At 60.3% G+C, this 56,867-nt stretch carries 53 protein-coding genes (1 of these 53 running past the window's edge); 23 read left to right on the top strand and 30 right to left on the bottom strand.

Going from position 1 to position 56,867, the window contains the following annotated elements:
* The 4 genes from AK821_RS02965 to AK821_RS02950 form a co-directional block, all read left to right on the top strand.
* Positions 1-255, top strand: partial view of a hypothetical protein gene (locus AK821_RS02965; protein WP_064388059.1) — the 3' portion only. It extends 291 nt beyond the left edge of the window; 255 of the gene's 546 nt are visible here — the last part of the coding sequence; the start codon falls outside the window, past its left edge; its stop codon occupies positions 253-255.
* 120 nt (positions 256-375) lie between these two features.
* Positions 376-1,971: a GMC family oxidoreductase gene (locus tag AK821_RS02960; RefSeq protein WP_064388058.1), complete on the top strand. Its 1,596-nt coding sequence runs from the start codon at positions 376-378 to the stop codon at positions 1,969-1,971.
* 115 nt (positions 1,972-2,086) lie between these two features.
* Positions 2,087-2,566 carry a pantetheine-phosphate adenylyltransferase gene (coaD, locus tag AK821_RS02955; RefSeq protein ID WP_003229157.1) on the top strand — a complete coding sequence of 160 codons (480 nt, stop codon included), beginning with the start codon at positions 2,087-2,089 and terminating at the stop codon, positions 2,564-2,566.
* A gap of 146 nt (positions 2,567-2,712) precedes the next feature.
* Positions 2,713-2,964, top strand: a complete 252-nt coding sequence (locus AK821_RS02950; RefSeq protein WP_017734768.1) for a YfhL family 4Fe-4S dicluster ferredoxin — start codon at positions 2,713-2,715, stop codon at positions 2,962-2,964.
* A gap of 124 nt (positions 2,965-3,088) precedes the next feature.
* Here the strand turns inward: AK821_RS02950 and AK821_RS02945 are convergent, their stop codons facing one another.
* The 3 genes from AK821_RS02945 to AK821_RS02935 all read right to left on the bottom strand — a co-directional run bounded on the left by AK821_RS02945 (position 3,089) and on the right by AK821_RS02935 (position 5,119).
* Positions 3,089-3,412, bottom strand: coding sequence for a hypothetical protein (locus AK821_RS02945; protein ID WP_064388057.1), 324 nt, complete (start codon positions 3,410-3,412; stop codon positions 3,089-3,091).
* 69 nt (positions 3,413-3,481) lie between these two features.
* The gene (mutM, locus tag AK821_RS02940) at positions 3,482-4,294 is read right to left on the bottom strand and encodes a bifunctional DNA-formamidopyrimidine glycosylase/DNA-(apurinic or apyrimidinic site) lyase (protein WP_064388056.1); all 813 of its coding nucleotides are present in this window, start codon (positions 4,292-4,294) and stop codon (positions 3,482-3,484) included.
* 12 nt (positions 4,295-4,306) lie between these two features.
* Positions 4,307-5,119: an HDOD domain-containing protein gene (locus tag AK821_RS02935; RefSeq protein ID WP_177330936.1), complete on the bottom strand. Its 813-nt coding sequence runs from the start codon at positions 5,117-5,119 to the stop codon at positions 4,307-4,309.
* Between the two features lie 227 nt (positions 5,120-5,346).
* Between AK821_RS02935 and AK821_RS02930 the strand changes: the two genes are divergently transcribed.
* The 6 genes from AK821_RS02930 to ilvD all read left to right on the top strand — a co-directional run bounded on the left by AK821_RS02930 (position 5,347) and on the right by ilvD (position 13,068).
* Positions 5,347-5,886, top strand: a complete 540-nt coding sequence (locus AK821_RS02930) for a type 1 glutamine amidotransferase domain-containing protein (protein WP_064388054.1) — start codon at positions 5,347-5,349, stop codon at positions 5,884-5,886.
* A gap of 173 nt (positions 5,887-6,059) precedes the next feature.
* On the top strand, positions 6,060-7,256 hold the full coding sequence (locus tag AK821_RS02925) for a class I SAM-dependent rRNA methyltransferase (protein WP_064388053.1): 1,197 nt from the start codon (positions 6,060-6,062) through the stop codon (positions 7,254-7,256).
* A gap of 444 nt (positions 7,257-7,700) precedes the next feature.
* Complete coding sequence (locus AK821_RS02920; protein ID WP_064388052.1) at positions 7,701-8,771, top strand: SagB family peptide dehydrogenase; 1,071 nt, start codon at positions 7,701-7,703, stop codon at positions 8,769-8,771.
* Complete coding sequence (locus tag AK821_RS02915; protein WP_064388051.1) at positions 8,768-9,745, top strand: diiron oxygenase; 978 nt, start codon at positions 8,768-8,770, stop codon at positions 9,743-9,745. The genes AK821_RS02920 and AK821_RS02915 overlap by 4 nt, the downstream gene beginning before the upstream one ends.
* Positions 9,738-10,970, top strand: coding sequence for an MFS transporter (locus AK821_RS02910; protein WP_064388050.1), 1,233 nt, complete (start codon positions 9,738-9,740; stop codon positions 10,968-10,970). The genes AK821_RS02915 and AK821_RS02910 overlap by 8 nt, the downstream gene beginning before the upstream one ends.
* A 256-nt stretch (positions 10,971-11,226) precedes the next feature.
* Positions 11,227-13,068 carry a dihydroxy-acid dehydratase gene (gene ilvD / locus AK821_RS02905; protein WP_064388049.1) on the top strand — a complete coding sequence of 614 codons (1,842 nt, stop codon included), beginning with the start codon at positions 11,227-11,229 and terminating at the stop codon, positions 13,066-13,068.
* Positions 13,069-13,268: 200 nt separating this feature from the next.
* Here the strand turns inward: ilvD and AK821_RS02900 are convergent, their stop codons facing one another.
* Entirely contained in the window at positions 13,269-14,330 is a 1,062-nt protein-coding gene (locus tag AK821_RS02900) for a phosphorylcholine phosphatase (protein WP_064388048.1), read from the bottom strand.
* Positions 14,331-14,571: 241 nt separating this feature from the next.
* Between AK821_RS02900 and AK821_RS02895 the strand changes: the two genes are divergently transcribed.
* Entirely contained in the window at positions 14,572-15,963 is a 1,392-nt protein-coding gene (locus AK821_RS02895) for an L-cystine transporter (RefSeq protein WP_064388047.1), read from the top strand.
* A gap of 104 nt (positions 15,964-16,067) precedes the next feature.
* On the opposite strand, the gene AK821_RS02890 is transcribed toward AK821_RS02895, so the two are convergent.
* Positions 16,068-16,580: a dihydrofolate reductase gene (locus AK821_RS02890; RefSeq protein ID WP_064388046.1), complete on the bottom strand. Its 513-nt coding sequence runs from the start codon at positions 16,578-16,580 to the stop codon at positions 16,068-16,070.
* 85 nt (positions 16,581-16,665) lie between these two features.
* Between AK821_RS02890 and AK821_RS02885 the strand changes: the two genes are divergently transcribed.
* Both AK821_RS02885 and AK821_RS02880 read left to right on the top strand, forming a co-directional pair.
* The gene (locus tag AK821_RS02885; RefSeq protein WP_064388045.1) at positions 16,666-18,039 is read left to right on the top strand and encodes a DUF2868 domain-containing protein; all 1,374 of its coding nucleotides are present in this window, start codon (positions 16,666-16,668) and stop codon (positions 18,037-18,039) included.
* Positions 18,032-19,408 (top strand): GTPase/DUF3482 domain-containing protein, encoded by a 1,377-nt coding sequence (locus tag AK821_RS02880; RefSeq protein WP_064388044.1) that lies wholly within the window; start codon positions 18,032-18,034, stop codon positions 19,406-19,408. The genes AK821_RS02885 and AK821_RS02880 overlap by 8 nt, the downstream gene beginning before the upstream one ends.
* Positions 19,409-19,511: 103 nt before the next feature.
* Here the strand turns inward: AK821_RS02880 and AK821_RS02875 are convergent, their stop codons facing one another.
* The 7 genes from AK821_RS02875 to AK821_RS02845 all read right to left on the bottom strand — a co-directional run bounded on the left by AK821_RS02875 (position 19,512) and on the right by AK821_RS02845 (position 28,592).
* Complete coding sequence (locus tag AK821_RS02875) at positions 19,512-20,069, bottom strand: phosphonate degradation HD-domain oxygenase (protein ID WP_064388043.1); 558 nt, start codon at positions 20,067-20,069, stop codon at positions 19,512-19,514.
* Complete coding sequence (locus AK821_RS02870) at positions 20,069-21,202, bottom strand: TIGR03364 family FAD-dependent oxidoreductase (RefSeq protein WP_064388042.1); 1,134 nt, start codon at positions 21,200-21,202, stop codon at positions 20,069-20,071. Before AK821_RS02870 ends, AK821_RS02875 begins: the two co-directional genes overlap by 1 nt.
* A gap of 118 nt (positions 21,203-21,320) precedes the next feature.
* Positions 21,321-22,346, bottom strand: coding sequence for a putative 2-aminoethylphosphonate ABC transporter substrate-binding protein (locus AK821_RS02865; RefSeq protein WP_064388041.1), 1,026 nt, complete (start codon positions 22,344-22,346; stop codon positions 21,321-21,323).
* A gap of 35 nt (positions 22,347-22,381) precedes the next feature.
* Entirely contained in the window at positions 22,382-24,106 is a 1,725-nt protein-coding gene (locus AK821_RS02860; RefSeq protein ID WP_064388040.1) for a putative 2-aminoethylphosphonate ABC transporter permease subunit, read from the bottom strand.
* Positions 24,106-25,182: a putative 2-aminoethylphosphonate ABC transporter ATP-binding protein gene (locus tag AK821_RS02855; protein ID WP_064388039.1), complete on the bottom strand. Its 1,077-nt coding sequence runs from the start codon at positions 25,180-25,182 to the stop codon at positions 24,106-24,108. Before AK821_RS02855 ends, AK821_RS02860 begins: the two co-directional genes overlap by 1 nt.
* Before the next feature lie 223 nt (positions 25,183-25,405).
* On the bottom strand, positions 25,406-26,269 hold the full coding sequence (locus AK821_RS02850; RefSeq protein WP_064388038.1) for a LysR family transcriptional regulator: 864 nt from the start codon (positions 26,267-26,269) through the stop codon (positions 25,406-25,408).
* Between the two features lie 13 nt (positions 26,270-26,282).
* Entirely contained in the window at positions 26,283-28,592 is a 2,310-nt protein-coding gene (locus AK821_RS02845; protein ID WP_064388037.1) for a heavy metal translocating P-type ATPase, read from the bottom strand.
* 84 nt (positions 28,593-28,676) lie between these two features.
* On the opposite strand from AK821_RS02845, the gene cadR reads away from it, so the two are divergent.
* Positions 28,677-29,126 (top strand): Cd(II)/Pb(II)-responsive transcriptional regulator, encoded by a 450-nt coding sequence (cadR, locus tag AK821_RS02840; protein ID WP_064388036.1) that lies wholly within the window; start codon positions 28,677-28,679, stop codon positions 29,124-29,126.
* 125 nt (positions 29,127-29,251) lie between these two features.
* Here the strand turns inward: cadR and AK821_RS02835 are convergent, their stop codons facing one another.
* From AK821_RS02835 to AK821_RS02825, 3 genes are all read right to left on the bottom strand, one after another.
* A complete protein-coding gene (locus AK821_RS02835) occupies positions 29,252-30,223 on the bottom strand; it encodes a thymidylate synthase (RefSeq protein ID WP_064388035.1) in 972 nt (323 codons plus the stop codon).
* Between the two features lie 50 nt (positions 30,224-30,273).
* Positions 30,274-31,089 carry a prolipoprotein diacylglyceryl transferase gene (gene lgt, locus AK821_RS02830; RefSeq protein WP_007913003.1) on the bottom strand — a complete coding sequence of 272 codons (816 nt, stop codon included), beginning with the start codon at positions 31,087-31,089 and terminating at the stop codon, positions 30,274-30,276.
* Positions 31,090-31,166: 77 nt separating this feature from the next.
* Positions 31,167-31,949 (bottom strand): sulfite exporter TauE/SafE family protein, encoded by a 783-nt coding sequence (locus AK821_RS02825; RefSeq protein WP_034153705.1) that lies wholly within the window; start codon positions 31,947-31,949, stop codon positions 31,167-31,169.
* A 132-nt stretch (positions 31,950-32,081) separates the two neighbouring features.
* On the opposite strand from AK821_RS02825, the gene AK821_RS02820 reads away from it, so the two are divergent.
* Positions 32,082-32,828, top strand: a complete 747-nt coding sequence (locus AK821_RS02820) for an NRDE family protein (protein WP_064388034.1) — start codon at positions 32,082-32,084, stop codon at positions 32,826-32,828.
* A gap of 208 nt (positions 32,829-33,036) precedes the next feature.
* Here the strand turns inward: AK821_RS02820 and ptsP are convergent, their stop codons facing one another.
* The gene (ptsP, locus tag AK821_RS02815) at positions 33,037-35,316 is read right to left on the bottom strand and encodes a phosphoenolpyruvate--protein phosphotransferase (RefSeq protein WP_064388033.1); all 2,280 of its coding nucleotides are present in this window, start codon (positions 35,314-35,316) and stop codon (positions 33,037-33,039) included.
* A gap of 22 nt (positions 35,317-35,338) precedes the next feature.
* Positions 35,339-35,818 carry an RNA pyrophosphohydrolase gene (locus AK821_RS02810; RefSeq protein WP_003229203.1) on the bottom strand — a complete coding sequence of 160 codons (480 nt, stop codon included), beginning with the start codon at positions 35,816-35,818 and terminating at the stop codon, positions 35,339-35,341.
* Positions 35,819-35,961: 143 nt separating this feature from the next.
* Here AK821_RS02810 and AK821_RS02805 point away from each other — a divergent pair, with 143 nt between their 5' ends.
* A complete protein-coding gene (locus tag AK821_RS02805) occupies positions 35,962-36,618 on the top strand; it encodes an HAD family hydrolase (protein ID WP_064388032.1) in 657 nt (218 codons plus the stop codon).
* A 120-nt stretch (positions 36,619-36,738) separates the two neighbouring features.
* On the opposite strand, the gene AK821_RS02800 is transcribed toward AK821_RS02805, so the two are convergent.
* Both AK821_RS02800 and ilvA read right to left on the bottom strand, forming a co-directional pair.
* A complete protein-coding gene (locus tag AK821_RS02800) occupies positions 36,739-37,152 on the bottom strand; it encodes a DUF2269 family protein (RefSeq protein WP_064388031.1) in 414 nt (137 codons plus the stop codon).
* A 40-nt stretch (positions 37,153-37,192) separates the two neighbouring features.
* A complete protein-coding gene (gene ilvA / locus AK821_RS02795; RefSeq protein ID WP_064388030.1) occupies positions 37,193-38,707 on the bottom strand; it encodes a threonine ammonia-lyase, biosynthetic in 1,515 nt (504 codons plus the stop codon).
* 147 nt (positions 38,708-38,854) lie between these two features.
* Here ilvA and rpiA point away from each other — a divergent pair, with 147 nt between their 5' ends.
* Positions 38,855-39,529 (top strand): ribose-5-phosphate isomerase RpiA, encoded by a 675-nt coding sequence (gene rpiA, locus AK821_RS02790; protein ID WP_007913886.1) that lies wholly within the window; start codon positions 38,855-38,857, stop codon positions 39,527-39,529.
* Between the two features lie 147 nt (positions 39,530-39,676).
* Here rpiA and AK821_RS02785 read toward each other — a convergent pair whose 3' ends face one another.
* The 4 genes from AK821_RS02785 to AK821_RS02770 all read right to left on the bottom strand — a co-directional run bounded on the left by AK821_RS02785 (position 39,677) and on the right by AK821_RS02770 (position 44,006).
* Positions 39,677-40,594 carry an SdiA-regulated domain-containing protein gene (locus AK821_RS02785; protein WP_064388029.1) on the bottom strand — a complete coding sequence of 306 codons (918 nt, stop codon included), beginning with the start codon at positions 40,592-40,594 and terminating at the stop codon, positions 39,677-39,679.
* 117 nt (positions 40,595-40,711) lie between these two features.
* Positions 40,712-41,635, bottom strand: a complete 924-nt coding sequence (locus tag AK821_RS02780) for an SdiA-regulated domain-containing protein (protein WP_064388028.1) — start codon at positions 41,633-41,635, stop codon at positions 40,712-40,714.
* Between the two features lie 269 nt (positions 41,636-41,904).
* Positions 41,905-42,570 (bottom strand): fumarylacetoacetate hydrolase family protein, encoded by a 666-nt coding sequence (locus tag AK821_RS02775; RefSeq protein ID WP_064388027.1) that lies wholly within the window; start codon positions 42,568-42,570, stop codon positions 41,905-41,907.
* 41 nt (positions 42,571-42,611) lie between these two features.
* On the bottom strand, positions 42,612-44,006 hold the full coding sequence (locus AK821_RS02770) for an FAD-binding oxidoreductase (RefSeq protein WP_064116316.1): 1,395 nt from the start codon (positions 44,004-44,006) through the stop codon (positions 42,612-42,614).
* A gap of 204 nt (positions 44,007-44,210) precedes the next feature.
* Between AK821_RS02770 and serA the strand changes: the two genes are divergently transcribed.
* The gene (serA, locus tag AK821_RS02765; protein ID WP_008085296.1) at positions 44,211-45,440 is read left to right on the top strand and encodes a phosphoglycerate dehydrogenase; all 1,230 of its coding nucleotides are present in this window, start codon (positions 44,211-44,213) and stop codon (positions 45,438-45,440) included.
* 62 nt (positions 45,441-45,502) lie between these two features.
* Here the strand turns inward: serA and AK821_RS02760 are convergent, their stop codons facing one another.
* On the bottom strand, positions 45,503-45,928 hold the full coding sequence (locus tag AK821_RS02760) for a DUF4399 domain-containing protein (protein WP_064388026.1): 426 nt from the start codon (positions 45,926-45,928) through the stop codon (positions 45,503-45,505).
* 134 nt (positions 45,929-46,062) lie between these two features.
* Between AK821_RS02760 and AK821_RS02755 the strand changes: the two genes are divergently transcribed.
* Positions 46,063-46,629: a transporter substrate-binding domain-containing protein gene (locus AK821_RS02755; RefSeq protein ID WP_064388025.1), complete on the top strand. Its 567-nt coding sequence runs from the start codon at positions 46,063-46,065 to the stop codon at positions 46,627-46,629.
* A 224-nt stretch (positions 46,630-46,853) separates the two neighbouring features.
* On the opposite strand, the gene AK821_RS02750 is transcribed toward AK821_RS02755, so the two are convergent.
* Together AK821_RS02750 and AK821_RS02745 are read right to left on the bottom strand one after the other, a co-directional pair.
* On the bottom strand, positions 46,854-47,339 hold the full coding sequence (locus AK821_RS02750) for a DUF523 domain-containing protein (protein ID WP_064388024.1): 486 nt from the start codon (positions 47,337-47,339) through the stop codon (positions 46,854-46,856).
* 1 nt (position 47,340) lies between these two features.
* Positions 47,341-47,973, bottom strand: coding sequence for a 2OG-Fe(II) oxygenase (locus tag AK821_RS02745; RefSeq protein WP_064388023.1), 633 nt, complete (start codon positions 47,971-47,973; stop codon positions 47,341-47,343).
* A 108-nt stretch (positions 47,974-48,081) separates the two neighbouring features.
* On the opposite strand from AK821_RS02745, the gene AK821_RS02740 reads away from it, so the two are divergent.
* Positions 48,082-48,813 (top strand): DUF2059 domain-containing protein, encoded by a 732-nt coding sequence (locus AK821_RS02740; RefSeq protein ID WP_064388022.1) that lies wholly within the window; start codon positions 48,082-48,084, stop codon positions 48,811-48,813.
* A gap of 104 nt (positions 48,814-48,917) precedes the next feature.
* Here AK821_RS02740 and AK821_RS02735 read toward each other — a convergent pair whose 3' ends face one another.
* The gene (locus AK821_RS02735) at positions 48,918-49,865 is read right to left on the bottom strand and encodes an alpha/beta hydrolase (RefSeq protein WP_064388021.1); all 948 of its coding nucleotides are present in this window, start codon (positions 49,863-49,865) and stop codon (positions 48,918-48,920) included.
* A gap of 99 nt (positions 49,866-49,964) precedes the next feature.
* Between AK821_RS02735 and AK821_RS02730 the strand changes: the two genes are divergently transcribed.
* Both AK821_RS02730 and AK821_RS02725 read left to right on the top strand, forming a co-directional pair.
* On the top strand, positions 49,965-50,543 hold the full coding sequence (locus tag AK821_RS02730; protein ID WP_064388020.1) for a DUF6436 domain-containing protein: 579 nt from the start codon (positions 49,965-49,967) through the stop codon (positions 50,541-50,543).
* 102 nt (positions 50,544-50,645) lie between these two features.
* Positions 50,646-53,054, top strand: a complete 2,409-nt coding sequence (locus tag AK821_RS02725; RefSeq protein ID WP_064388019.1) for a penicillin acylase family protein — start codon at positions 50,646-50,648, stop codon at positions 53,052-53,054.
* A 202-nt stretch (positions 53,055-53,256) separates the two neighbouring features.
* Here AK821_RS02725 and AK821_RS02720 read toward each other — a convergent pair whose 3' ends face one another.
* Entirely contained in the window at positions 53,257-54,222 is a 966-nt protein-coding gene (locus tag AK821_RS02720; protein WP_064388018.1) for a GlxA family transcriptional regulator, read from the bottom strand.
* Between the two features lie 224 nt (positions 54,223-54,446).
* Between AK821_RS02720 and AK821_RS02715 the strand changes: the two genes are divergently transcribed.
* Entirely contained in the window at positions 54,447-55,088 is a 642-nt protein-coding gene (locus AK821_RS02715) for an HD domain-containing protein (RefSeq protein ID WP_064388017.1), read from the top strand.
* Between the two features lie 141 nt (positions 55,089-55,229).
* Here AK821_RS02715 and AK821_RS02710 read toward each other — a convergent pair whose 3' ends face one another.
* Positions 55,230-56,120: an ABC transporter permease subunit gene (locus tag AK821_RS02710; RefSeq protein ID WP_064388016.1), complete on the bottom strand. Its 891-nt coding sequence runs from the start codon at positions 56,118-56,120 to the stop codon at positions 55,230-55,232.
* The coding region (locus AK821_RS02705; protein ID WP_064388015.1) for an ABC transporter permease subunit at positions 56,117-56,867 on the bottom strand (751 nt) is incomplete at its 5' end. The genes AK821_RS02710 and AK821_RS02705, both read right to left, overlap by 4 nt.

Here is a 56,867-nt window from a genome sequence, read left to right as displayed (position 1 = left end):
ATGCTCAAACTCACTCGCCAACTGTTCGACGTGCTCGGCATGGCCGTGACGCGCGGGCCGCTCACCGGGATCTGGGGCAGTTGGGAAAACGCCAGCCCTGAGGCGATGCGGCATTTTCTTGATCGTTGGGAGAACAGCTCACTGAGCCTGTTGCGCATGGGACATAGCTCGTTGCAGCAGATGGTGATGATGGCCTGGTACACCCGCGCCGAATCCTGGGGGCATTGCGGTTACCCCGGGCCGCCTACCGTCTGAAATCAGCGCAACGGCCTTCGCGAGCAGGCTCGCTCCCACATTGAAATGCATTCCCCCTGTAGGAGTGAGCCTGCTCGCGATGAGGCCCGCCAGAACAACAAAAACAAGAGAACCTGATCGATGCCCGTACCCGACCCATTCCGCGAAGGCCTCGCCCGAGGCTGGAAAACCTACAACGGCGCACAACTGAGCGACGACCTGAGCCTGGAAGCCGACGTAGCAATCATCGGCAGCGGTGCCGGTGGCGGCACCACCGCAGAAATCCTCAGCGCCGCCGGCTACAAGGTTCTGCTGATCGAAGAAGGCCCGCTGAAGACCAGCTCTGACTTCAAGATGCTCGAAGATCAGGCCTACAGCAGCCTCTATCAGGAAGGCATCGGGCGCATGAGCAAGGACGGCGCGATCACCATCCTGCAGGGCCGCGCGGTCGGCGGCACGACACTGATCAACTGGACATCAAGCTTTCGCACCCCGGAGCCGACCCTCGATCACTGGGCCAAAGAACACAACGTCAAAGGCCACAGCCCGGAGGAAATGGCACCGTGGTTCGAGAAAATGGAGCAACGCCTCGGCGTCGCACCGTGGATGGTGCCGCCCAATGCCAACAACGATGTGATCCGCAAAGGCTGCGAGCAGCTCGGCTACAGCTGGCACGTGATCCCGCGTAACGTGCGCGGCTGCTGGAACCTCGGCTATTGCGGTATGGGCTGCCCGACCAACGCCAAACAATCGATGATGGTCACCACCATTCCCGCGACCCTGGAAAAGGGTGGCGAGCTGCTCTATCTGGCCCGCGCAGAAAAACTGCTGATCAGCGACGACAAGGTCACAGGTCTGCAATGCGTGGCGATGGATGAACGCTGCGTCGAACCGACCGGGCGCACCATCACCGTCAAGGCACGGCATTACGTGCTCGCGGGCGGCGGCATCAACAGCCCGGCACTGCTGCTGCGCTCCGACGCACCGGATCCGCATAAAAACCTTGGCAAGCGCACCTTTCTGCACCCGGTGAACATGTCCGCCGCGCGCTTCGACGAAGTGGTCAATCCGTTTTACGGCGCGCCGCAATCAATCTATTCCGACCACTTCCAATGGAAGGACGGCCCCACTGGACCGATGGCATTCAAACTCGAAGTACCGCCATTGCATCCCGCGCTGGCGGCGACGCTGCTCGGCGGTTTTGGCCAGGAGAGCGCGCAACACATGGCTGATCTGCCGCACACCCACGCCATGCTCGCGCTGTTGCGTGACGGCTTTCACCCGGACAGCAGTGGCGGCGCGGTGGAGTTGCGCGGCGATGGCTCACCGGTGCTCGACTACCAGGTTTCGCCGTACGCTTGGGAGGGTTTGCGCAAAGCCTTCCACGTCATGGCCGAAATCCAGTTCGCCGGTGGCGCGAAATCAGTGATGCCGATGCACGCCGACGCGCGTTACGTGAACACCTTGGCCGAAGCCCGCACGCTGATCGATGGCCTGAGCCTTGAGTTGTACCGCACACGCCTGGGCAGCGCCCACGTCATGGGCGGCTGCGCGATGGGCGAAGACCCGAAAAGCGCGGTCACCGACAGTCTCGGTCGTCATCATCAACTGGCCAATCTGTCGATCCACGACGGCTCGTTGTTCCCCACCAGCATCGGCGCCAACCCGCAGTTGTCGGTGTACGGCCTGACCGCGCAACTGGCGAGTGCACTGGCCGATCGGCTGAAAAACCCGTGAATATCCGGATTATTGCCATCGTCTATAGTGCTTTCTTACCCAACAGGCGACTTGGCCGACCGGGACGGCTGCGATACCATCCGACTCCCCAACGGACTCCCGCCAGGACGACGCGATGAACCGAGTGTTGTACCCAGGTACCTTCGACCCTATTACCAAGGGCCATGGCGATCTGGTCGAACGCGCCTCGCGCCTGTTCGATCACGTGATCATTGCGGTCGCTGCCAGCCCGAAAAAGAACCCGCTGTTCCCGCTGGAACAACGGGTTGAACTGGCTCGCGAGGTCACCAAACACCTGCCGAACGTGGAAGTGGTCGGTTTCTCGACGCTGCTCGCGCATTTCGCCAAAGAGCAGAACGCCAACGTGTTTCTGCGCGGTTTGCGCGCGGTGTCGGACTTCGAATACGAGTTTCAGCTGGCCAACATGAATCGCCAGTTGGCTCCGGATGTGGAGAGCCTGTTTCTCACCCCGTCCGAACGTTATTCGTTCATTTCTTCGACACTGGTGCGGGAAATTGCCGCATTGGGCGGCGATATCAGCAAATTCGTCCACCCCGCCGTGGCCGATGCCCTGACCCTACGCTTCAAGAAGTAGGAGCTGCCCCAGGCTGCGATCTTTGGCTTTTTGATCGCAGCCTTCGGTGCCCTTGATCGCGCCCGCGTGCACTGCGCTCGCCAATGCGGCACAATTGCGCGCATTGATTTATAGCGCCCGGGCCTGTCGCCCCGGCTGGAGTTAGCATGTCCCTGATCATCACCGACGATTGCATCAACTGCGACGTCTGCGAACCCGAGTGCCCGAACGCCGCCATCTCCCAAGGCGAAGAGATCTACGTGATCGACCCGAACCTGTGCACCCAGTGCGTCGGCCACTACGACGAACCGCAATGCCAACAGGTTTGCCCGGTGGATTGCATTCCGCTGGACGAGGCGCATCCGGAGACTGAAGAACAGTTGATGGACAAGTACCGCAAGATTACCGGCAAGGCCTGATTTTTCAGCGCCTGTACCGACGCCATCGCGAGCAGGCTCACTCCTACATTGGAACGCATTTCAACTGTAGGAGTGAGCCTGCTCGCGATGAGGCCATCAGCCACACAGCAAAATCCTGATCAGCTTACTCGCGCTGCTCAAACCCCTCCCCGATACACCCCAGGCACCGTACAAAAGCGGCTTTCGCCGGATCCACCACCAGCGCCTGCCCCGCATCGCCCACCCCGCCACCCAGCGCGGTAAACGGCAACGACACGACAAACGCCCCCGCACCGATCACCGTCGCCACCACCAATAAAGGTCGGGCAATCAGCAAGTCGCCGATCATCGCGTAGGCCGGTGGATTCTGGATGGTGTAACGCGGATCACCGCTGCCGTTTTCCGTGGCCTGAACAGCCAGACTGGAACACAGCAGCAGCGTAACAACGAGGACTTGCAAGGACTTCATGGCACGATCCTTCGGGCTGAACAGTGAGACAACTCACTATAGACCGTAGGACTTTTTCAGCCGTTTGCCTCAGCTCTGGCAGCGCGGGCAGAACACACTGGCCCGCTGACCCAGCTTCACTTCACGCAGCCCGGTGCCACAGACCTTGCAGTGTTCGCCGCCACGGCCATAAACAAACAGCTCCTGCTGGAAATAGCCCGGCTGGCCGTCGCCACCGATGAAATCACGCAGCGTGGTGCCGCCACGCTCGATGGCGGCGGCAAGAATACGTTTGATCTCGATCGCCAGCTTCAGATACCGCCCCCGGGAAATGCCTCCAGCCTCGCGGCGCGGATCAATCCCGGCAGCAAACAGCGCTTCGGTCGCATAGATATTGCCGACACCCACGACCACCGCGTTGTCCATGATGAACGGCTTGACCGCCATGGACCGCCCCCGCGACAGCTGAAACAGACGTTCACCATCGAACAGATCGGTCAACGGCTCCGGGCCAAGGCGAATCAGCAGTTCATGATTGAGTGGATCATTGCTCCACAACATCGCGCCGAAACGTCGCGGGTCGGTGTAGCGCAGCGCCAGCCCCGATTCCAGCTCGATGTCGACGTGCTCATGCTTCAACGCCGGCAACCCGACTTCGACCAGACGCAAATTGCCCGACATGCCCAAATGGCTGATCAACGTGCCGACTTCGGCGTTGATCAACAAATACTTGGCGCGGCGCTCAACCAGCACGATGCGCTGCCCCGACAAGCGCACATCGAGGTCGTCCGGGATCGGCCAGCGCAGGCGCCGGTCACGCACGATCACCCGGCTGACACGCTGGCCTTCCAGGTGCGGGGCAATCCCCCGGCGGGTGGTTTCGACTTCCGGCAATTCAGGCATGGTGTTCTCGAATCAATGCGCGCCGAGGTCGCGGATCGTTTGTTTGAGGGTTTCGAAGTCGTAATCCGACAGTCCTACATAGTCGAGTACCAGCGGCCCGACGGCGTTCCATTCGAAATCTTCGGTCTGGTTGCCCAATACCCGATACGAAGCGCAAATGTGTTCGGCCATTTTCAGGATCGCCAACAGGTTTTTCATCTGGCTGTTGCGCGACGACTCATCGTTGAAGATCGCCAAGGCATTGTGGTGATTGGCGATGGCAGCGCTGACATGTTCCGGCAGGCGCCAGGACTTGGCGGTGTAGTAGCCAACCACCGCGTGGTTGGTGTTGAACTCGCTGTTCTCGGTGTCGACCACCCGACATTCGGCGCTGGCATTGGCGTAAGCCTTTTCCAGAACCGTCATGTAATTGGGGAACCGCTGCAGCATCAACGGCACGCCGCAATCGTGGAACAGGCCCAAGGCATAGGCTTCGTCCCCGGCCTGGGTACCGATGCGCTTGGCCAGCGTGAGGCAAGTCATCGCCACGTCCTGGGCGGTGTCCCAGAAACGGTTGAGCGTGACGATGGTGTCGTCGTTCATCTCGCCCTTGATCGACTGCGCGTTGATCAGATTGATGATCGAACGGCTGCCCAAGAGGTTCACCGCACGCTGAATCGAGGTGATCTTGTTGCTCAAGCCGTAATACGGCGAGTTGACGATTTTCAGCAGCGAGCCGGACAGGCCGGGATCCTGGGCGATCAGCTTGGCGATCACCTCCAGGTCCGGGTCGGGCATGTACTGCTCCATTTGCAGATCCACCATGATCTGCGGTTGCGCCGGCACACTGATGCCTTGCAGCGATTGTTGAATCTGTTCGGTGGTCAGCTCTTGGGACATAAGTACACACTCTGGGACAGGCGGCGATTCTAACCCCTGAAATCGCAGGGCGACACACCGATGGGCATATCGGCGGAACTTTCATTCAAGCTCAGGCTTCGGATTTTGTAGGGCGCAACGGGCAATTTCTGTCCGCTGTGCCAGCAAATTCCCGCAGACTCAGGAGCTTATCGATGACCACCTCACTCAACGGCAAGCGCGTCGCTTTTTTGGTAACCGATGGTTTCGAACAGGTTGAATTGACAGGTCCCAAGCAAGCGCTGGAGCAGGCTGGCGCGCAGGTCGACATCCTTTCCGCAGAAACCGGCAAGGTCAAAGGCTGGAACCACGACAAACCGGCGGACGATTTCCAGGTCGACCAGACGTTCCAGGGCGCCAGCAGCGAGCAGTACGACGCGATCGTCCTGCCGGGCGGCGTGCAGAACTCCGACACTATCCGCATCGATCAGGACGCCCAGCACCTGGTCAAGACCGGCGCCTCTGCCGGCAAACCGATCGCAGTGATCTGCCATGGCGGCTGGTTGCTGATCTCGGCAGGACTGGTCAACGGCAAGACCATGACCAGTTACAAGACGGTGAAGGATGACTTGGTGAACGCTGGCGCGCACTGGGTCGATAAAGAGGTGGTCAAGGATGGCAACCTGATCAGCAGCCGGCAGCCGGATGATATTCCGGCGTTCAGTCGCGAACTGATCGACGCACTGTCGGCGTAGCATTGGGGACCGCTTTCGCGAGCAGGCTCGCTCCCACAAAGGTCTTGTGACCGACACAAGACCAATGTGAGAGCGAGCCTGCTCGCTAAGAGGCCATCAGCGTTTCATCGCTCATCAAACCCGGCACAAGTCGCAACACGCTATACTCCCGCTCTTTTTTCCGGAGCGACGTCATGTCCCTGCCAAGCCTGCGCCTCAAAGCCAATGCCGACCGTCGCCTGCGCAACGGCCACCTGTGGGTCTACAGCAACGAAATCGATGTGGCCGCCACACCATTGCACGGCTTCAAGGCCGGCGATCAGGCGATCCTCGAAGCCGCCGGCGGCAAAACCTTGGGCATCGTTGCGATGAGCCCGAACAACCTGATCTGCGCCCGTCTGGTGTCCCGCGACATCAAGGTGCAACTGGACAAGTCGCTGCTGGTGCACCGTCTGAACGTTGCCCTGTCGCTGCGCGATCGCTTGTTCGACAAGCCGTTCTACCGCCTGGTCTACGGTGACTCCGATCTGCTGCCGGGTCTGGTGGTAGACCGTTTCGGCGACATCCTCGTAGTCCAGATCGCCTCGGCGACCATGGAAGCGCATAAAGATGACGTGATCGCAGCACTGACCCAAGTGCTCAAGCCAAGCGGCATCCTGTTCAAGAACGACTCCGCCGCGCGTGATGCCGAAGGCCTCAACCGCTACGTCGAAACCGTGTTCGGCCTGGTACCAGAGTGGGTTACGCTGGAAGAGAACGGCGTGAAGTTCGAGGCCCCGGTCATCCAGGGTCAGAAAACCGGCTGGTTCTACGACCACCGCATGAACCGTGCACGCCTGGCGCCTTATGCCAAGGGTAAGCGCGTCCTCGACCTCTATAGCTATATCGGTGGCTGGGGCGTGCAGGCTGCGGCGTTCGGTGCCAGCGAAGTGTTCTGCGTCGACGCTTCGGCCTTCGCCCTCGACGGCGTCGAACGTAATGCTGCGCTGAACGGCTTCGCCGACAAGATGACCTGCATCGAAGGCGACGTCTTCGAAGCCTTGAAAGAGCTTAAAGCCAGCGAAGAGCGCTTCGACGTAATCGTTGCCGACCCACCAGCGTTCATCAAACGCAAGAAGGACATGAAAAACGGCGAAGGCGCCTACCGTCGCCTGAACGAGCAAGCCATGCGCCTGCTCAACAAGGACGGCATTCTGGTCAGCGCTTCGTGCTCGATGCACCTGCCGGAAGACGATCTGCAGAACATTCTGCTGACCAGCGCCCGTCACCTGGATCGCAACATCCAGATGCTCGAGCGTGGCGGTCAGGGCCCGGATCATCCGGTGCACCCGGCCATCGCCGAAACCCGCTATATCAAAAGCATCACTTGCCGGCTGCTGCCTAACAGCTGATTGGCAAATCGACGGGGAGCCTTACGGCTCCCCGTTTGCGTTTACACGCACGCCCCCCTGCCTTTTTTAACGTCCAGCCTTTTACTTCCCACACCGGACTTCCGTTTGGCGTGCAGGAAATTTCCTTGCATCTTTTAACTATCTAACTTTATCCCACAAGTTCTTTCCAGCCTAAAGATGCATCCGACAAAATTACTGGAATTTTCCTACTTAATATCCTCTTGCCATTAATCCATTACAAACTATTATTGAGTTGTCACCACGAGGTGGCACTTACCAAAAATTGAACAAGGAGTTCTCGTTATGAAAGTTATCTCTATGGAAGGCAACAAAATCGCAAACCTGGCTTTTCTCGTAGCGCCTAAAGCCCGCTAAGCAAGTCTAGACGCCGGAGAGTGCCGGCACTCCGGCGTCTTTCAGACTTCCAACCAGAGAAGCCCCTACATGCATATCAATCCACACTTGTTCATCCTGCCGCGCACACCAACTCAAGTAGTCTGGAATTATAAAGACCATGTTCAGCACGAACTGGATTTCGACTATTCGTCACGCCTGACACAATTAATCAGCAATCCCGAACTATTCAATAGTCGAAACACCATAGACATACAACTATTGAATGCAGGGATATTAACCATTTCAGAAACCGACAATACGGAATGGGGTTGGGATGAGTTGTCGAAAATCTATCACATCGGCACACAGAACATTCCATGCAAACATATTCCGCAAAATATTCATGAGTGGAGCAGAGAATATCTGGACCACTGCAACGAAGTATTGGCTGACCCTGCGCCTCAAGCAGGACGTGTGCTCAAAAACTCCAGCGCACGCATTGCGCTGCCCACCCCGACCACACCCGGTCACGACAACCTGACCCACGTCCTGACCCAGCGAAAAACCTGTCGCTCCTTCACGGGAGCCGCCATTTCCCTCAGCGACGTCAGCTCATTGCTGTACCTGTCCTTCGGCTACCTGCGCGAACGCGACAGTTCTGCAGACGGCATTGCTGAAGGCCTCGACGCGCGACGCAGCAGCCCATCCGGGGGCGGCTTGAATGCCTGTGAGTGTTTTTTGCTGGCACAGAACATTGAGGGCCTGGACGCCGGCGTGTATGCCTACCACCCAGCCGAACATGTCCTTACCCCCGTGAGCCCATCGCCGCAATGCGCGCTCGGCCAACTACTCGGCGGGCAGCACTTCATCAACAACCTGCCGATGGGCCTGTTCATCACCGCTCGCTTCGACAGGTTATGGTGGAAATACCAACACTCGCGCGCCTATCGCATGGCCTTCATCGAGGCCGGTCATCTCTCGCAAACCTTCCAGCTGGTCGCCACGGCGCTGGGCCTCAATACCTGGCTGACCGGCGCGTTCGCCGACGATCAGGTCGAGTCCTTGCTCAAGATCGAAGGCAGCGCCGAACAACCGCTGTTCTTTGTCGGCTGCGGTGAAAGCGATGGTCAGGCGATGTGTCAGGAAATGCTCGATCTGTTGCACGAGGAACAGGCATGAACGCGTCCCTTGTCGAACAGGAAGAGGCTCCGGCTTCCTGGGCGCTGCGCTTTACCCTCGGCGACTGGGACACTCGCGCTTCAGTGCGCACCAGTCAGCACGACCATCAATTACCCGATGACGTGCAGCAGCAGTTGCTGAGCCGTCACTGGTTTCCTCCGGCCTTTCTGCCGTATCTGGCCCACCCGGCCATCGTCGCCGCAGGTCGTGACGTCACCCATCGCCTGACAGCCAATCATCTGGTGCATTTTCTCGACTACACAACACTGCTCGAGCACCGCATCGTCAACCGCGCTGTCGAGGTTATTGTCCACGGCGAGCTGCCTGCCTTCGTGCCAGAACGCATGAAAACCGCCGCGCTCCAGCTCTATACCGACGAGGGCTACCATGCCCTGTTCTCCAACCGTCTCGCAGAACATATCGCCAGTCTGTACGGCTTCACCCAACGCCCGCAGATGCCACTGCGCATCAGCCGGCTGAATGCCCTGATCGCCCGCACTCCCGAAAACAACCGCACGCTGGCCTGGTTTCTGCTTGGTTTCGTTTCGGAAACCATCATTGCCCGCGAGTTGCTGGACGTCTGCCGCGATAGCCTGGTGTCCAGCGTCAATGACATGTTGCGTGATCACCTTGCAGACGAAGCCCGCCATAGCCGCTACTTCAGTGAGGTGTTCCATTACCTGTGGCTGACGCTGAACACTCGTCAGCGCAGCTTTGCAGCCAGAACCCTGCTGAACGTTATCGATATTTTCTTTGAGGTCGACGAGCGTTGGTTGCAACAGAGCCTGCGCAGCAACGGCATCGCCGAGCCAGCCATCGATGAAATCCTCGTCAGCCTGACCCACGCGCAAGCCAAACGTCTGCGCACCAGGACGGGTGCCATCGCCACCCTCGACGCACTGAAAAAGGCCGGTTTTTTCGCATTACCCAACAACCGAGAACTCTTTACAAAGGCAGGACTGCTCGATGAGTGAAGGAAAACCTGCGGTCACTGCCCAGCAACGACGCGGCGCTGTCAGCCTGTTATTGGCGATGGTTCTGCTCGGCGTGTTTCCGCTGGATGTCCTGCTGCCGTCGTTCCCGGCCATGGCCGAGCACTTTCGCAGCAGCCCGGCGGATATAGCACTGTCGATCAGCCTGTTCGCCGTCGGCATTGCCTTTGCGCAATTGCTGATCGGGCCCCTGTCGGACGTGATCGGACGCAAAGGGCTGCTTCTCGCCGGCATGGCGGTGTCGATGCTCGGCGCGCTTGGTTGCACGCTGTCCAGCGATTACTCGCTGTTCCTGTTCTTTCGTCTGGTGCAGGCCCTGGGCTGCGGCTGCTTCGTGCTGTCCCAGGCGCTCGTGCAGGACCTGTTCGAAGGCGAGGAACGTGATCGCCTGCGCATCCTGATGGTCACGGCGACGGGAATTTTCATTTCAGTATCGCCATTGGCCGGCACCTTCCTGCAGGCCAGCCTCGGCTGGCGTGGCAGTTTCTGGGTATTTGCCGCACTGGCGGCAGCTGTGCTGATCAAGGCGTGGCGCTTTCTGGACAGCGGGCGGCCGGTCGCCAGCGGCAGCCCCGTCCAGTTCTTCAACGCTTACCGACGGGTGCTGGGGGACCGCGATTTCGTTGGCCTGTGGCTGATTTCGGCCTTCGCGTTCGCCTGCCACTTTTCCTTCATCGTGATTTCACCGCTGATCTTCATGAATCAATTGCAGCTGTCGCCCTACGACTTCTCAATGATCCTGCTGATATACGGTGCGGCTTACGTGGTCGGCGGCATTGTCGCCACCGTGCTCAGCCGGCGGATCACGCCCGGCCAGCAGATCATTACCGGACTGAGCCTGATCCTGCTGTCGGGGCTGGCCATGCTGACGCTGTCGACCAACGTCGAACTGTCCGCCATCACCGTGCTGATCCCGATGTTGATCTGCACCGCTGGCACCACCATCGCGCGCCCGGCAGCCACATCCCGGGCCATGGGCCTGTTTGCGGACATGGCAGGCACATCGGCCTCGGCGGGCAGCACGATCATCTTCATCTGTGGCGGCTTGATCAGCGCACTGATCAGCCTGAGCCCTGCCAATCTCCAGTCGATGCTCGGCTACTGCTTTGTGCTGCTCAGCGGCGTGGCGCTGGTACTGAACAGCCGCATCAGCGCGCGTGCCCGAAACCTTGAGGCCGCCATCATTCTGCGGCCGGGGGCGGATTGAACCTGCCGGTCGTCATCCCACAGACACCGTCGGCACTGCAACAACACTTTGCGCCATTCCCTCCAGACGCCAGCGGTGTAGAATCGGCTGATTCATCGCCATTCATCCCCCGGCGGGTTTATGAGCTCAGGCTGAGACCAGCGGCGATCCCGCAACGTCATCGGCAACTTCCGGACACACGGCCATTTCTGAGTGTTCCAGAGGTCAATAGAAGCTCACTCCCATTTAGTACCTGATTAGCCGCCCGGAGTGCTCCATGCCAGATTACCGCTCGAAAACATCCACCCACGGCCGCAACATGGCCGGCGCCCGCGCACTGTGGCGCGCCACCGGGATGAAAGATGACGACTTCAAAAAGCCGATCATCGCCATTGCCAACTCGTTCACCCAGTTCGTACCGGGCCACGTGCATCTGAAAGATCTGGGCCAACTGGTCGCCCGTGAAATCGAACGCGCCGGCGGTGTAGCGAAAGAATTCAACACCATCGCCGTGGATGACGGCATCGCCATGGGCCACGATGGCATGCTGTATTCGCTGCCGAGCCGCGAGATCATCGCCGACTCCGTCGAGTACATGGTCAACGCCCACTGCGCCGACGCCATCGTCTGCATTTCCAACTGCGACAAGATCACCCCGGGTATGTTGATGGCTGCCTTGCGCCTGAACATTCCGGTGATCTTCGTTTCCGGCGGCCCGATGGAAGCCGGCAAGACCAAACTCGCGTCCCACGGCCTCGACCTCGTCGATGCCATGGTGATCGCCGCCGACGAAAGCGCTTCTGACGAGAAAGTCGCCGAGTACGAGCGCAGCGCCTGCCCGACTTGCGGTTCGTGCTCCGGCATGTTCACCGCCAACTCGATGAACTGCCTGACCGAAGCATTGGGTCTGGCCTTGCCGGGCAACGGTTCGACCCTCGCCACCCACAGCGATCGCGAACAACTGTTCCTGCAGGCCGGTCGTACCATCGTCGAGTTGTGCAAGCGTTACTACGGCGAGAACGACGAATCGGTGCTGCCGCGCAACATTGCCAACTTCAAGGCGTTCGAGAACGCGATGATGCTCGACATCGCCATGGGCGGTTCGACCAACACCATCCTGCACTTGCTCGCTGCCGCCCAGGAAGCCGAAATCGATTTCGACCTGCGCGACATCGACCGTCTTTCGCGCAGCGTTCCACAGCTGTGCAAAGTCGCGCCGAACATCCAGAAGTACCACATGGAAGACGTGCACCGTGCCGGTGGCATCTTCAGCATCCTCGGCTCACTGGCCCGTGGCGGTCTGCTGCACACCGACCTGCCGACCGTGCACAGCCGCAGCATGGAAGAAGCCATCGCCAAGTGGGACATCACCCAGACCACCGATGAAGCGGTGCATCACTTCTTCAAGGCCGGTCCTGCCGGTATCCCGACGCAGACGGCGTTCAGCCAGTCGACCCGTTGGGAAACCCTGGATGACGACCGTGAAAACGGCTGCATCCGCAGCTTCGAACATGCCTATTCGCAGGAAGGTGGTCTGGCCGTGCTCTACGGCAACATCGCTGTCGATGGCTGCGTGGTGAAAACCGCCGGTGTCGACGAATCGATCCACGTCTTCGAAGGCAACGCGAAGATCTTCGAAAGCCAGGACAGCGCCGTACGCGGCATCCTCGCTGACGAAGTGAAGGCCGGTGACATTGTGATCATTCGCTACGAAGGCCCGAAAGGCGGCCCGGGCATGCAGGAAATGCTCTACCCGACCTCGTACCTGAAATCCAAAGGCCTGGGCAAAGCCTGCGCCTTGCTCACCGACGGGCGTTTCTCCGGTGGTACTTCGGGTCTGTCGATCGGCCACGCTTCGCCAGAAGCCGCTGCCGGCGGTGCGATCGGTCTGGTGCAAGATGGCGACAAAGTGCTGATCGACATTCCGAACCGCTCGATCAACCTGTTGGTCAGCGATGAAGAAATGGCGGCACGCCGCGCCGAGCAGGACAAGAAAGGCTGGAAACCGGTCGAGATTCGTCCACGCAAAGTGACCACCGCCCTCAAGGCTTACGCCTTGCTGGCGACCAGCGCCGACAAAGGTGCTGTGCGTAACAAAGCGATGCTTGAAGGGCTGTAAGCGTCAAATCGCGGCAACAAAAAAGCCCCGCCAAAGTGCGGGGCTGATCGTTCCCACGCTCTGCGTGGGAATGTCTCAAGGGACGCTCCGCGTCCAGTGACGCGGAGCGTCACGGGCTGCATTCCCACGCAGAGCGTGGGAACGATCAAACGCATTCCAATTGTAGGAGTGAGCCTGCTCGCGATGGGAGCGACCCGGTCTTACTGAATTTCTTCAGGCTTGACGATCACCCAGTTCTTGTCCGCAGTCACCGGCAACCCTTCTTTCGCCTGCGCCGCCGCGTGCTTGGCCATCATGCCGTTGATTTGCGTCATGTACTTGTCCTTGCGGTTGATCCACAAGTGAATCCCGCCCTTGGCCACGTCGACATCGTGGAACAGCATGTAACCATCGCTGGTCGGGGTATCGCCGCCAACCAGTACCGGTTTTTTCCATTCGTCGATGTAGGTGAGAATCGCCGCGTGCTTGCCGGCCATCCAGGTCGCCGGGGTCCACAGGTATGGGGTCAGCTCCAGACCGAGGTTGGCCTTCTCGTCATATTTACCGGCGGTGATCTGTTTGCGCGCGGTGGTCAGTTCGCCGGTCTTCGGATCCTTGAGCAACATCGAAACGCCAATGACGTTCTGCGGTTTGACGTTGTAGCCATACTTCGGATCTGCCGCGACCATGCGCACCAACTCTTCAGAAGCGGCAGTCATCACGTAGACCTCGATGCCGTTCTCCATCAGCTTGTTGTACAGCTCTTGCTGGCCGGTGAAGATCTTCGGCGGATTGACGTCGAGCTTCTTGACCACATCGCCTTCGTAATAAGTCGCCGGCACCGGTTTGCCCGAAGCCATCAGCTCGTCGACGTAGCCTTTGAGTTCTTTGAGGGTGAAACCGGAAAACACCTGTGCCACCCACGGGTAGCAGACCATGTCGTCGACTTCGCAGAGACGATAGTAGTAGCTGAACAGGCTCTCCTTGTGGTCGGCGGTGTCCTTGAACGGCATCAGTTTCAGGGAGGGATCGAGCTTGTCGCGGGTAATCAGGCCCTTGTTTTCCATGAACGGCAGCAAGGACTCTTCGAGGTCGTAGCGGTAACTGGTGTTGTCCATGTCGAACACCGCGTAGTTACCCTTGTTGGCATTGGCGGCGATCATCGCGTCCAGCGCCTTGGCCTGATCCGCCGGCCAGTGTTTCAGGTCGGTGGCGAAAGCCTGAGTGGCCATACCCATGCCCACAGCCAGTGCGACAGCCAGAAATTTCGGTGCAAACTTCATAAGCCTCTTCTCCCTGATTCAAAGAGATCGACGCTAACAAATAAGTGTGACAGTCCTCGTCTGTCAGCGACCGCTCACGTCCCTATTGCGCCAGATGCATTGCCGAGAGCGACACGCGCTTATTCCAAAAACGACGGACGCCCTGCGATTTCGGTATTAAATCATTGCAAATCAAACTGTTAGGCTTGCCGGTTCGCAGTTGCCCAAGAATGCGACTGGCACAAGTCTTATCGGAGTTTTCATGAATCTGCCGCTGATCCTCAATCTGCTGGTGTTCCTCGCCCTGCTCTTCGGTCTGGCGCAAACCCGCCACACCACGTGGAGCCTGGCGAAAAAAGTCCTGCTCGCCCTCGCGCTGGGCGTGGCCTTCGGCGTCACGCTGCACACCATTTACGGTGCCGGTAACCCGGTGCTGAAAGCCTCGATCAGCTGGTTCGATCTGGTCGGCAACGGCTACGTGCAGTTGCTGCAAATGATCGTCATCCCGCTGGTGTTCGCCTCGATACTCAGCGCCGTGGCACGCCTGCACAACGCGTCATCGCTGGGCAAGATCAGCTTCCTGACCATCGGCACCCTGCTGTTCACCACCGCGATTGCCGCCCTGATCGGTATCGGCCTGACCAACCTGTTCGGCCTCACCGCCGAAGGTCTGGTCGCCGGCACCCAGGAAATGGCCCGCCTGCAAACCATTCAGACTGACTACGCCGGCAAAGTCGCCGACCTGAATGTGCCGCAACTGCTGCTGTCGTTCATCCCGCAAAACCCGTTCGCCGACCTGGCGCGGGCCAAGCCGACCTCGATCATCAGCGTGGTGATTTTCGCCGCATTCCTCGGGGTTGCCGCGCTGCAACTGCTCAAGGATGACGTCGAGAAAGGTCAGAAAGTGATCAACGCCATCGACACCCTGCAAGCCTGGGTAATGCGTCTGGTGCGTCTGGTGATGAAGCTGACCCCGTACGGCGTCTTGGCGCTGATGACCAAAGTGGTCGCCGGTTCCAACCTGCAGGACATCATCAAACTCGGCAGTTTCGTCGTGGTCTCGTACCTCGGTCTGGGCCTGATGTTTGTCGTACACGGTTTGCTGGTGTCGGCCGCCGGGATCAATCCGCTGCGATTCTTCCGCAAGATCTGGCCGGTGCTGACGTTCGCGTTCACCAGCCGCTCCAGCGCGGCGAGCATTCCGCTGAGCATTGAGGCGCAGACCCGTCGTCTGGGGATTCCGCAATCGGTGGCGAGTTTTGCCGCCTCGTTCGGTGCGACCATCGGCCAGAACGGTTGCGCCGGTCTGTACCCGGCGATGTTGGCGGTGATGGTTGCGCCGACCGTGGGCATCAACCCGCTGGATCCACTGTGGATCGCGACGCTGGTGGCGATTGTGACGTTGAGTTCGGCGGGCGTAGCCGGTGTTGGTGGCGGCGCGACGTTCGCGGCGCTGATCGTGCTGCCGGCGATGGGCTTGCCGGTGTCACTGGTGGCGTTGCTGATTTCGGTTGAGCCGCTGATCGATATGGGGCGCACGGCGTTGAACGTGAGTGGTTCGATCACCGCTGGGGCAATTACCAGTCAGGTGATGCAGCAGACCGATAAAGCGTTGCTGGATGCTGATGAGCATGCGGAGTTGGCTCAGGCTTAAGTAGCGCCTGACAGACCGCTATCGCGAGCAGGCTCACTCCTACAATTGGAATGCGTTCCCCTGTAGGAGTGAGCTTGCTCCGGGCGGCGTTCCGACGATGCTTTTTAAGCCTTTTCCCAAACCTCGAAGTTGTACGCAGGTTTATCGCCTTCAGCCGGATTCGGCACATTCGACACCAGTTTCCACTGCTCCAAATCAAACTCAGGAAACCACGCATCCCCCTCCGGGCTCAACGCCACGCGGGTCAGATACAGACGATCCGCCTGCGCCAGCCCTTGCGCGTACAACTGCGCACCACCAATCAGCATCAGCTCATCAACGCCCTGCGCCTTCGCCCATTCCTCGGCGCGAACCACGGCAGCTTCCAGCGACGGATACACCTCGGCACCTTCGAGCAGCAGATCGGCCTGACGGCTGACCACGATGTTCAAACGCCCCGGCAGCGGACGACCGAGCGAATCCCAGGTCTTGCGCCCCATGATGATCGGCTTGCCGAGCGTCGTGGCCTTGAAGTATTTGAAGTCCCCCGGCAGGTGCCAGGGCATGCTGTTGTCGACGCCGATCACGCGGTTTTCACCAAGGGCTGCGATCAGGCTGAGGGGGAGTGATTTAGTCATGCCGGCGAGGATACCAGAGCCGCGCGTACCCGGATAAGCGCCACAGCGGTTATGCTCAGCGCTCAATTGAGCGACGGGATGCCGCGTGACTGAACTGACTCCACTGCAAAACCTCTGGCTCACCGAGACCGTGCGCCTGCGCGAAGAACACGCAGGCCCCTTGGATGACCTGGAAGCCAATCGTCTGGCGCGTACGGCCGGCGGCGATCTGCCGGGCCGCATTCAACGCCGCGCGCTTTGGCTGGCCGAGCGTGACGGGCTGACCAATGCCCTCAGACACTGGCTGCAAGGCGCGCGTCTGGCGCTGGTGTTGCTGATGATCTTCGCGGTATTGAGCGGCGCCGGTCTGGCCTTCGCCGCACTCGGCCAAACGCCGGTCAATGTGTTCTGGGCCTTGGGCAGTCTGCTCGGGCTGAACCTGATTCTGTTGCTGAGCTGGCTGCTGGGTTTGATCTTTGCCGGCGAACACGGCGCCACGCTCGGACGGTTGTGGTTATGGCTCAGCGAGAAAATGGCTCGCGACGCCAAAGCCGCGCAACTGGCGCCCGCCCTGCTGCTGATGCTGCAACGCAAGAAACTCAATCGCTGGGCGCTCGGTTCGCTGGTCAACGGTTTGTGGCTGCTGGCGATGTTCAGCGCATTGATTCTGCTGCTGACATTGATGGCGACCCGGCGCTACGGCTTTGTCTGGGAAACCACGATTCTCAGCGCCGACACCTTTATCAACGTCACTCATGCTCTGGGCTATCTGCCGTCGCTGCTCGGTTTCAATGTGCCGACGGTGGAGATGATCCGCGCCAGCGGCGACGGCGCGCTCGACATCGAAAGCGCCCGTCAGGCCTGGGCGACATGGCTGGTCGGCGTGTTGGTGGTCTACGGCGTGCTACCGCGTCTGCTGCTGACGCTGTTGTGTTTCTGGCGCTGGAACAGCGGCAAAGCCGCGCTGCGTCTGGACTTGAACCTGCCCGGCTACGCGCAGCTGCGCGAACGTCTGATGCCGACCAGCGAACGCCTCGGCGTCAATGATCCGGAGCCTGCGCAATTGCATCGGGTTGAAAGCAGCGTTGGTGAGCTGGTCAGCGAAGGCGCGTTGCTGGTCGCCATCGAACTCGACGAACAACGCCCATGGCCACCGGCATTGCCGAAAAACGTCAGCGACGCCGGCATTCTCGACAGCCGCGAATCACGCCATAAACTCCTCGAACAACTCAGTCGCTTTCCGCCAGCACGTCTGGCGATTGCCTGCGATCCACGGCGCTCGCCGGATCGCGGCAGCCTCGCGCTGATTGCTGAACTGGCGCGTAGCGCTGGCGAAACCCGCGTGTGGCTGCTGCAAGCGCCGCCCGGCGAAGCACTGGATGCCGAACGCCTCGGCGACTGGCACATCGCGCTGCAACAGCTTGATCTGAAGTTTGCCGATTGCGCGCCGCTGAACTGGTTGGAGACTGGCCATGACTGAAGCCTGGAAAGCGCCGCTGAAACTCGCGGTGGTCGGCCACACCAACGTCGGCAAGACCTCCCTGCTGCGCACGCTGACCCGCGATGTCGGCTTCGGCGAAGTCTCGCATCGCCCGAGCACCACGCGGCATGTCGAAGGCGCGCGGTTGTCGGTAGACGGCGAACCGTTGCTCGACCTGTACGACACGCCGGGACTGGAAGACGCCATCGCCCTGCTGGATTTTCTTGAGCGCCTGGAACGCCCTGGCGAACGTCTTGATGGCCCGGCGCGACTGGCGCGGTTTCTCGACGGCAGCGAGGCGCGCCAGCGTTTCGAGCAGGAAGCCAAAGTCCTGCGACAGCTGCTCGCCTCGGACGCCGGGTTGTATGTGATCGACGCGCGCGAACCGGTGCTGGCTAAATATCGTGATGAGCTGGAAGTGCTCGCCAGTTGTGGCAAACCGCTGCTGCCGGTGCTGAATTTTGTCAGCAGCGCCAATCATCGCGAGCCGGATTGGCGCGAGGCACTGGCGCGGCTAGGGCTGCATGCGCTGGTGCGTTTCGACAGCGTGGCGCCGCCTGAAGATGGCGAGCGCCGGCTGTATGAAAGCCTCGCGCTGCTGCTGGAAAACGCCCGGCCACAACTGGAGCGGTTGATAGCCGATCAGCAGGCGCAGCGCCTCGCACGGCAGCAGAGTGCGGCGCGTTTGATTGCTGAATTATTGATCGACTGTGCGGCTTGCCGGCGCAGTGTGGTCAGCGAGGCCGAGCGGGAACAGCAGGCCATCAGCGAACTGCGCAAGGCTGTGCGCCAGCGCGAACAGAAGTGTGTTGAGGCGTTGCTCAAGCTCTATGCGTTTCGCCCGCAGGATGCGGCGGCGAGTGATTTGCCGTTGCTGGATGGGCGTTGGGGCGATGACCTGTTCAACCCGGAAACCTTGAAGCAACTCGGTGTGCGCGTGGGCGGCGGGATTGCTGCCGGCGCGGCGGCCGGGGCTGGCGTGGATTTGCTGGTTGGCGGGATTACTCTTGGTGCAGCGGCGTTGGCGGGGGCGATTGCCGGTGGCGCGCTGCAGACGGCGCGCAGTTATGGCAGTCGCTTGCTGGGCAAGATCAAAGGGCAGCGTGAGCTGACGGTGGATGACGGGGTGTTGCGGTTGTTGGCGTTGCGTCAGCGGCAGTTGGTGTTGGCGCTGGATCAGCGTGGGCATGCAGCGATGGACGCGGTTCAGGTGGCGACGCCGCAGGACAAGACCTGGCGTGAGGGCAAGTTGCCGGAAGCGCTGAACAAGGCGCGGGCGCATCCGCAGTGGTCGTCGTTGAATCCGCAGGCGAAGTTGAATCAGGCGGAGCGGCAGGAGCAGATTGAGTCTTTGGCCAAAGATTTGTAGCGGCTGATCTGGCGCTATCGCGAGCAGGCTCACTCCTACAGTGGATCGCGTTCACCTTGTAGGAGTGAGCCTGCTCGCGATGGCAGCACCTCGCTCCAGCGACTTACGCAGCCAACAATCGCGCCGCTTTCTCCTTCAATACGGCCAGATCAATCACCGGCACCGCCATCTCCTTGGCCAGCTCATCCCATTGCCTCATCCGCAAGCTGACCGCACACAACGGATCCCGCTCAAACACATCCGCCTCCGCCTCCGTCATCACCCCGCCCTGATACTCCAGCGTCCGCCGACTCGCCTCACTCAACCGATCAAAATACCCCGGCTCACGCAACGTCAGATACCGCTTGGCCTGCACGTGATATTCCACCAACCGCGCCATGCGCTCGCTGAAGCCGGCCTCACGCAAATAATCCGCGCCGAGCCGCTCATGACTGACCACGCCATAACCGCCCATATTCTCCGCGCCCTCGGCACACAGATGGCCGATGTCATGGAAGAACGCCGCCAGCACCACTTCATCGTCAAAACCCTCGGCCATCCCCAGTTCAGCGGCCTGGGACATGTGCTCGATCTGCGACACCGGTTCGCCGATGTAATCGCTGGCGCCGAAGCGTTCATACAACCCGAATACACGCGCGACGACTTGCTCGTGAAATGTCATCAAACTTCCTCCAGCAACTGCGCAACATTGCGTTCAGCCAGCGCCGGGCCGACGCTCATGCCGACGCCGGTGTGCATCAGCGCGACGCTTAAACCTGGTGCCGGACGCAGGAACGAAAACGGCCCCGGCCCCCGAGCACCATAGACGCCCTGCCAACGCTCGACCACTTGCACTTTGCAGCCTAGCGTCTGCTCGGCCAGCTCAAGCATCCAGTTATCGACTTGCTCGGCGTTGAACGGTGAAGGGTCGCTGCCGTAATGGTGTGAGTCGCCGATGATCAGTTCGCCGTACGGCGTCGGGCTGATCAGCAGGTGGATGCCGTTGTCGTGCAGGTGCGGTTGCTCACGCAGGATCTGCGCCTGCACCGCCGCCGCTTCCGGCAGATCGGCGAAGGCGCCGTAGTGCACGCAGCTCAGGCCGGTGAGCAAGGCGTGCTGCAGATTCAGGTCGATCTGCGGTTTGGCGCGGAGCATTTGCAGGCGGCAGATTTGCGGGTCGAGCGCGGCGATCGGCTCCGCGAGCAAGGTTTGATAATCGTGGCCGGAGCAGACGATGATCTGCTTCGCGGTGAAGCTGCCGACGGTACTGTGCAGGTGACCGGGTTCTACGTCGCGCACTAATGTCGAGAAGTGAAACTCGACGCCGAGGTCGCGGCGCAGGTAGTCGATCAGCGCTGGGATCGCTTCACGCGAATACAGCTGTTGATCGTCGATGCCGTGGAGGGCGGCGCGGTGGTGGCTGAACTGGCCGTTGTACAGATCACGCAGCGCGGCGCCGCGCAGCAGGTCGACGTTGTAGCCGTGCTCAATGGCGCGGCCGGTGCAGAAGGTGTCGAGCAGGTGCTCTTCGGCTTCGGTTCTTGCGAAGAGATAAGAGCCGTTGCGCTTGATTTGCAGGCCGGCGAGTTGCGCCCAGTCGCCCCAAATCTCGCGGCTGGCCTTGGCTAGCTCAAGCATTTGGCCGGGTGGTTGGCCGGTGACCAGGGCCTGACCGAAGTTGCGCACCGAGGCGCCGAGAGGGGTGGCGGTGCGTTCGAAAACGGCGACCTTGAGACCGCGTTTGGCGGCGGCGTAGGCGTGCGATAAGCCGAGAATGCCGGCGCCTACGATCAGCAGGTCTTTGTGTTGTGTCATCTGGATTATGTCCTGAATGAAAGACCGCAATCGCGAGCAGGCTCACTCCTACAGCTGGAATGCGTTCCCCTGTAGGAGTGAGCCTGCTCGCGATGAGGCCCGATCAGACTACGAAGATTTACTTGGCCGCCACTTTCTCGGACTTGCCGTCATAGCGCTTGCGCCACTCGGTCAGGATTTCGTCGCGATTCTTCGAGGCCCAGGCGAAGTCGTTCTTGATCAGGCGCTGCTCGTAGTCGGCCGGCAGTTCGGTCTGCGGCTTGGCGATGCCCGGTTGCGCAAGAACAGCGAAGTTCTCCTTGTACAGATCCATCGCCTCAGCGCTGGCGGAGAAGTCAGCCAGTTTCTTCGCCGCCTCTTCATGCGGCGTGCCTTTGATCACGGCGGTCGCTTCGATCTCCCAGCCCAGACCTTCCTTCGGCAGAATGATGTCCAGCGGCGCGCCTTGACGCTTGAGCTGTACCGCTGGGTATTCAAAGGAAATCCCGATCGGAAACTCGCCCGCCGCCGCCAGTTTGCAAGGCTTGGAACCGGAGTGAACGTACTGGCCGATGTTCTGGTGCAGACCGTCCATGTAGGCCCAGCCCTGCTTCTCGCCGAAGGTTTGCAGCCAGGCGCTGACGTCGAGGAAACCGGTGCCGGACGACGCCGGGTTGGGCATGACGATCTTGCCCTTGTACTCAGGCTTGGTCAGATCCTGCCAGCTCACTGGCTTGCTCAGACCTTGCTTCTCGGCCTCGACGGTGTTGAAGCAAATCGTTGCGGCCCAGACGTCCATGCCGACCCAGGCTGGCGGGTTGGCGGCGTCGCGGTAGTTCGCGCCGATCTTGCCGAGATCCTTCGGCGCGTAGCTTTGCAGCATGCCTTGCTGATCGAGGATCGCTAGGCTCGAAGCGGCCAGGCCCCACACCGCGTCAGCCTGCGGACGGGCCTTTTCGGCGAGCAGTTTGGCGGTGATGATCCCGGTGGAATCACGTACCCATTTTATCTCGACGTCCGGGTTGGCCTTTTCGAACGCTTCCTTGTAGGACTTCAGTTGTTCGGCTTCGAGGGCGGTGTACACCGTCAACTCGGTTTTTGCCGCGAAGGCATTCAGGCTGAAAGTAGCGAACACAGCAGCGGCCAGGGCCAAAGGCTTGAACATGATCGGTATCCTGTCTTTTGAGTTGAGGGTGTGAATCAGTGACCAGGCGCGGTTTGCCGCCAGGCTTGAGAACGGCGCAGCAAGCCGCGCGAAGCCCACGCCAGCAGCAAGGACACGCCCGCCGAAGTGAACAGAATCAGGGTCGACATCGCCGCCGCGCCGCCGACGTTGCCGGCGTCATCCATGTTCAGCACCGCGACCGCCGCGAGGATGGTGTCGGGGCTGTAGAGGAAGATCGCGGCAGAAACCGTGGTCATCGCCGAGACGAACAGGTAGCGCACGATGTCGAGCAGCGCCGGCAGGCAGATCGGCACGGTGACGCGCAGGTAGTGGCGGTACAGCGGCGCCTTGAGCGACAACGCGGCGGCTTCGAACTCGGCGTCGAGTTGGCGCAGCGCGGTGGTCGCGGTCATCTGCGCAGTGGTCAGATAGTGCGCAATGGTGCAGACGATCAGCAGCGTCATCGTCCCGTACAGCACATGCAGCGGGTTACCCGTGAGGTTGAAGAAGAAGACGTAACCGAGACCGAGCACCAGCCCCGGCACCGCCATCGGCACGAAACTGAGCATGCGCAAGGTCAGGTTGAGGCCACGTTGGCTGCGGGTTTTCTCCATCAGATAAGCGCCGGTGAAAATCAGCACGCTGCCGATCAGCGCCGTGCCCAATGCCATCTTCAAACTGTTGCTGTAAGCCAGCCAGCCACCGCCAGCGGTTTCGTTGAACTGGTAGTGGTTGAGTGACAGCGACAGGTTGTACGGCCAGAATTTCACCAAGGAGGAGAACACCGCCATGCCGAACACCAGAATCAACGCGGCACTGATCAGCAAGACAATCGCCAGATAGCAGCCATCACGTAACTTCGACGGCGCCGGTTTGAACACCTGCGCGCGACCGCTCATGGAATCACCGTGACGCCGACGTAGCCAGGCGTCGACGCCGAAGCTGAACAGCGCCGGCAGCAACAGCACCATGCCGATCAATGCGCCGCGACCGAACTGTTGTTGGCCGACCACAGCTTTGTAGGCTTCCAGCGCCAGCACTTGATAGTCGCCACCGACCACCACCGGCACACCGAAGTCGGTGATGGTCAGGGTGAACACCAGACAGAACGCGGCGAACACAGCCTGACGCGTCGCCGGCCAGGTGATGCTGCGAAACGCCTTGGCCGGACTGGCGCCCATGCTCGATGCGGCATCGAACAGCCGCGCATCGGCCAGCGACAACGCCGAGAGCAAAATCATCAGCGCATGCGGGAAGGTGTAAATCACCTCGCCCAACACAATCCCCCAGAACCCGTAGATGTTGTCCGAGAGCAGCCCGCGCAACATGCCTTGGTTGCCGAACAGATAAACCAGCGCAATCCCCGGCAACATCGACGGCGCCATCAGCGGCAGCAGGGAAATCCCGCGCCAGATGCCCTTCGCCGGAATCATTGTGCGTTGCAACGCGTAGGCAAACAGGTAAGCCAGCGGTACGACGATGGCCGCAACGCTGAGGGAAACTTTCAAGCTGTTGCCGAGTAGCCAGTGGAAATTCTCGCTGGTCACCAGTTCCTTCGCCGCGAGCCAGCCACCGCCCTGCCCGGCTTCACTGCTGAAGCCGCGCCAGAAGATCGCCAGCAGCGGCAGCAACACCGCGACGCCGAGCAACACCAGCAAAAGAACTTTGCCGCCGACGACAAAAATGCGATCGCCGATCTCGGCTTTCGTGGACTGTCGCACCTGCTTGTGCGGTAGCGGCAGCGCGAGATTGCTGTTCATCAGGCAAACACCTGCAGGCTGCGCGGCGGCAAGGCGACCATGATTTGCTGGGCGCCGAGGCGCGGCATGGCTTCCGGCGCGAGTTCGGCGAGCAAGGCGTGGCCCGGCAGCTGATCGAGTTCGAAGCTCATGCGGCAGCGGTTGCCGAGGAAGGTGATTTCGCGGACTTTGGCCGGGAACAGGTTTTCTTCATGCACCGGCGGATTGACGTTGATCGCCTCCGGACGGCAGAACAGACGACCCGAAGCACGCTGAACGCTGCCGTCGCTGAGGCGCAGGTTCATCCCGCCGACTTGCGCGTGGCTGTCACTGCTGCGCTGGAATGGCAGCCAGTTGCCCTGCCCGACGAACTCGGCCACGAACGGTGTGGCCGGACGGTTGTAGATTTCCTGCGGGGTGGCGTACTGCTCGACGCGGCCGTTGTTCATCACGGCGATGCGATCAGCCATGAGCATCGCTTCGTCCTGATTGTGCGTGACCATCAGGGTGGTGATGCCGAGGCTGCGTTGCAGTTGGCGCAGTTCGGTACACAGATGCTCACGGACACGAGCGTCGAGGGCGGACATCGGTTCATCGAGCAACAGCAGCGACGGTGCCGGCGCCAAGGCCCGAGCCAGAGCAACGCGCTGTTGCTGGCCGCCGGACAACTGGCCGGGGTACTTTTTCTCGCTGCCGGTGAGGCCGACCAGTTCCAGCATCTGTCCGACGCGCTGGCGCACTTCATCGCGACCGCTGCCAGCGAGGCCGTAGGCAATGTTCGCCTCGACGGTCAGATTGGGGAACAGCGCGTAGGACTGGAACAGAATCCCGTAGTCGCGGGCTTGCGGGGCGAGGTGCGAGACGTCGCGGTCACCGAGGTACAGCTCGCCGCTGTCCTGCTTCTCCAGACCGGCGATGCAGCGCAGCAAGGTGGTTTTACCGCAGCCCGACGGGCCGAGCAGGCACACCAGTTCACCGGCGGCGACGTCGAGGGAGACATTATCCAGCGCAGTAAACGCGCCGAAACGTTTCTGCACGCCGCGCACTTTCATCGGCGCACCGGGGTTGGTCAGGGCAGTTGCGATGGCAGGATTCATGGACAGACCTCATCAAGCAGATGGGGCCAATCCTAGAGTTGTAATGCGTCCGTCATGTGGCAGTGAGGCAAAAACGGCCGATAGTGGTATTCGGGGATTTTGGTTCAAGTGATGGGGCGTTTGATGTATCGCAATCGCGAGCAGGCTCACTCCTACAGGGGAATGCATTTCAAATGTAGGAGTGAGCCTGCTCGCGATGAGGCCTTCTCAGGCACTGAAGATCTCAGGCCGGAGACATTTCCTGAGCCAAACCGAGGAACGCCGCCGGCAACCGCGCTCCCTTCCTTTCTTTCAGGCAGTAAAGGTACTCAGGAATCTGCGGCGCATTCTCGATCGTCAGCACGCGCAACTGCGGATCATGCGGCACTTCCTGGCGGGCAATGATGCTGATGCCGATATTGCGCAACACCGCCTCACGAATCGACTCACGACTGCCAATCTCCAGCAACGGACCGAAACTCACCCCCGCAGTCGCCAGCAACTCTTCGGTCAACCGCCGTGTAGTCGAACCGGATTCACGCATCAACAACGTGTGCCCGGCCAGTGCACTCAACGCCACATGTTCCTGTGCCGCCAGCGGATGATTGCGATGCACCGCCAGAACCAGCGGATCCGTGCCCAGCACCCGGCGGATCAACCGCGCGTCATCGAGCAATTGCGACGACGCGGCGATATCCACCCGATAGTCCTCCAACGCTTCGAGCACCTGCTGCGAATTGCCGATTTCCACCGACACTTCCACCTGCGGCAGGCGCTCGCGAAAGGTCTTCACCAGATCGAGGATGTAATAAGGCGCCGTAGCGGCGATGCGCAACGTGCCCTGCACCTGACCGCTGTTGCGCAGGAAAAATTCGATGTCGGCTTCCTGCTGCAACAGCGTCTTGACCATCGGCAGCAACCGCGCGCCTTCGTCGCTGACGCTCAGGCGTCGACCGCCACGGTAGAACAGTTCCACCGAATACTGACTTTCCAGATTGCGGATCTGCGTGGTCACGGTCGGTTGGCTGAGGCCGAGTTTTTTCGCCGCCAGCGTGATGCTGCCCAAGCGGGCGACCATGTAAAACGCTTTCAGCTCGGCACTCAGCACAACTTTTCCTCATCTATTTGCGCAGCAGGCGCAAACCGTTGAACACCACCAACAGGCTCACGCCCATGTCGGCAAACACCGCCATCCACATGGTGGCGAGCCCGGCGAAGGTTACCGCAAGAAAGATAGCCTTGATCACCAGCGCCAGCGCGATGTTCTGTTTCAGGATGCTCGCGGTATTGCGCGACAGGCTGATGAACGCCGGGATCTTGCGCAGATCATCGTCCATCAGGGCGACATCGGCGGTTTCAATCGCGGTATCAGTACCGGCAGCAGCCATGGCAAAACCGATCTCGGCGCGGGCCAGTGCCGGCGCGTCGTTGATGCCGTCGCCGACCATGCCGACCCGCCGACCCTGTGCATAAAGGTTTTCGATGGCTTGCAGTTTGTCGGTCGGCAGCAAATCGCCACGGGCCTCGTCGATGCCGACCTGCGCGGCAATCGCCTGGGCGGTGTGGACGTTGTCGCCAGTCAGCATCAGGGTTTTCACCCCCAGTTCGTGCAACTGGCGGATCGCTTCGCGGCTGGTTTCCTTGACGGTATCGGCCACGGCGAAAAGCGCCAGCGGGCCGGAGCTGTCGAGCAGCAGCACCACGGATTTGCCCTGTTTCTCCAGGGCGAAGAGTTTTTCTTCAAGTGCCGGCGAGCACAAACCGAGTTCTTCGACCAGACGATGGTTGCCCAAATGATAGGTCTGGCCGTTGATCTCACCTTTGACGCCACGACCGCCCAGCGCTTCGAAGTTATCCACAATCAGCGCGGCGAAGTTTTTATCCACAGCAGCGTTGGCGATGGCCAGCGACACCGGGTGATCGGAGCGACCGGCCAATGCCGCAGCGATGGCCGGCGCCGTGGCATCGGCGATTGAGTCGAGGGACAGGTAATCGGTCTGCACCGGTTTGCCATGGGTGATCGTGCCGGTTTTATCCAGCGCCAGATAATCCAGTTTGAAACCGCCCTCCAGGTACACGCCGCCCTTGACCAGAATGCCTTTGCGCGCCGCTGCGGCGAGGCCGCTGACGATGGTCACCGGGGTGGAAATCACCAGTGCACATGGGCACGCGACCACCAGCAACACCAGCGCGCGGTAGATCCAGTCAAACCACACGGCGCCCATGAACAGCGGCGGAATGATCGCCACGGCCAAGGCAAAGACGAACACCACCGGCGTGTAGATTTTCGAAAACTGATCGACGAAGCGCTGAGTCGGTGCGCGTGCACCTTGGGCCTGTTCGACGGCGTGGATGATGCGCGCCAGAGTCGAATTGTTCGCCGCTGCGGTCACCGTGTATTCCAGCGAACCGGCCTGGTTGATGGTGCCGGCGAAGACTTTATCACCGACGGTTTTTTCGACCGGCAGGCTTTCGCCGGTGATCGGTGCCTGGTCGATGGTCGAGTTGCCGCTGAGCACTTCGCCGTCCAAAGCAATCCGCTCGCCGGGCTTCACCCGCACACGGGCGCCGAGTTCGACGCTTTTCACGTCCTGTTCGACCCACGAACCGTCAGCCTGCAACACCGTGGCTTGCTCCGGCGTCATCTGCATCAGGCCACTGATCGCGTTGCGCGCACGGTCCAGCGAGCGCGCTTCGATCAACTCGGCGACGGTGAACAGGAACATCACCATCGCCGCTTCCGGCCATTGGCCGATGAGGATGGCACCGGTGACGGCGATGCTCATCAGCGCGTTGATGTTGAGGTTGCGGTTCTTCAGGGCGATCCAGCCCTTTTTATAAGTGGTCAGGCCACCGCTGAGGATCGACACCAGCGCGATGATCGCCACCACCCAGGTCGGTGCCGCGTTGGTGAAGTGGATGACTTCAGCGGCGAGCGCGCCGATACCGGACAGCGCCAGCGGCCACCAGTGTTTTTTAACCGGGGCCGGGGCCGGCGCTTCGACGCCCGCCTCCAGCGGCTCGGCGTGCATGCCGAGGGATTTGATCGCCTCGATGATCGGTTCGGTGCCTGGCAGATTGTGGGTCACACCGAGTACGCGATTGATCAGATTGAATTCCAGTTGCTGCACACCGGCGAGTTTGCCGAGCTTGTTCTGGATCAGGCTTTGCTCGGTCGGGCAGTCCATCGCCTCGATGCGGAAGCTGCTCAGGCGCGCATCGGCACTGGTTTTTTCGCTCAATTGCACCAACGCAGGCGCAGCGACTTTCGAAGAGCAGCAGGAGTCTTCGCTCGCGTGAACCGGCGCAGGCGCCACGGCTTTCGACCCGCAGCAGGAATCGCCACCATGCGCATGTTTATGCACAGGCTGCAGCTTATGACTGTGATCGTGGCCGTCGCCGGGCTTATGGGTGTGCTGGGAATCGCTCATTGGTCGCGTCCGTGAAGGTGCCTGTTGCCAAGTAAAGACCCTGTAGCCACTATAGGGTCAAGCACCCTTTTGGAGATTGCCGTCATGAAGATCGGAGAACTGGCCAGACTTACCGATTGCGCCGTGGAAACCATCCGCTATTACGAGCGCGAAAACCTGCTGCCGGAACCGGCCCGCAGCGACGGCAACTACCGCGTCTACACTCAGGCCCACGCCGAACGCCTGACCTTCATCCGCAACTGCCGCACCCTCGACATGACCCTCGAAGAAATCCGCAGCCTGCTGGCCATGCGTGACAGCCCGCAGGATCAGTGTGAAAGCGTGAATACGCTGATCGACGAGCACATTCAGCATGTGAAGGCGCGGATTGATGGCTTGTTGGCGTTGCAGACACAGCTGCTCGACCTGCGCCAACGTTGTGGCGAAGGGCCGATGGCTGATCAATGCGGGATATTGCAGCGGCTGGAAGTGAGTGGCGGGGTTGTCGTGACGGAAGTGGAACACTCCCACGTAGGCCGCAGCCACGGCCATTAAGACTCACGCAAAACCAAATGTGGGAGCGAGCCTGCTCGCGAAAGCGGTGTATCAGTCGACATCTCTATGACTGACACGCCCTCTTCGCGAGCAGGCTCGCTCCCACAGGGGTTTTATGCAACGGCTTAGACCGCCATTGGCGCGGTCATTGGCGCGTGGTGCTCATAGCCTTCCAGCGAGAAGTCGCTCGGCTCGACCAGTTCCAGCCATTCCGGCTGATACACGCCAGTCTTGGCAAACTCCGGCACGCGATCGGAGATTTTCAGCTTAGGCATGGCGAACGGCTCGCGCTTGAGCTGTTCGTTGAGCATGTCCAGATGGTTCTCGTAGACGTGCGCATCACCGATGAAATAGGTGAACCAGCGCGGCGTGTAGCCGGTCAGGCGACCGATCAGGCTTAGCAGCGCAGCGCCTTCGGTGAGGTTGAACGGTGTGCCCAGACCCAGATCGTTGGAGCGGATGTAGAGGGTCAGGGAAATTTCCTTGGTCTCGACATTCGGGTGGAACTGGTACAGCAGATGGCACGGCGGCAGGGCCATTTCATCCAGCTGGGCGACGTTCCAGCCGTGGAACAGAATACGTCGGCTGCCCGGATCGTTGATGATCGTGTCGACGCACTGGCGCACCTGGTCGATGGCTTTGTACAGCACCACGTAGGCCTGGCCGTCTTCTTCGCCTTGGGCAATCTGCTTGTAGCCGTTGCTCAAGGTTTGCTCGATGGCGGCGGTGTTGCTCAGCGGGATCTGCTTGTACGCCGGCCATTTGCGCCATTGCACGCCGTAGATTTCGCCGAGGTCGTCATCGCCCTGACGGAACGGGTTGGCCAGCCACTGCGCGTTTTCGTTGGCGTTCTGGTCCCAGACCTTGCAGCCCAGCGCACGGAATTCAGCGGCGTTGTTCACGCCACGGAGAAATCCGCACATCTCGCCGATGGCCGATTTGAAGGCCATTTTGCGCGTGGTGATCGCCGGAAAACCTTCCTGCAGATCGAAACGCAGCATCGCACCCGGAAAGCTGATGGTGTTGATGCCGGTGCGGTTGGCCTGTTTGCTGCCGTTCTTGATGACGTGCGAGACCAGTTCGAGATATTGCTTCATGAGTTACCTGTGTCCTTTGAGCCCCGGCGTCGCGCGCCGGGGTTCGTAGTTTAAGCCGTCGGCGCGAGCGGTGCTGCCGGTGCGCGACGATAGGCCAGCCAGATCAGGAACAGCCCGCCGACGATCATCGGCACGCAGAGCACCTGGCCCATGGTCAGCCAGTTCCAGGCCAAGTAGCCCAACTGCGCATCCGGTACGCGGACGAATTCGACGATGAAACGGAAGATGCCGTAGAACAGCGCGAACATGCCGGAAACGGCCATGGTCGGACGCGGTTTGCGCGAGAAAATCCACAGGATCAGGAACAGCGCCACGCCTTCGAGCGCGAACTGATACAGCTGCGACGGGTGACGCGGCAGCTGCGCCGGATCGCTGAATGGCGGGAAGACCATGGCCCACGGCACGTCGGTGGCTTTGCCCCACAACTCGGCGTTGATGAAGTTACCGATGCGCCCGGCGCCCAGACCGATCGGCACCATTGGCGCGACGAAGTCCATCAACTGGAAGAACGACTTGCCATTGCGCTTGCCGAACCACAACGCGGCCAGCATCACCCCGATGAAGCCGCCGTGGAACGACATGCCGCCCTTCCACACTTCGAAAATCAGCGTCGGGTTGGCCAGATAAGCGCTCAGATCGTAGAACAGCACATAGCCCAGACGTCCGCCGACGATCACGCCCATCGACATCCAGAAGACCATGTCGGAGAGTTTCTCCTTGGTCCAGGTCGGGTCGAAACGGTTGAGCCGGCGCGACGCCAGCAGCCACGCACCGCCGATGCCGATCAGGTACATCAGACCGTACCAGTGGATTTTCAGCGGACCGATGGCCAGTGCCACCGGGTCGATCTGCGGGTAAGGCAGCATTGCGACTCCTCGTTAGAGTTGAAACCAAAATTCCCGGGCGACGCTGCCACCTCAGGATTAAGCCAGGATTGCGACGGTTACAGCAGGAAGCTCACACCCACGCTGAACAGCAAAGCGGCGAACAGCCGTTTCAGCAAGCGCGGCGACAACCGATGCGCCAAACGCGCGCCGATACGGGCGAAGACCATGCTGGTCAGGGCGATGCCCAACAACGCCGGCAAATACACAAAACCGAGACTATGCGGCGGCAACAACGGATCGTGCCAGCCCAGAATCATGAAACTTAATGCACTGACCAAGGCAATCGGCAGACCGCAGGCCGATGACGTTGCCACCGCTTGCTGCATCGGCACACTGCGCCAGGTCAGGAACGGCACGGTCAGCGAACCACCGCCGACGCCAAATATCGCCGAGGCCCAGCCGATGATGCTGCCGGCCACGGTCAGACCGAGTTTACCCGGCACCGTTCGGCTGGCCTTGGGTTTGATGTCCAGCGCCAGTTGCACCGAGATGATCAAGGCAAACACGCCGATGATCTTTTGCAAGTGCGGGCCGGAAATCGCTTCAGCGGTCAGCGCACCGAAACCTGCACCGAGCAGAATGCCGACGGCCATCCACATGAAGATCGGCCAGCGCACCGCGCCTCGTCGATGATGCTCACGCACGGCGTTGACCGAGGTGAAGATGATCGTCGCCAGCGACGTGCCGACCGCCAGATGGGTGAGAATCGATTGATCAAAGCCCTGCAAGGTGAAACTGAACACCAGCACCGGGACGATGATGATCCCGCCGCCGACGCCAAACAGTCCGGCCAGCACGCCCGCACAGGCGCCCAGCGCCAGATAGAGCAGAAATTCCATGACCGTCTCCCCAGACCGCATCCCCAAAACCGGAGCGGCATGGTAACGGATGCACACCCTTTGGCTCCACTGGCGATGGATGCACGGACGCCGGATGCGTAGAGTGAGCAAAAAACACACAAGGACCACCTTATGTGCCTGATTGTTTTCGCCTGGCGCCCGGGCCATGCCCAGCCGCTGATCGTCGCGGCCAACCGTGACGAATTCTACGCCCGGCCGAGCCTGCCGCTGGCGCAATGGCCGGAAGCGCCGCATGTGCATGCCGGGCGTGATCTTGAAGCCGGCGGCACCTGGCTGGGGATTGGTGCTAACGGGCGCTTTGCGGCGCTGACCAATATTCGTGATCCGCAGCAGCCGCCGGCGCGTAAATCGCGAGGGGAACTGGTGGCGCGGTTTCTGACCGGTGATCTGTCGATTGATGATTATTTGATCGATGTGGTTGGGCGTTCGGCGGAATATGCCGGGTTCAACCTGCTGCTCGGCAATAGTCATGAGCTGTGGCATTTCAATGCGCGGCTGTCGGAACCGGTGATGCTGGAATCGGGCGTCTATGGGTTATCCAATGCCGGGCTGGATACGCCGTGGCCGAAGTTGCTCAAGGCCAAGGCTGCGTTGGGTGCAGTGCTGGATGATCCGACGCCTGCGCGGTTGCTGGGGTTGTTGAGTGATGCGCAGACCGCGCCGGAAGCGGAATTGCCGGATACCGGGGTGGGGATGGCGACGGAGTCATTGTTGTCGAGTGTGTTTATTGCCAGCCAGAGTTACGGGACGCGGGCGAGTACGGCGTTGATTGTGCAGGCGGATGGGGCGCGGCGGATGGTCGAGCGGAGTTTTGGGCCGTATGGCGGGCATCTTGGGGAAGTTGAGGTTTGTGTCTAAGAGCAAACCCTCACCCCAGCCCTCTCCCAAAGGGAGAGGGGGCCGACCGGGGTGTCTTGGGCCATACATCGACCTGAAAGACTGAGTTGATTATGGATTCAACACAGAACTTTCAGATCGGTGGAGTTCTGCAGCATCCCCCAATCAGTCCCCTCTCCCTCCGGGAGAGGGTTAGGCGGGCGGCGTTCCGATGAGGGGCTTTTGATCTTCAGAGCGCTTTGACCACTGCCGGCGGATGCATCTTCGACAACCCAAGGTTCTTCAGCGCCAATTGCAGCGAGCTGTGGATAACTTGCGGGTTATCAATGGTCATCAGCTCCGCCAGCAAATCCTTGGCCTTGCTCAGATTGACCTGGCGCAGCATCCACTTCACTTTCGGCAAGTTGGTGGCGTTCATCGACAAACTGTCGAAGCCCATCGCCATCAACAGCACCGCCGCCGCCGGATCACCGGCCATCTCGCCGCAGATACTCACCGGTTTACCTTCGGCATGGGCATCGCGCACCACGGTTTGCAGGGCTTGCAGCACCGCCGGATGCAGATAATCGTAGAGATCGGCCACACGTGGGTTGTTGCGGTCGACCGCCAGCAGGTACTGGGTCAAGTCGTTGGAACCGACGGACAGGAAGTCGACCATCCGCGCCAGTTCCTTGGTCTGATACACCGCCGCCGGAATTTCGATCATCACGCCAATCGGCGGCATCGGCACGTCGGTGCCTTCGTCGCGCACTTCGCCCCAGGCCCGATGGATCAGGTGCAGGGCTTCTTCGAGTTCGTGGGTGCCGGAGATCATCGGCAGCAGAATCCGCAGGTTGTTCAGGCCTTCGCTGGCCTTGAGCATCGCGCGGGTCTGCACCAGGAAGATTTCCGGGTGGTCGAGAGTCACGCGAATACCGCGCCAGCCGAGGAACGGGTTGTCTTCCTTGATCGGGAAGTACGACAGCGACTTGTCACCGCCGATGTCGAGGCTGCGCATGGTCACCGGTTGCGGGTGGAACGCGGCGAGCTGCTCGCGGTAGATCGCCAGTTGTTCTTTCTCGCTCGGGAAGCGCTGGTTGATCATGAACGGCACTTCGGTGCGGTACAGGCCGACACCCTCGGCACCACGCTTCTGCGCCCGCGCCACATCGGCCAGCAGACCGGTGTTGACCCACAGCGGCATGCGGTGACCATCGAGGGTCACGCACGGCAGGTCGCGCAGGGTATCGAGGCCCAGCGCCAGTTGTTTCTCTTCTTCGACGACTTCGGCGAACTGCTTGCGCAGCACTTCGCTCGGGTTGGTGTAAACCTCGCCGCGTGTGCCGTCGACGATCATTTCGATGCCGTCGACCTTGGCGTACGGCAGGTCGACCAGACCCATCACCGTCGGAATGCCCATGGCCCGGGCCAGGATCGCCACGTGCGAGTTACCCGAACCGAGTACCGAGACCAGACCGACCAGCGTGCCTTCCGGCACTTCGCCGAGCATCGCCGGCGTCAGCTCTTCACTGACCAGAATGGTCTTTTCCGGGTAGACCAGGTTCTGCTGACGCTCTTCCTGCAAGTAGGCGAGCAGGCGCCGACCGAGGTCTTTGACATCCGACGCACGCTCACGCAGGTAGGCGTCGTCCATCAGTTCGAAACGGTTGACGTGTTCCGTGACCACCTGGCGCAGCGCGCCCTGGGCCCACTGGCCGGTCTTGATCACGGTGGTGATTTCGCTGCCCAGCGAGGCATCGTCGAGCATCATCAGGTAGACGTCGAACAACGCACGCTCTTCCGGGCGCAACTGGGTCGCAAGCTTGGCGGACAACGCGCGCATGTCGGCGCGCACGCCTTCGATGGCGGTCTTGAACAGCGCCAGCTCGGCGTTGATGTCGGTGATGGTCTTGTCCGGCACCACGTCCAGATCAGCCGGCGGCAGCATGACCACTGCAGTACCGACCGCCGCACCCGGCGAACCCGGCACGCCGACGAACTTGGCTTCCTGAATGCCTTTGCCCTGACGGCCCAGACCCCGGATCGAACCTGTGGCCTCGGCGTGGGCGATAACGCCGGCGAGCTGCGCGCTCATGGTCACGAGGAAGGCTTCTTCACCTTCGTCGAACTGACGGCGTTCCTTTTGCTGGATGACCAACACGCCGACGACGCGGCGGTGGTGGATGATCGGTGCACCGAGGAACGAGGCATACCGCTCTTCACCGGTTTCGGCGAAGTAACGGTAGCGCGGGTGATCCGCAGCGTTTTCGAGGTTCAGGGGTTCTTCACGCGTGCCGACCAGACCCACCAGACCTTCGTTGGGTGCCATGCTGACCTTGCCGATCGAGCGCTTGTTCAAGCCCTCGGTGGCCATCAGGACGAAGCGGTTGGTCTCGGGATCAAGCAGGTAGACCGAGCAGACCTGGCTGCCCATGGCCTCTTTGACGCGCAACACAATAATCCCCAACGCCGCCTTGAGATCCTTGGCGGAGTTAACTTCCTGGACGATCTTGCGCAGCGTATTGAGCATGGCTCGGGGTCGAACTCCGTCGTCAGTCGCGCGCTAAAAGGCGCGGGGCAAGCTCTTTGAGGGCGCGGCGATACACCTCGCGCTTGAATGTCACCACCTGGCCCAACGGATACCAATAGCTGACCCAGCGCCAGCCATCGAACTCCGGTTTACCGGTCAAATCCATCCGCACCCGCTGCTCGTTGGAGATCAGGCGCAGGAGAAACCATTTCTGTTTCTGGCCGATGCACAGCGGTTGGCTGTGGGTACGCACCAGACGTTGCGGCAAACGATAGCGCAACCAGCCCCGAGTACAGGCCAGTATTTCAACATCTTCACGTTCCAGGCCAACTTCTTCGTTCAGCTCGCGGTACAAGGCGTCTTCCGGCGTCTCTTCAGGGTTGATTCCCCCTTGCGGAAACTGCCAGGCATCTTGATTGATACGGCGAGCCCATAGCACCTGGCCGGCGTCATTCGTCAGAATGATCCCGACATTGGGGCGGAAACCATCGGGGTCGATCACGGCAACAACCTCGCAAACGCATGTCGCCGCATTGTTCCACAAAGGTTGATAAGGCGGCAACGAAGCTTCCTACCTTATGTGCACTCTTGTGAAAAGACCGTATTCTTGTCGCCTTTTTACAGACTTATCAGCGGGTAACTGCAATGCGCCTGGCACTCTTCGATTTGGACAACACCCTTCTGGGCGGCGACAGCGATCACGCTTGGGGCGACTATCTGTGTGAACGCGGCTTCCTCGATCCGATTGCGTACAAAGCGCGCAACGACGAGTTCTATCAGGATTACCTGGCCGGCAAACTGGATAACGCCGCGTACCTGAACTTCTGCCTGGAGATCCTCGGCCGCACCGAAATGGCCGTGCTTGATCAATGGCACAGCGATTACATGCGCGACTGCATCGAACCGATCGTGCTGCCGCAGGCGCTGGAACTGCTGAAAAAACACCGAGACGCTGGCGACAAACTGGTGATTATCACCGCGACCAACCGCTTCGTGACGGCGCCGATTGCTGTGCGACTGGGCGTTGAAACCCTGATCGCCACTGAATGTGAAATGGTTGATGGCCGTTACAGCGGGCGCAGCACTGATATTCCGTGCTTCCGTGAAGGCAAGGTGACGCGCCTGAACCGTTGGCTGGAAGAGACCGGGCATTCGCTGGACGACAGCTATTTCTATAGCGATTCGATGAATGACTTGCCGTTGCTGGAGCAGGTGGCGAACCCGGTCGCTGTCGATCCGGATCCGAATCTGCGGGCTGAAGCCGAGAAGCGTGGCTGGCCGGTGATTACTCTGCGCGACTGATGACGCCATCGCTGGCAAGCCAGCTCCCACAGGGACTATCAGTGGACACAAATTTTGTGGACAGCTCAAAAACCTGTGGGAGCTGGCTTGCCAGCGATTGGCTCGACTCGGTATGTAGCCTTAAACAGGCTTGGCCCCCATCAACGCCGCAATGGCGAGAAATCCGATGCCGCTGACAATCGCCAGCGCCAACGTGAATTTCCGGTTACCAACCCCGCTAGTCCACAACCGATTAAGCCGCACCAGCAACCACACTGCACTCAACGTGGCCACGGCATAGATCACGCTGGACCCCAGAATCCAGAACTGCCCCAGTGGCCAGCCGATCAGGTGGACCAACCACCAGCCGGTGAAAGGCATGCTCAGCATACCGATCAGCATCAAACACCAGATAAACAGCCAGGGACGCTGCATCGTGCTGGCCGGCCCTTCGCTGCGATTACGCCAGGTCAGAGCGGCGAGCCCCAGCCCGCTCGCGAGTATGACCACGGTCGCCGCGACGTGAAGGACTTTCAGGGTGGTCAGGGTTTCCATGTACTTCTCTTCCTTGGGCCATGCCCATCAGCGTAGCCGCTCAGCCAAGAAACAGCTGATAGGCCGGGTTCTCGCTTTCGTCCCAGTACGGATAACCGATTTCCTCAAGCGCCGCCGGCACCAGATGACGCTCGTCGTGCGGCACTTGCAGGCCCGCGACCACACGGCCATCGGCAGCGCCGTGGTTGCGGTAATGGAACATCGAAATGTTCCAGCGCCCACCGAGCTTATTAAGGAAGTTGAACAGCGCGCCCGGACGTTCCGGGAATTCGAAGCGGAACACCACTTCATCAATGACATGCGCCGCGTGACCGCCGACCATGTGGCGGATGTGCAACTTGGCCAGTTCGTTGTCGGTCAGGTCGATAACCGGGAAGCCCTGCTCGGTCAGGCTCGCCAGCAGCGCGCTGCGCGGGTCGTTTTCCGGGTGAGTCTGCACGCCAACGAAGATGTGCGCTTCGCTGCCGGTGTTGTAGCGGTAGTTGAATTCGGTGATCTGGCGCTTGCCCACAGCCTCGCAGAACGCTTTGAAGCTGCCGGCCTTCTCGGGGATGGTCACGGCGATGATCGCCTCGCGGCCTTCACCCAGTTCGGCGCGCTCGGCGACATGGCGCAAGCGGTCGAAGTTGACGTTGGCGCCGGAGTCGATCGCCACAAAAGTCTGGCCGCTGACACCGCGCTGCTCGACGTACTTCTTGATCCCGGCCACGCCCAACGCGCCAGCAGGTTCGGTGATCGAGCGGGTATCGTCGTAGATATCCTTGATTGCCGCACAGATCTCGTCGGTGCTGACGGTGATCACTTCATCCACATAGTCCTTGCAGATGTCGAAGGTGTGCTGACCGATCTGCGCCACGGCCACGCCGTCGGCAAAGATGCCCACGGTCGGCAGCACCACGCGTTCGCCGGCGGCCATCGCCGCTTGCAGGCAATTGGAGTCGTCAGGCTCGACGCCGATGACTTTGATGTCCGGGCGCAGGTATTTCACGTACGCAGCGATACCGGCGATCAGACCGCCACCGCCGACCGGGACGAAAATCGCGTCCAGCGGCTGCGGGTGCTGGCGCAGGATTTCCATCGCCACGGTGCCCTGCCCGGCAATGGTGTGCGGATCATCGTACGGGTGGATGTAGACGTAGCCTTTCTCATCGACCAGCTTCAGCGAGTAGGCCAGGGCTTCCGGGAACGAATCACCGTGCAGCACCACTTTGCCACCGCGCGAACGCACGCCTTCGACTTTGATTTCCGGAGTGGTCTTGGGCATGACGATGGTGGCTTTGACGCCCAGTACTTTCGCCGCCAGGGCCAGGCCTTGCGCGTGGTTGCCCGCCGATGCGGTGACTACGCCACGGGCGCGCTCTTCATCGCTCAGTTGCGTCAGCTTGTTGTAGGCGCCGCGAATCTTGAACGAGAACACCGGCTGCAAGTCTTCGCGCTTGAGCCAAATGTCATTGCCCAGCCGCTCGGAGAGCTGGCGAGCGTTCTGCAGCGGGGTTTCTACGGCAACGTCATAAACGCGCGAGGTGAGGATCTTTTTGACGTACTGTTCGAGCATCGGAAAGCATCACTGAGCGGTTGAGCGGGACCGAGGAGTCTAACCCGGCTTTTGCCCGCACGACCACACGAATCCAGAGGTTTTAGCCGCGCTTGCGGCTATAATGCCGGCCTTTCCGTTCTCTCCTTGCCCGCTTCCGGAGCCCGCATGACCCAGGATCAACTCAAACAGGCAGTGGCTCAGGCCGCCGTCGACTTCATCCTTCCGAAACTCGACGACAAAAGCATCGTCGGGGTCGGCACCGGCTCCACTGCCAACTGCTTCATCGACGCACTGGCTCAGCACAAGGGCGCGTTCGATGGCGCGGTCGCCAGTTCTGAAGCCACCGCCGCGCGCCTCAAGGGTCACGGGATTCCGGTGTATGAGCTGAACACCGTCAGCGACCTGGAGTTCTACGTCGACGGCGCCGATGAAAGCGACGCGCATCTGAACCTGATCAAGGGCGGCGGCGCGGCCCTGACCCGCGAGAAGATCGTTGCGGCCGTGGCCAAAACTTTCATCTGCATCGCCGACGCCAGCAAACTGGTGCCGGTGCTGGGCGAGTTCCCGCTGCCAGTCGAAGTGATCCCGATGGCCCGCAGCCACGTCGCCCGCCAACTGGTGAAACTGGGCGGCGACCCGGTGTACCGCGAAGGCGTGCTGACTGACAACGGCAACATCATTCTCGATGTGTTCAACCTGCAGATCACCAACCCGGTGGAACTGGAAGCGCAGATCAATGCGATTGTTGGCGTGGTCACCAACGGCTTGTTCGCGGCGCGTCCGGCGGATCTGTTGTTGCTGGGTACCAGCGAAGGTGTGAAAACCCTGAAGGCTGAGTAAGTCCAGTCACCCACACATCTGTGGACAGACGAATAAACCGGTAGGAGTGAGCCTGCTCGCGATAGCGGTGTGTCAGTTGATATAAATGTCGACTGACACACCGCTATCGCGAGCAGGCTCACTCCTACATTGGTTTTGTGGTGTTGGTTAGTTTGGCGTTGGTTTTTTGAAGACGTAGAACAGGTTCGGTTCGCTCACCAGGTACAGCGTGCCGTCATCATCCATCGCAATCCCTTCCGCCTGCGGCACGGTTTTCTTCAAACCCTGACGCCCGCCACTGATCGACATGGTGCTCAACGGACGCCCGTCGACATCCAGCTCCAGAATCAATCGCGACTCATCCGACAGCGCCAGCAAATGCCCGCTGCGCTCGTCGTACTGCAAACTCGACAGATCGCGCACGAACATCCCGGCATCGCGCTTGGGGTTGTTGATCACGTGCACCGCGTAGGACTTTTCCGGGTTGAAGTGCGGAAAGCCATGCACTTCGTAGATCAGCATCGGATCGCGCTCTTTTGCAACAAACAGGCGCTTGCCGACTGAATCATAGGCCAACCCCTCGAACCCCTTGTTGCCACTCATGTGCACACCGAGGGTCATCTGCTCGGCGTCGGCCGCATCGAGGAAGGTCGTGTCTTTTTCCAGATGAATCTTGATCAGCCGCTGCTGGCGCTCATCAGTGATCACGTAAGTATCGGCGCTGATGAACTCGACCGCTTCCGGGTCGCCGAAGCCGATCAGGGCGATGCGCCGCAGGATCTTGCCCTCCAGCGACAACTCGACCAGTTCGGCATTCTTGTTGGTCACGGTGAACAGGCTTTTGCGCACCGGATCGAAGGTCAATGCTGAAACATCGTCGTTCAGCCCGTCGATGACCCGCGCCTCGATCTCGACCCGATATTGGTCCAGAGCAATGGACTCACTGCTCTGCGTCTGCCACAACGTATGCAGGTTGAACCAGGCACGCTCGAACAGGCGCATGTATTGGCCGATCGCAATCAACGCGATCAGGGCCATCACCGACAGAAGGATAAACAGAGGTTTGGGACGGGCAAGTCGACGCATTCGGGCGGGCTCGAAGTCAAAACAGGCGGATGAAATATCACGCACGTCTGAACTGAAGCTTAATGGCCACTTGCCTGTCAGGACAATCAGACTTGTCTGAAATTGCCGCGAGGACAGTTATCGCTGTTTTTCGAAGCGATAAAACAGGTTCGGCTCGCTGACCATGTACAGCGTGCCCGCCTCGTCCATGGTCACGCCTTCGGCGCGAGGAATGGTTTTCTTCAGGCCGTTGAAACCGCCAAGCAAGGTCATGAAACTGACCTGTTCGCCCTTCTCGTCCAGTTCCAGGAGCAAGTGCGAATCAGCGGAGAGCACCAATGTATGGCCGGTGCGCGGATCAATGGCCAAGGCTGAGAGGTTGCGGATATCCAGCTCATCGCTATCCAGCTTCTGCTTGTCGCCCTTCAGCGTCTGGCTGCCGTCGCTTTTCCAGGTAAACAACGCCGGCGGTCGTTCCTCGCCCAGCAGCAGTTGCTGATTGCGCGGGTCCCAGGTGATGGCTTCGAAAGCCTTGTTCTGATCTTTCGACGGGCCGAGGTCGTATTTCGGGAAATCGGCGATATTCAGCTCGCGGGTGTTGGCGTCGACTTTGACGATAGAGAGCATGTGCTCACGCTCGTCGACAATCGCCATCAAGCCGTTTTCCATGACGGTCAGGCCTTCGGGATTGCTCCAGCCCTTGAGCGGCATCTTGCGTAGAACATCGCCTTGCAGGCTCAGCTCAGCGAGAAACGGGTTCTTGCCCATCACCGAAAACAGGGTTTTGGTCTGCGGGTTATAGGACAGGTCGGAGGCTTCGTCCTTCTCCATGCCCGGCAGCAACTTTGCATCGATCACTGCGCGATAGTCCGGTAGCCAGACGCTTTCCTTCTGCTCGGCCGGGCTCTCGAAACGCTCCAGTACCCAGAGCACGCCACGGTCATCCCAATGCATGGCGAACGCCAGGCCATAAGCGGCGACAATGGCCAGTAGCAGCCAGGAATACCAACGCAGGGCAAAACGAGAGCGGCGGACGGGTTTGAGCTGAGTTGGAGAGGACATCGAAGGACGCGTTCCGAAAATTCAGGCTATGGGTAATAGCACAAAGAGACCGGCTCAGACGCCAGAATTACGGAAATTATCCAGACAGGATGTGAAAAAAACGGCAAATGGCGGGATTGTCGTGTGTTGCCGGCAACTTTCAGGGCGCCACAAAACAATGTGGGAGCGAGCCTGCTCGCGAAAGACGGAGTGTCAGGCAACGATGATGTCGACTGACCTGGCGCCTTCGCGAGCAGGCTCGCTCCCACAGGGGATTTGCGGCGTGGCGATTAGCGCACGCTGCTGGTGAAGCTGCTCGCACCGACCAGTTCGAGGACGATGTCGTCACCAACGTTCAGCGGGCCGACGCCGACTGGCGTGCCGGTGAGGATCACGTCACCCGCCTGCAGCGAGAAGCAGCCAGCCATGTGCTGGATCATCGGCACGATCGGGTTGAGCATCGCACTGCTGTTGCCGTCCTGGCGGACTTCGCCGTTGATGGTCAGGCGAATACCGATGTCGGTCAGATCAGCGAAGGTGCTGCCGACTACGAACGGAGCAATTACCGCTGCGCCGTCGAACGACTTGGCGATTTCCCACGGCAGGCCCTTGGCTTTCAGCTCGGCCTGCTTGTCGCGCAGGGTCAGGTCCAGCGCCGGGGCGAAACCGGAGATGGCGTCGAGCACTTCTTCACGGCTTGGCTTGGTCGACAATGGCTTGCCGATCAACACGGCGATTTCCGCTTCGTAGTGCACCGAGCCGCGCTCGGTCGGAATGGCAAAACCGCCTTCCAGCGGCACCACGCAACTGCCCGGCTTGATGAACAGCAACGGCTCGGTAGGCACCGGGTTGTCCAGTTCCTTGGCGTGTTCGGCGTAATTACGGCCAATGCACACGACTTTCCCGATCGGGAAGTGGATGCGCGTGCCGTCGACGTACTGGTGCTGATAGCTCATTTACCGACTCCTGCCTTCATTGATTCATCAAAGATTACAGATCAAACCGCGAAGATCTTGCCCGGGTTCATGATGCCGTTCGGGTCGAACACCGCTTTAACCGCTTTCATGTACTCGATCTCAACCGGCGAGCGGCTGTAGGTCAAGTAATCGCGTTTGGTCATGCCCACGCCGTGTTCGGCGGAAATCGAACCGTTGTACTTCTCGACGGTTTCGAACACCCACTTGTTGACGGTCGCGCACTTGGCGAAGAACTCGTCCTTGCTCAGGTTATCCGGCTTGAGGATGTTCAAGTGCAGATTGCCGTCGCCGATGTGGCCGAACCAGACGATTTCGAAGTCCGGGTAGTGTTCGCCGACGATCGCGTCGATTTCCTTCAGGAACGCCGGTACTTTCGACACGGTGACCGAGATGTCGTTCTTGTACGGCGTCCAGTGCGAGATGGTCTCGGAGATGTACTCGCGCAGCTTCCACAGGTTCTGCAGTTGGGTTTCGCTCTGGCTCATCACGCCGTCCAGCACCCAGCCCTGCTCGACGCAGTGCTCGAAGGTTTCCAGCGCGCTGTTGGCCACTTCTTCGGTGGTCGCTTCGAACTCCAGCAACGCGTAGAACGGGCAATCGGTTTCGAACGGCGCCGGTACGTCGCCACGGCCCATGACTTTGGCCAGGGCTTTGTCGGAGAAGAATTCGAACGCGGTCAGGTCGAGCTTGCCCTGGAAAGCGTGCAGCACCGGCATGATCGAATCGAAATCGGCGGTGCCGAGGACCATCGCGGTGAGGTTTTTCGGCGCGCGATCGAGGCGCATGGTCGCTTCGACGACGAAACCCAGCGTGCCTTCAGCGCCGATGAACAGCTGGCGCAGGTCGTAACCGGTGGCGTTCTTGATCAGGTCTTTGTTCAGTTCGAGCACATCGCCCTTGCCGGTGACGACTTTCATGCCGGCCACCCAGTTACGGGTCATGCCGTAGCGAATCACTTTGATCCCGCCAGCATTGGTGCCGATGTTGCCGCCAATCTGGCTGGAACCTGCCGAGGCGAAGTCGACCGGGTAATACAGGCCTTTTTCTTCGGCGACGTTCTGCAAATGCTCAGTGACCACCCCCGGCTGACAAACGGCGGTGCGGTCAGTGAGGTTCACGTCGAGAATCTGATTCATGTAGTCGAACGAGACCACCACTTCACCATTCGCCGCCACCGCAGCGGCGGAAAGCCCGGTGCGCCCGCCCGACGGCACCAGCGCCACCTTGTGCGTATTGGCCCAGCGGACAACCGCCTGCACCTGCTCGATGGTCTTGGGAAACACAATGGCGCTGGGCGCCGGGGCGAAGTGCTTGGTCCAATCCTTGCCGTATGCATTCAGGGAGTCGGCGTCGGTCAGGACCTTGCCAGGCTCGACCAGGGTCTTCAGTTCATCAATCAGGGCAGGATTGGTCATCGACAGAACTCTCGAACAATTCATGGTCATCCTGAGAACGCTTCACGTCGCAGGAATGAGTGTTTAGCGGGGAGGCTATGCTAGCATATCGACCCCGCAGGACAGTGCCCAAGGCCAGATCCGCGGAGACGACTTTCTTGTCGTCCGGGTCAGCGTCTGTTGACCATTTCCTGCCATTTTTCTCCGGGATACAGGTTTACGCAGATGAGCAAGACTTCTCTCGATAAGAGCAAGATCAAGTTCCTTCTTCTCGAAGGCGTCCACCAATCGGCTGTCGACGTCCTCAAGGCGGCGGGCTACACCAGCATCGAATACCTGACAGGTTCCTTGCCGGAAGCCCAGCTCAAGGAAAAGATCGCTGACGCTCACTTCATCGGCATTCGTTCGCGCACCCAACTGACCGAAGAGATCTTCGATCACGCGAAGAAGCTGGTTGCGGTCGGCTGTTTCTGCATCGGCACCAACCAGGTCGACCTGAGTGCTGCCCGTGAGCGCGGTATTGCCGTGTTCAACGCGCCTTACTCCAACACCCGCTCCGTAGCCGAGCTGGTGCTGGCCGAAGCGATCCTGCTGCTGCGCGGCATCCCGGAGAAAAACGCTTCCTGCCACCGTGGCGGCTGGATCAAATCCGCAGCCAATTCCTTCGAGATCCGTGGCAAGAAACTGGGCATCGTCGGCTACGGCTCGATCGGTACGCAGCTGTCGGTTCTGGCTGAAGGTCTGGGCATGCAGGTGTACTTCTATGACACCGTGACCAAGCTGCCGCTGGGCAACGCGACCCAGATCGGTAGCCTGACCGAACTGCTGGGCATGTCCGACATCGTCACCCTGCACGTTCCGGAAACCGCTGCGACCCAGTGGATGATCGGCGAGAAGGAAATCCGCGCCATCAAGAAGGGCGGCATTCTGATCAACGCGGCGCGTGGCACCGTGGTTGAACTGGACGCCCTGGCGGACGCGATCAAGGACAAGCACCTGATCGGCGCGGCCATCGACGTCTTCCCGGTGGAGCCACGCTCCAATGACGAAGAGTTCGAAAGCCCGCTGCGTGGCCTCGACAACGTCATCCTGACCCCGCACATCGGTGGTTCGACCGCCGAAGCGCAAGCCAACATCGGTCTGGAAGTGGCAGAGAAACTGGTCAAGTACAGCGACAACGGTACCTCCGTTTCGTCGGTAAACTTCCCGGAAGTGGCCCTGCCGGCTCACCCTGGCAAGCACCGCCTGCTGCACATCCACGAGAACATCCCGGGCGTGATGAGCGAGATCAACAAGGTCTTCGCCGAAAACGGCATCAACATCTCCGGTCAGTTCCTGCAGACCAACGAGAAGGTTGGCTACGTGGTGATCGACGTCGACGCCGAGTACTCGGATCTGGCGCAAGAGAAGCTGCAGCACATCAACGGCACCATCCGTAGTCGTGTGTTGTTCTGATCGAACGCTGAGCGAAAAAAAAGGGAGCCTTCGGGCTCCCTTTTTCATGCACGGCGAAACGGTTATTCGACGTTGATGGTGATTTTCTTCGAGACGATTGGCGGATCGAATGCCATGTGACCGCTGTCGCCAAGTTCCAGCTGCAAGGTGTGTTTGCCCGGGGCGAGCTTGATGTCAGCCTGGGTCTGCGCCTTGCCGAAGTGCATATGGTTGGCATCGGTAGGGACAACCGAACCGGCAGGAACAATGTCCTTGGCGTCGATCAGCAGGTGATGGTGACCGGTGTTCTTGGTGACATCACCGGCCGGCGCCAGGGCGACGTCCTTGGTACCGAACTTGACGGTGAAAGTCTGCGAAACCGTGGCCCCGTCCTCGGGAGAAACGATGAACACTTCGGCGCCTTTTGGCGCGGGTGTGGCAGCACTGGCCAGCACCGAAACACCCATCAGCACACCCGCCAACGTTGCACGTGACATAAAGCTTTTCATTTTCTTCTCCAGTTTTCCGTAAAATCCGCACGGTCATGACAACTTCATGACCATTCGTTGTCGAAGGCACTCGACAACCATAGCAAAGCGAGCCTGACTCAGAGCGTCGCATTAATGATTTCAAAGGAGTGACCATGCGCTTTTTGCCTGGCCTGATCTGCCTGCTACCCCTTTTGAGCCCTTTGGCTCACGCCGAACTGATTGATGACGTCAACGACCGTGGCGAGCTGCGCATAGCCCTTGAGGCTAATACACCGCCCTTCAATTACAAGGATGACGGCGACAAACTCACGGGGTTCGAGGTCGAGCTTGGACAACTATTGGCTAACGAGCTGGATGTTCGCGCCGACTTCATCGTCACCGACGAGGCCGATCTGCTCCAGGGCGTCGAAAGCGGCAAGTACGACGTCGCGCTCAATCACATAGCACTGACACCCGAACTCAAGGATCGTTTCGACTTCAGCGAACCTTATGGCAAGGTCGATTCGCAGTTGCTGGCGAGAAAAGATGAGCAGCCACGGCCGATGGTCTTGGTGCAGACGCTGACCGACGCCAAGCCAAAGGCAAGCGCACCGGTGGAGTTGGCGATACCGTTTCAGAAGGGTAATCCGGCGTTTCAGGCCAGCCTTGCGAGTGCGATGCAGCGGATCAAAGCGGATGGGCGTCTGGCGGCGCTGTCCGAAAAATGGTTGAAGCCTTAAAAGCCCCTCACCCTAGCCCTCTCCCGGAGGGAGAGGGGACTGATTGGGGGATGCTTGAGAGGGACTTCGACCTGAAATGGATGTGCCGAATCCGAAATCGGCTGGTCATGGCTTTGTCGAATCCATAGTCGATAAGGTCTTTCAGGTCGATGAATAGTGCCAGACACTTCGGTCGGCCCCCTCTCCCTCCGGGAGAGGGCTGGGGTGAGGGCAACGATTGCGGATCAATCCAAAGCAGCAAGGGCCAGCGCGGCCTGCGGCAGTTCAAGCTCGCTGAACACCTGCACTCCATGGCGCTTGAGCAACGCCGCCGTCACCCCTTCGCCATTGACCTTGACGCCACTGAACGACCCGTCATACGTCAGCAAATTCCCGCAAGAAGGACTGTTGGCCTTCAGCACCGCCACGCGAACCCCGTGCTTCTGCACCAGCTCCAGCGCCTGCCGCGCGCCATCCAGAAACTGCGCACTGACATCCTCGCCATCAGTGGTGATCACCGCAGCGACGCCATCCAGCACCTCAGCACCCTGCCCGCCCGGAATCTCCGCCGCCGCCCGTGGCGTCGGCAACCCCCCGGCAACCTCCGGACACAACGGCACCACCCGCCCTTTGGCAATCCACTGTTCAAGCAGATCAAACGGCCCGCTCGCGCCACCGTCATAACGCACGCGATGACCCAACAGGCAGCGGCTGACCAGAATCTTGTCCATCTCAGAACGGCTCGTTGCCACGGCGACGGAACCAGCCGGTCAGCGACAGGCGCTCGCGGTGCGCCGGCAATACTTCGTGCGGCACTTCGCCGGAAAGAAACACCACCAGACAGCCGCCGGTAGGCTGCACGTCATGCACGCGCTCATCGTTCAGGTACATGCGCAACTGACCACCGTCCTCCGGCAGCCACGCGTCATTGAGGTAGACCACCACCGAGACCATGCGCTTGTCATCGTCGCGAAAACGGTCGACATGCCGGCGATAAAACGCGCCGGGCGGATACAGGGCGAAATGGCATTCAAAATCTTCGAGGCCGAGGAACAAGCCCCGGTTGAGCGCCTCGCGCAGGCTCTCCATCAGATTCAGGTAACGATCGCTGGACTCGGCCTGACCGGGGTCGATCCACTGAATATGGTCGCCACGAATTCCTTCGCGAATCTCTGAAAACGGCCCACGGCCAACCGCTGCCGGCGCCAGCTCACCTTCGGCCTCACGTTTACGGCACTCAGCGGCCAGCTCGCGGGTCAAACCGGCGGGCAGGAAGATGTTCTGCTGCGACCAGCCATGCTCGGCCAGGTCGTCGACAATGCGTAACAGCAGCGGGTGTTCAGAGGATATTTGCATGGCGCGCATAGTATGCCGCCGGCGAAAAATCCGACAGAGCCACGCGGCGGCTTGATACGAATTCTCGACAAGTACCGGCACCGCACGGAGAATAGTCCGCTGCTGACAGGAGTCCCTATGCGCCGTTTGCTTTTTTCACTGTTGATGTTCTGCGTTTTGCCCGCCTGGGCGGACGGCCACGATCAGCTGTACAAGGTCGCCGGCTGGCCAGAACAACGCGCGCATTTCAACGACGCCCTGACGGCTGCACAGCAGCGTTATCAGAACAGTCTGCCGCCCGCCGTTTTTCAAGCGCTGGTCAACAATAGTAACCAGCGCTTCGCCCCGCAGGCCGTGGATCAACGCGCCGAAGCACAACTGCGGCAGAAGCTTGCCGACCCGAAACCGGCACTGACCTTCTTTCAATCGCCACTGGGCAAAAAAATCGTCGCCGCTGAACTGCTCGCGACCCGTCGCGATCAACTGGCGAAAAACGCCAAAGGGCTGCCGAAGATGCAGGTCAGCGACAGCCGTCTGCTGATCATCGGCCACCTCGCTCAAGCATTACCTGCCCGTGAAGCCGGCGCCGAAGTCAGCCTGGCGATTGCCGGCGTCGCGGCAGACAGCTTGAGCTCGATGATTCCGGGACTGCTCGGCGGTGGTCAGGCGCAGGGTATGTTGAACGGTCAGCGTCAGCGCTTGATGGATCAGATTGGCGCGGACATGAACAACACGTTGCTCTATGTCTATCGCGATCTGTCGGATGAAGAGCTGGAAGAGTTTGCGACGTTTGCCGAGTCGGCTGAGGGCAAGGCCTACTATCAGGCGGCGTTGGCGGCGATTCGGGCGGGGTTGGCGGTCGGGCAATGATCTTCGTCGTCTCTTAGACCGCTATCGCGAGCAGGCTCACTCCTACAGGGGTACGCATTCCAAATGTAGGAGTGAGCTTGCTCGCGAAGGGGCCCTCACAAGCGCTAGAGATTCCGGCCCCTGATCCGCTTGCTCAAGAACTCGAAATACTCCTCACGCATCTCCACCGTCTCATTCGCCAGATGATGCCGGGCCTCGGCCAGTAGCAGAATCTGCGGCCGGTCGAACTTCCACTTCAACACCTGCAGATTGTGCTGCCAGTCCACCGTCATGTCCGCCTGCCCCTGAATGATCAGTGGCCGTCGCGGACTTTTTTTCGCGTGCTCGACGCGGATGATCCAGCGCGACAATGCACCGACCCATTTCGTCGGCAAGCGTCGCGGCTGTAACGGATCGGTCTGCAGAAACGGCAGAAAATCCGGATCGTTGGAGTTCTCGCTGAAGCGTCGCGTGACACCTCGTACAAAAGGCCTGAGCAGGTAATAACTCAGTTGCGACCAGCCCCACGCCCGTGGCCGCACCAGCGGCGCGAGCAAAATCACCTGCCCCTGCGCCGGACTGTTTTGCGCGTGATTGAGTAAATGATCGACGACAATCGCGCCGCCGGTGCTCTGCCCACACAGGTGCCAAGGCTGCGGCAGCGCGATCGATTGCGCCTCGGCGAACAAGGCTTGCAGAACGTCCTGATATTCCGAGAAGTCGCGAATGCTCGCGCGCGGCCCGCTCGATAGACCATGGCCCGGCAAATCGCAGGCGATCACGGCAAAGTCCTGATCCAGCGCCCACTCGATCACATGCCGGTAGAGCCCGGTGTGATCGTAATAACCATGCAGCAGAAACAGCGTCGCCTTGACCTTCTCCGGCCACCAGCAATGGCTGACCACTTCATAACCATCGACCTCGAAACGGCCCATGCCACGCCAGACATCGCGATGGGGAAAATCGGTTTTATAAAACTGCTGGTACGCCTTGGCCTCGTCCGACAACGGCTGCCACTCGGCCAATGGCTTGAGGCTGGCGCGGATTTGATCGGGGTCGAAAGTGGCAGGCATGCGGGAATTCCAAAACGGTAAACAGACTTTATCGGCCTGCGATATTCATCTGTCGTGGCAGACATGGCAAGCTAGCCCACCTTTTCGGGATCGAAAACCATGCGTTCGCCCTACCGCACCGCACTGTTTGCCAGCCTGCTCGCGCTGATCTGCGCCGGGGTGCTGTGGGCCGCGTACGACTGGTTTCAGGGGCGTTACCTGCGCGCATTCAGCGAACACACCGCGGTGTTTTCCGGTGATCCGCTGCGCCTGCCGGACAATCTCGCCGGTCCCGGCAAGATCCGTCTGGTGCATTTCTGGGACCCGGCCTGCCCGTGCAATGTCGGCAACCAACAGCATCTGACCGAGATGGTCGAGCAGTTCGGCGCCAAGGGTGTCGAGTTCTTCGCGGTGCAAAAGACTGGCAGCCACGGGCAGTTGCCGGCCAACCTCAGCAGTCTGAAAACCATCACGATATTGCCCGGCTCCGAGCAAGTCCCCGCCAGCCCGGCCGTGGCGATCTGGGACCGCAGCGGCAAACTGGCCTACTTCGGTCCGTACAGCGAAGGCCTGACCTGCAATTCCAGCAACAGTTTTATCGAACCGATTTTGAATGCCCTGACGGAAGATCGCCCGGTCAACGCCACGCACACCCTGGCAGTCGGTTGTTACTGCCCGTGGCCAGTGGAGACACAGTAAGGCATTCCGGACTTTTCAAGGACAGCGCTGCACGGCACAGAAGGTCTGTGCTAATTGTTTGCAGCCCGACGGGCGGCAATCCCGCCTGCACAAGGAGTCACCATGAAGCGCGTGTTCACCGTACTTGGCTTGCTCATCGTTGTTCTGCTTGCCGGCGTCGGCTGGTATGTCTACAGCAAACAACCCACACGCCAGGGCCAGGTCGAACTGCGCAACCTGCAGGGTTCGGTGACCGTGCGTTACGACGAACGCGGTGTGCCGCACATTCGTGCCGAGAACGAAACCGACCTCTACCGCGCGCTCGGCTATGTGCATGCCCAGGATCGGCTGTTCCAGATGGAAGCGATGCGCCGTCTGGCCCGTGGCGAACTGGCCGAAGTGCTCGGGCCGAAACTGCTCGACACCGACAAACTGTTCCGCAGCCTGCGCATCCGTGAGCGCGCCGCCAGTTACGTTGCCAGTCTCGATAAACAGTCGCCGGCGTGGAAGGGCCTGCAAGCCTATCTGGATGGCATCAACCAATATCAGGACACCCACGCTGCGCCAATCGAGTTCGACGTGCTGGGCATCCCCAAAAGACCGTTCACGGCAGAAGACAGCATCAGTGTCGCCGGTTACATGGCCTACAGCTTTGCCGCCGCGTTTCGCACCGAACCGTTGCTGACCTACGTGCGCGATCAGTTGGGCGCCGATTACCTCACCGTCTTCGATCTCGACTGGCAGCCCAAGGGCGTGCTGGTCAACGGTCATGCCAAGCAGGTGCCAGCGCTCGCCGCCGGCGACTGGAAAGACCTCAACGCCCTTGCTCGCCTCAGCGAACAGGCACTGATCGACAACGGCTTGCCGCAGTTCGAAGGCAGCAACGCCTGGGTGATCTCGGGCAGTCGCAGCCAGAGCGGCAAACCGCTGCTGGCCGGTGACCCGCACATTCGTTTCTCAGTGCCGTCGGTGTGGTACGAGGCGCAGTTGTCGGCGCCGGGTTTTGAGCTGTACGGCCATCATCAGGCGCTGGTGCCGTTTGCGTTTCTGGGGCACAACCTCGATTTCGGCTGGAGCCTGACCATGTTCCAGAACGACGATCTGGATCTGATCGCCGAGAAGGTCAACCCGGATAACCCGAATCAGGTCTGGTATCGCGGCCAGTGGACCGACATGCTCGTCACGCAGCAGCAGATCAACGTGAAGGGCCAGTCGCCGGTGACCCTCACCCTGCGTCAATCGCCTCACGGGCCGATCGTCAACGATGCGCTCGGCACGGCCGCCGGTAAAACCCCGATTGCGATGTGGTGGGCCTTCCTCGAAACGCCAAACCCGATCCTCGAAGGCTTCTACCAGCTCAACCGCGCCGACACCTTGGCCAAGGCTCGCGCCGCAGCGGCGAAAGTGCAGGCACCGGGGCTGAATCTGGTTTACGCCAACGCCAAGGGTGATATCGCCTGGTGGGCCTCGGCATTGCTGCCCAAGCGCCCGGCCGGGGTCAGACCAGAATTCATTCTCGATGGCAGCAGCAATCAGGCAGACAAGGACGGTTTCTACCCGTTCAGCGCCAATCCGCAGGAAGAGAACCCGGCGCGCGGCTACATCGTTTCGGCCAACTTCCAGCCGCTGTCACCGACCGGCATGGAGATTCCCGGCTACTACAACCTCGCCGATCGCGGTCAACAGCTCGATCGCCAGCTCAGCGACAAGAACATCAAGTGGACGAACGAGGCCAACCAGAAGCTGCAACTCGGCACCGCGACCGGTTACGGCCCGCGCGTGTTGGCGCCTTTGCTGCCGGTGCTGCGTGAAGTGGTGAGCGACCCGGCGCAGCTGAAACTGGTCGAGCAACTGGCGCAGTGGCCGGGCGACTATCCGCTGGATTCGGTCAATGCAACGGTGTTCAACCAGTTCCTCTACGACCTCGCCGATGCGGCAATGCGTGATGAGTTGGGCAATGATTTCTTCGACACTTTGCTGTCGACGCGGGTGATCGATGCGGCGCTGCCGAGGCTGGCGGCGAATGCCGATTCGCCGTGGTGGGATAACCGCAGCACACCGAACAAGGAGACCCGTGCCGATGTTGTGCGCACGGCGTGGCAGGCGAGCATGCAGCATTTGAAGCTGACCCTCGGCGACAACACTGCCGAGTGGAAATGGGGCACGGCGCACACATTGACCCATGGCCATCCGTTGGGGCAGCAGAAGCCGCTGGATCGAATATTCAACGTCGGGCCGTTTGCGGCGCCGGGCAGTCATGAAGTGCCGAACAATCTGTCGGCGAAGATCGGCCCGGCGCCGTGGCCGGTAACTTACGGGCCATCGACGCGGCGCTTGGTGGATTTTGCCGATCCGGCGCATGGGTTGACGATTAACCCGGTTGGGCAGAGTGGTGTGCCGTTTGATAGCCACTATGACGATCAGGCTGAGGCGTATGTCGACGGGATGTATGTGCAGGCGCATTTCAGTGAGGAAGAGGTGACGGCGAATACGCGCAGTACGTTGAAGCTGTTGCCGGCGCGGGCACCTTAAAAGCCCCTCACCCTAGCCCTCTCCCAGAGGTAGAGGGGACTGACCGAGGTGTCTTTTGTCATACATCGACCTGAAAGAGCGGTGTCGATTATGGATTCGGCACAGCAATTTCACGTCGGCGTATCTCCTCAATATCCCCGTCTCGGCCCCCTCTCCCTCTGGGCGGTCCGACGTTTCGGGAGGGCTGGGGTGAGGGTGAGGTTTAAAGCACCACCGCAAAATTCAGCCGAAACTGCTGCGGCGTCACGCCTAACCTTCGGTTAAACACCCCGCGCATATGCTGCGCATCGCGAAACCCGCACTGATACGCCACCGTCTTCAACGGCGCCGCGGTGCTTTCCAGCATCACCCGCGCCGCATCCACCCGCGCCCGCTCGACAAACTCCGCCGGGGTGACTTTGGCTTCCCGGGCAAACACTCGGGAGAAATTGCGCGCACTCATGTTCGCCGCATTGGCCAGATCGGCAATCGTCAGATCGCCAGTGAGATTGGCCAGCACATACAACTGCACCATCGCCACCGCCGACGTCGGCTCTGCATGCGGCGTCAGGAACGGACTGAACTGCGACTGGCCACCAGAGCGCTGGGTGAACACCACCAGTCGCTTGGCCACGCTCAGCGCCACTTCAGCGCCGTGATCCCGCGCCAGCAAATACAACGACAGATCGATCCCCGCCGTCACCCCCGCCGAGGTGTAGAGCGCGCCGTCCTCGACGTACAGGCGATCGGCTTCGACCTGCGTGGTCGGACACAACTGCGCCAATGCCTCGGCATCGTTCCAGTGCGTGGTGACGGTGCGCCCCTCCAGCAACCCCGCGCGAGCGAGCATGAACGCGCCATTGCAGATTGAACCGAAGCGCTGCGCCCGTGAACACGCCCCGCGCAGCCAATCATCAAATGTCGCGCCAAAATCCATGAATGGCAGTTGCGGGCCGCCAGCGACCAGCAACAGGTCGTAGGCCTCGAGGGCTTCGCTGAAGTGGCGATGAGCATTCAGGCTCAAACCGTTGGAACAGGCCATCGGTGTTTTTTCCAGGCCGATCACTTCCAGCCGATAGTGATCTTCCGGCGCGAGGAAGCGATTGGCTTCGGCGAACACATCCATGGGGCCGGTGACGTCGAGCGACTGCACGCCTGCGAACACAACGATGGCGACGGTTCTATTCATGGCAGTGGATTCCCTTTCAAGAGCAAAAGATCGCCGCCTGCGGCAGCTCCTACAGGGGAATGCGGGCTTCTGTAGGAGCTGCCGCAGGCGGCGATCTTTAAGCTTGGCACGATTTGCAGGTGGATTGGCAAGGATCGCAGCCATGCGCCGATTGTTCGCTTTCAGCGTCGGGAACAGACTTTCCCCATCAGCGCCACGACGGCGCTTTCAGAAAGGAAAGCACCATGAGCACAACCATCGCCGGCATCAAAATACCCGACAGCGCCCTCGCCCGCGCCACCACCGAGTACATCCGCGACATCGAATCAGACCTGCTTTATCACCATTCGCGCCGGGTGTTTTTGTTCGGCGCGCTGAGCGGTGAGCGCCAGCAACTGGCCTACGATCCGGAGCTGCTTTACGTCGGCGCGATGTTCCATGACCTCGGTCTGGTCGAAGGTCATCGCAGTGATGACGAGCGTTTTGAGGTGGACGGTGCTAACGCAGCGGCGGCGTTTCTCAAACCGTACGGGTTGAGCGATGACGACATCGAGCAGGTCTGGCTGTCGATTGCCCTGCACACCACGCCGGGCGTGCCCAAGCATCTGCGTCCAACCGTGGCGCTGGTGACCGCTGGTGTGGAAATGGACGTGCTGGGTATGGATTACGCAGCCTTCAGCACCGTGCAGCGTGAGGCGGTGGTGCATGCGCACCCGCGTGGGGAAGGTTTCAAGGAATGCATCATCTGCACGTTTGCCGATGGCTTGCGGCATCGTCCGCAGACCACGTTTGGCAATGTGAAAACTGATGTGCTGAAGGATCAGCAGCCGGGGTTCAAGCCGATGAACTTTGTCGAGGTCATCCGCCAATCACCCTGGACTGCGTAAATCCCATTGTAGGAGTGAGCCTGCTCGCGATAGCGGTGTGTCAGCTGAAAAATCCCTGGCTGATACACCGCTATCGCGAGCAGGCTCACTCCTACATTTGGAATTGGGTTGCCCTCGATATTGAGGCCAACCCGATATCGCTTACGCGGCTTCCGGGCTTGGCGCCCGGCGCACGTCCGGCTGCTTCCACGAATCGGCTGCGCTTTCTTCGATGGCTTGCTGGATGGCTTTCTTGCGGGCTTCTTCGGCACGGCGGCTGAAGAACCAGACCATGAAAGTCACGATCGATACCGCCAGCAGAATCAGACTCGCCACGGCGTTGATCTCAGGCTTCACACCCAGACGAACTGCCGAGAACACTTCCATCGGCAGGGTCGTCGAACCCGGGCCGGAAACGAAGCTCGCCAGCACCAGGTCATCCAGCGACAGCGCGAAGGACATCATGCCGCCCGCCGCCAGTGATGGCGCGATCATCGGGATGGTGATCAGGAAGAACACCTTCCACGGCCGTGCACCCAGATCCATCGCCGCTTCTTCGATCGACAGGCCCAGTTCACGCAGGCGGGCGGGGGCTACCCCCCCCCCATACGCCGCACAGAACGTCGTGTGAGCAATCCAGATGGTGACGATGCCACGTTCCTGCGGCCAACCGATCATCTGCGCCATGGCCACGAACAGCAGCAACAGCGACAGACCAGTGATCACTTCCGGCATCACCAACGGCGCTGTCACCAGGCCGCCGAACAGGGTGCGGCCCTTGAAGCGCGTGATGCGCGTCAGTACGAACGCTGCCAGTGTGCCCAGCGCCACCGCGGCAACCGCGGTGTAGCAGGCAATTTCCAGCGAGCGCAGCACCGAGCCCATCAGTTGGGTGTTGTCGAGCAGGCCGACGTACCACTTGATCGACCAGCCGCCCCACACCGTTACCAGTTTGGAGGCGTTGAACGAGTAGATCACCAGGATCAGCATCGGCAGGTAGATGAACAACAAACCGATGACCAGCATCAGGCTGGAGAAACGGATGCGCTTCATTCTTTACCCTCCATTTCCTTGGCCTGACTGCGGTTGAACAGAATGATCGGCACGATCAGGATCGCCAGCATCACCACCGCCAGCGCGGACGCCACCGGCCAGTCACGGTTGTTGAAGAACTCTTGCCAGAGCACTTTGCCGATCATCAGGGTTTCCGGACCGCCGAGCAGTTCCGGGATCACGAACTCGCCGACCACCGGGATGAACACCAGCATGCAGCCGGCAATGATCCCGTTCTTGGACAGCGGAATGGTGATTTTCCAGAAGCTGTTGAAGGTGCTTGAACCAAGGTCGGAAGCGGCTTCCAGCAAGCTTTGATCGTGCTTCACCAGGTTGGCGTACAGCGGCAGAATCATGAACGGCAGATACGAGTAGACGACGCCGATGTATACCGCGAGGTTGGTGTTGAGGATCTGCAGCGGCTCGTCAATGAAGCCCATGCTCATCAGGAAACCGTTGAGCAGACCGTTGTTGCTGAGAATGCCCATCCACGCGTAAACGCGGATCAGGATCGCGGTCCAGGTCGGCATCATGATCAGCAGCACCAGCACCGTTTGCATCTCTTTACGGGCAGTGGCGATGGCGTAGGCCATCGGGTAGCCGATCAGCAGGCAGAGGATGGTGCTGATCAGCGCCATCTTCAGCGAGCCGAGGTAAGCGGCGATGTACAACTCGTCGCCCGCCAGCATCGCGTAGTTGCCCAGGTTCAGCAGCAGTTGCAGCTTCTGCTCGGCGTACGTGTAGATC

The sequence above is a fragment of the Pseudomonas sp. RIT-PI-r genome, from assembly GCF_001297015.1.
Lineage (GTDB): Bacteria > Pseudomonadota > Gammaproteobacteria > Pseudomonadales > Pseudomonadaceae > Aquipseudomonas.
The sequence above is the reverse complement of the archived record's forward strand: the minus strand, read 5'-3'. Positions and strand labels throughout refer to the sequence as shown.

Excerpts from the sequence above, each read along its gene's own strand:
- AK821_RS02960 (WP_064388058.1), top strand. The coding sequence starts at position 376 with ATGCCCGTACCCGACCCATTCCGCGAAGGCCTCGCCCGAGGCTGGAAA.
- coaD (WP_003229157.1), top strand. The coding sequence starts at position 2,087 with ATGAACCGAGTGTTGTACCCAGGTACCTTCGACCCTATTACCAAGGGC.
- AK821_RS02950 (WP_017734768.1), top strand. The coding sequence starts at position 2,713 with ATGTCCCTGATCATCACCGACGATTGCATCAACTGCGACGTCTGCGAA.
- AK821_RS02945 (WP_064388057.1), bottom strand. The coding sequence starts at position 3,412 with ATGAAGTCCTTGCAAGTCCTCGTTGTTACGCTGCTGCTGTGTTCCAGT.
- mutM (WP_064388056.1), bottom strand. The coding sequence starts at position 4,294 with ATGCCTGAATTGCCGGAAGTCGAAACCACCCGCCGGGGGATTGCCCCG.
- AK821_RS02930 (WP_064388054.1), top strand. The coding sequence starts at position 5,347 with ATGACCACCTCACTCAACGGCAAGCGCGTCGCTTTTTTGGTAACCGAT.
- AK821_RS02925 (WP_064388053.1), top strand. The coding sequence starts at position 6,060 with ATGTCCCTGCCAAGCCTGCGCCTCAAAGCCAATGCCGACCGTCGCCTG.
- AK821_RS02920 (WP_064388052.1), top strand. The coding sequence starts at position 7,701 with ATGCATATCAATCCACACTTGTTCATCCTGCCGCGCACACCAACTCAA.
- AK821_RS02915 (WP_064388051.1), top strand. The coding sequence starts at position 8,768 with ATGAACGCGTCCCTTGTCGAACAGGAAGAGGCTCCGGCTTCCTGGGCG.
- AK821_RS02910 (WP_064388050.1), top strand. The coding sequence starts at position 9,738 with ATGAGTGAAGGAAAACCTGCGGTCACTGCCCAGCAACGACGCGGCGCT.
- ilvD (WP_064388049.1), top strand. The coding sequence starts at position 11,227 with ATGCCAGATTACCGCTCGAAAACATCCACCCACGGCCGCAACATGGCC.
- AK821_RS02900 (WP_064388048.1), bottom strand. The coding sequence starts at position 14,330 with ATGAAGTTTGCACCGAAATTTCTGGCTGTCGCACTGGCTGTGGGCATG.
- AK821_RS02895 (WP_064388047.1), top strand. The coding sequence starts at position 14,572 with ATGAATCTGCCGCTGATCCTCAATCTGCTGGTGTTCCTCGCCCTGCTC.
- AK821_RS02890 (WP_064388046.1), bottom strand. The coding sequence starts at position 16,580 with ATGACTAAATCACTCCCCCTCAGCCTGATCGCAGCCCTTGGTGAAAAC.
- AK821_RS02880 (WP_064388044.1), top strand. The coding sequence starts at position 18,032 with ATGACTGAAGCCTGGAAAGCGCCGCTGAAACTCGCGGTGGTCGGCCAC.
- AK821_RS02875 (WP_064388043.1), bottom strand. The coding sequence starts at position 20,069 with ATGACATTTCACGAGCAAGTCGTCGCGCGTGTATTCGGGTTGTATGAA.
- AK821_RS02870 (WP_064388042.1), bottom strand. The coding sequence starts at position 21,202 with ATGACACAACACAAAGACCTGCTGATCGTAGGCGCCGGCATTCTCGGC.
- AK821_RS02865 (WP_064388041.1), bottom strand. The coding sequence starts at position 22,346 with ATGTTCAAGCCTTTGGCCCTGGCCGCTGCTGTGTTCGCTACTTTCAGC.
- AK821_RS02860 (WP_064388040.1), bottom strand. The coding sequence starts at position 24,106 with ATGAACAGCAATCTCGCGCTGCCGCTACCGCACAAGCAGGTGCGACAG.
- AK821_RS02855 (WP_064388039.1), bottom strand. The coding sequence starts at position 25,182 with ATGAATCCTGCCATCGCAACTGCCCTGACCAACCCCGGTGCGCCGATG.
- AK821_RS02845 (WP_064388037.1), bottom strand. The coding sequence starts at position 28,592 with ATGAGCGATTCCCAGCACACCCATAAGCCCGGCGACGGCCACGATCAC.
- cadR (WP_064388036.1), top strand. The coding sequence starts at position 28,677 with ATGAAGATCGGAGAACTGGCCAGACTTACCGATTGCGCCGTGGAAACC.
- AK821_RS02835 (WP_064388035.1), bottom strand. The coding sequence starts at position 30,223 with ATGAAGCAATATCTCGAACTGGTCTCGCACGTCATCAAGAACGGCAGC.
- lgt (WP_007913003.1), bottom strand. The coding sequence starts at position 31,089 with ATGCTGCCTTACCCGCAGATCGACCCGGTGGCACTGGCCATCGGTCCG.
- AK821_RS02825 (WP_034153705.1), bottom strand. The coding sequence starts at position 31,949 with ATGGAATTTCTGCTCTATCTGGCGCTGGGCGCCTGTGCGGGCGTGCTG.
- AK821_RS02820 (WP_064388034.1), top strand. The coding sequence starts at position 32,082 with ATGTGCCTGATTGTTTTCGCCTGGCGCCCGGGCCATGCCCAGCCGCTG.
- ptsP (WP_064388033.1), bottom strand. The coding sequence starts at position 35,316 with ATGCTCAATACGCTGCGCAAGATCGTCCAGGAAGTTAACTCCGCCAAG.
- AK821_RS02805 (WP_064388032.1), top strand. The coding sequence starts at position 35,962 with ATGCGCCTGGCACTCTTCGATTTGGACAACACCCTTCTGGGCGGCGAC.
- AK821_RS02800 (WP_064388031.1), bottom strand. The coding sequence starts at position 37,152 with ATGGAAACCCTGACCACCCTGAAAGTCCTTCACGTCGCGGCGACCGTG.
- ilvA (WP_064388030.1), bottom strand. The coding sequence starts at position 38,707 with ATGCTCGAACAGTACGTCAAAAAGATCCTCACCTCGCGCGTTTATGAC.
- rpiA (WP_007913886.1), top strand. The coding sequence starts at position 38,855 with ATGACCCAGGATCAACTCAAACAGGCAGTGGCTCAGGCCGCCGTCGAC.
- AK821_RS02785 (WP_064388029.1), bottom strand. The coding sequence starts at position 40,594 with ATGCGTCGACTTGCCCGTCCCAAACCTCTGTTTATCCTTCTGTCGGTG.
- AK821_RS02780 (WP_064388028.1), bottom strand. The coding sequence starts at position 41,635 with ATGTCCTCTCCAACTCAGCTCAAACCCGTCCGCCGCTCTCGTTTTGCC.
- AK821_RS02775 (WP_064388027.1), bottom strand. The coding sequence starts at position 42,570 with ATGAGCTATCAGCACCAGTACGTCGACGGCACGCGCATCCACTTCCCG.
- AK821_RS02770 (WP_064116316.1), bottom strand. The coding sequence starts at position 44,006 with ATGACCAATCCTGCCCTGATTGATGAACTGAAGACCCTGGTCGAGCCT.
- serA (WP_008085296.1), top strand. The coding sequence starts at position 44,211 with ATGAGCAAGACTTCTCTCGATAAGAGCAAGATCAAGTTCCTTCTTCTC.
- AK821_RS02760 (WP_064388026.1), bottom strand. The coding sequence starts at position 45,928 with ATGAAAAGCTTTATGTCACGTGCAACGTTGGCGGGTGTGCTGATGGGT.
- AK821_RS02755 (WP_064388025.1), top strand. The coding sequence starts at position 46,063 with ATGCGCTTTTTGCCTGGCCTGATCTGCCTGCTACCCCTTTTGAGCCCT.
- AK821_RS02750 (WP_064388024.1), bottom strand. The coding sequence starts at position 47,339 with ATGGACAAGATTCTGGTCAGCCGCTGCCTGTTGGGTCATCGCGTGCGT.
- AK821_RS02745 (WP_064388023.1), bottom strand. The coding sequence starts at position 47,973 with ATGCGCGCCATGCAAATATCCTCTGAACACCCGCTGCTGTTACGCATT.
- AK821_RS02740 (WP_064388022.1), top strand. The coding sequence starts at position 48,082 with ATGCGCCGTTTGCTTTTTTCACTGTTGATGTTCTGCGTTTTGCCCGCC.
- AK821_RS02735 (WP_064388021.1), bottom strand. The coding sequence starts at position 49,865 with ATGCCTGCCACTTTCGACCCCGATCAAATCCGCGCCAGCCTCAAGCCA.
- AK821_RS02730 (WP_064388020.1), top strand. The coding sequence starts at position 49,965 with ATGCGTTCGCCCTACCGCACCGCACTGTTTGCCAGCCTGCTCGCGCTG.
- AK821_RS02725 (WP_064388019.1), top strand. The coding sequence starts at position 50,646 with ATGAAGCGCGTGTTCACCGTACTTGGCTTGCTCATCGTTGTTCTGCTT.
- AK821_RS02720 (WP_064388018.1), bottom strand. The coding sequence starts at position 54,222 with ATGAATAGAACCGTCGCCATCGTTGTGTTCGCAGGCGTGCAGTCGCTC.
- AK821_RS02715 (WP_064388017.1), top strand. The coding sequence starts at position 54,447 with ATGAGCACAACCATCGCCGGCATCAAAATACCCGACAGCGCCCTCGCC.
- AK821_RS02710 (WP_064388016.1), bottom strand. The coding sequence starts at position 56,120 with ATGAAGCGCATCCGTTTCTCCAGCCTGATGCTGGTCATCGGTTTGTTG.